This window comes from Mycobacterium sp. UM_WGJ (assembly GCF_000455125.1).
GTDB lineage: Bacteria > Actinomycetota > Actinomycetes > Mycobacteriales > Mycobacteriaceae > Mycobacterium.
In genome coordinates, this window is sequence record NZ_AUWR01000022.1 from 1 (window position 1) to 57,671 (window position 57,671).

43 protein-coding genes, 1 tRNA gene and 1 pseudogene (1 of these 45 running past the window's edge) are annotated in these 57,671 nt (G+C 67.6%); 28 read left to right on the plus strand and 17 right to left on the minus strand.

The annotated features are described in order from the left end of the window. Positions 1–255: 255 nt before the first annotated feature. Positions 256–3,147: an RND family transporter gene (locus tag N416_RS0108515; RefSeq protein ID WP_024441690.1), complete on the plus strand. Its 2,892-nt coding sequence runs from the start codon at positions 256–258 to the stop codon at positions 3,145–3,147. 111 nt (positions 3,148–3,258) lie between these two features. Here N416_RS0108515 and gjpA read toward each other — a convergent pair whose 3' ends face one another. Continuing rightward, entirely contained in the window at positions 3,259–4,173 is a 915-nt protein-coding gene (gene gjpA / locus N416_RS22100) for an outer membrane porin GjpA (protein WP_024441691.1), read from the minus strand. Positions 4,174–4,274: 101 nt separating this feature from the next. Further along, positions 4,275–5,087: a class I SAM-dependent methyltransferase gene (locus tag N416_RS0108525; protein WP_024441692.1), complete on the minus strand. Its 813-nt coding sequence runs from the start codon at positions 5,085–5,087 to the stop codon at positions 4,275–4,277. Positions 5,088–5,271: 184 nt separating this feature from the next. Between N416_RS0108525 and N416_RS0108530 the strand changes: the two genes are divergently transcribed. The 10 genes from N416_RS0108530 to N416_RS0108575 all read left to right on the plus strand — a co-directional run bounded on the left by N416_RS0108530 (position 5,272) and on the right by N416_RS0108575 (position 17,410). Next, complete coding sequence (locus N416_RS0108530) at positions 5,272–6,699, plus strand: PPE family protein (RefSeq protein ID WP_369797588.1); 1,428 nt, start codon at positions 5,272–5,274, stop codon at positions 6,697–6,699. A 19-nt stretch (positions 6,700–6,718) separates the two neighbouring features. After that, positions 6,719–7,588, plus strand: a complete 870-nt coding sequence (locus tag N416_RS0108535) for a TauD/TfdA family dioxygenase (protein ID WP_024441694.1) — start codon at positions 6,719–6,721, stop codon at positions 7,586–7,588. Further along, the gene (locus N416_RS0108540) at positions 7,585–8,148 is read left to right on the plus strand and encodes an FcoT family thioesterase (protein ID WP_024441695.1); all 564 of its coding nucleotides are present in this window, start codon (positions 7,585–7,587) and stop codon (positions 8,146–8,148) included. Before N416_RS0108535 ends, N416_RS0108540 begins: the two co-directional genes overlap by 4 nt. A 1-nt stretch (position 8,149) precedes the next feature. Next, a complete protein-coding gene (gene fadD10, locus N416_RS0108545; RefSeq protein ID WP_036457565.1) occupies positions 8,150–9,706 on the plus strand; it encodes a fatty acid--CoA ligase FadD10 in 1,557 nt (518 codons plus the stop codon). Next, positions 9,687–9,944 (plus strand): acyl carrier protein, encoded by a 258-nt coding sequence (locus N416_RS0108550; protein ID WP_036457566.1) that lies wholly within the window; start codon positions 9,687–9,689, stop codon positions 9,942–9,944. Before fadD10 ends, N416_RS0108550 begins: the two co-directional genes overlap by 20 nt. Next, on the plus strand, positions 9,931–14,070 hold the full coding sequence (locus tag N416_RS0108555; RefSeq protein ID WP_051190220.1) for an AMP-binding protein: 4,140 nt from the start codon (positions 9,931–9,933) through the stop codon (positions 14,068–14,070). The genes N416_RS0108550 and N416_RS0108555 overlap by 14 nt, the downstream gene beginning before the upstream one ends. Next, positions 14,067–14,426, plus strand: coding sequence for a heavy-metal-associated domain-containing protein (locus tag N416_RS21470; protein ID WP_052739858.1), 360 nt, complete (start codon positions 14,067–14,069; stop codon positions 14,424–14,426). Before N416_RS0108555 ends, N416_RS21470 begins: the two co-directional genes overlap by 4 nt. A gap of 405 nt (positions 14,427–14,831) precedes the next feature. Beyond that, a complete protein-coding gene (locus N416_RS0108565) occupies positions 14,832–16,244 on the plus strand; it encodes a wax ester/triacylglycerol synthase family O-acyltransferase (protein ID WP_024441700.1) in 1,413 nt (470 codons plus the stop codon). A 118-nt stretch (positions 16,245–16,362) separates the two neighbouring features. Beyond that, positions 16,363–16,884, plus strand: coding sequence for a DUF5994 family protein (locus N416_RS0108570; protein ID WP_046300271.1), 522 nt, complete (start codon positions 16,363–16,365; stop codon positions 16,882–16,884). A 226-nt stretch (positions 16,885–17,110) separates the two neighbouring features. Beyond that, positions 17,111–17,410, plus strand: coding sequence for a hypothetical protein (locus N416_RS0108575; protein WP_024441702.1), 300 nt, complete (start codon positions 17,111–17,113; stop codon positions 17,408–17,410). Here N416_RS0108575 and hpt read toward each other — a convergent pair. From hpt to dacB, 4 genes are read right to left on the minus strand one after another with little or no spacing between them, the layout of a single operon-like run. After that, complete coding sequence (gene hpt, locus N416_RS0108580) at positions 17,401–18,027, minus strand: hypoxanthine phosphoribosyltransferase (RefSeq protein ID WP_155943340.1); 627 nt, start codon at positions 18,025–18,027, stop codon at positions 17,401–17,403. The genes N416_RS0108575 and hpt overlap by 10 nt on opposite strands. Positions 18,028–18,057: 30 nt before the next feature. Further along, a complete protein-coding gene (gene tilS, locus N416_RS0108585) occupies positions 18,058–19,020 on the minus strand; it encodes a tRNA lysidine(34) synthetase TilS (RefSeq protein ID WP_024441704.1) in 963 nt (320 codons plus the stop codon). Next, positions 18,999–20,042 carry a zinc-dependent metalloprotease gene (locus N416_RS0108590; protein WP_024441705.1) on the minus strand — a complete coding sequence of 348 codons (1,044 nt, stop codon included), beginning with the start codon at positions 20,040–20,042 and terminating at the stop codon, positions 18,999–19,001. Before N416_RS0108590 ends, tilS begins: the two co-directional genes overlap by 22 nt. Continuing rightward, entirely contained in the window at positions 20,039–21,415 is a 1,377-nt protein-coding gene (gene dacB, locus N416_RS0108595; RefSeq protein ID WP_024441706.1) for a D-alanyl-D-alanine carboxypeptidase/D-alanyl-D-alanine-endopeptidase, read from the minus strand. Before dacB ends, N416_RS0108590 begins: the two co-directional genes overlap by 4 nt. An 80-nt stretch (positions 21,416–21,495) precedes the next feature. On the opposite strand from dacB, the gene N416_RS0108600 reads away from it, so the two are divergent. After that, on the plus strand, positions 21,496–21,984 hold the full coding sequence (locus N416_RS0108600) for an inorganic diphosphatase (RefSeq protein ID WP_024441707.1): 489 nt from the start codon (positions 21,496–21,498) through the stop codon (positions 21,982–21,984). A 53-nt stretch (positions 21,985–22,037) separates the two neighbouring features. Here the strand turns inward: N416_RS0108600 and N416_RS0108605 are convergent, their stop codons facing one another. Next, a complete protein-coding gene (locus N416_RS0108605; RefSeq protein WP_024441708.1) occupies positions 22,038–22,721 on the minus strand; it encodes a TetR/AcrR family transcriptional regulator in 684 nt (227 codons plus the stop codon). A gap of 111 nt (positions 22,722–22,832) precedes the next feature. Between N416_RS0108605 and N416_RS0108610 the strand changes: the two genes are divergently transcribed. Beyond that, entirely contained in the window at positions 22,833–23,270 is a 438-nt protein-coding gene (locus N416_RS0108610) for a nitroreductase/quinone reductase family protein (protein WP_024441709.1), read from the plus strand. Here N416_RS0108610 and N416_RS0108615 read toward each other — a convergent pair. After that, positions 23,259–24,248, minus strand: coding sequence for a TerC/Alx family metal homeostasis membrane protein (locus N416_RS0108615; RefSeq protein WP_024441710.1), 990 nt, complete (start codon positions 24,246–24,248; stop codon positions 23,259–23,261). The genes N416_RS0108610 and N416_RS0108615 overlap by 12 nt on opposite strands. Before the next feature lie 152 nt (positions 24,249–24,400). Here N416_RS0108615 and N416_RS0108620 point away from each other — a divergent pair, with 152 nt between their 5' ends. The 4 genes from N416_RS0108620 to N416_RS23500 all read left to right on the plus strand — a co-directional run bounded on the left by N416_RS0108620 (position 24,401) and on the right by N416_RS23500 (position 26,942). After that, positions 24,401–25,600, plus strand: coding sequence for a hypothetical protein (locus tag N416_RS0108620; protein ID WP_051190222.1), 1,200 nt, complete (start codon positions 24,401–24,403; stop codon positions 25,598–25,600). Positions 25,601–25,627: 27 nt separating this feature from the next. Next, on the plus strand, positions 25,628–26,326 hold the full coding sequence (locus N416_RS0108625) for a glycosyltransferase family 2 protein (protein ID WP_024441712.1): 699 nt from the start codon (positions 25,628–25,630) through the stop codon (positions 26,324–26,326). A gap of 13 nt (positions 26,327–26,339) precedes the next feature. Continuing rightward, the gene (locus tag N416_RS0108630; RefSeq protein WP_024441713.1) at positions 26,340–26,699 is read left to right on the plus strand and encodes a DUF2304 domain-containing protein; all 360 of its coding nucleotides are present in this window, start codon (positions 26,340–26,342) and stop codon (positions 26,697–26,699) included. Positions 26,700–26,771: 72 nt separating this feature from the next. After that, complete coding sequence (locus N416_RS23500; protein WP_164517918.1) at positions 26,772–26,942, plus strand: Rv1535 domain-containing protein; 171 nt, start codon at positions 26,772–26,774, stop codon at positions 26,940–26,942. Positions 26,943–26,952: 10 nt separating this feature from the next. Here the strand turns inward: N416_RS23500 and N416_RS0108640 are convergent, their stop codons facing one another. Continuing rightward, the gene (locus N416_RS0108640; protein ID WP_024441714.1) at positions 26,953–31,506 is read right to left on the minus strand and encodes a cation-translocating P-type ATPase; all 4,554 of its coding nucleotides are present in this window, start codon (positions 31,504–31,506) and stop codon (positions 26,953–26,955) included. Positions 31,507–31,654: 148 nt separating this feature from the next. Beyond that, a complete protein-coding gene (locus tag N416_RS0108645) occupies positions 31,655–32,599 on the minus strand; it encodes an NAD-dependent epimerase/dehydratase family protein (RefSeq protein WP_024441715.1) in 945 nt (314 codons plus the stop codon). A 32-nt stretch (positions 32,600–32,631) separates the two neighbouring features. On the opposite strand from N416_RS0108645, the gene N416_RS0108650 reads away from it, so the two are divergent. From N416_RS0108650 to N416_RS0108670, 5 genes are all read left to right on the plus strand, one after another. Then, positions 32,632–34,425, plus strand: a complete 1,794-nt coding sequence (locus N416_RS0108650; protein WP_036457568.1) for a hypothetical protein — start codon at positions 32,632–32,634, stop codon at positions 34,423–34,425. Between the two features lie 72 nt (positions 34,426–34,497). Then, on the plus strand, positions 34,498–35,208 hold the full coding sequence (locus tag N416_RS0108655) for a VIT family protein (RefSeq protein ID WP_024441717.1): 711 nt from the start codon (positions 34,498–34,500) through the stop codon (positions 35,206–35,208). An 11-nt stretch (positions 35,209–35,219) separates the two neighbouring features. Next, a complete protein-coding gene (locus tag N416_RS0108660) occupies positions 35,220–36,500 on the plus strand; it encodes an APC family permease (protein WP_036457569.1) in 1,281 nt (426 codons plus the stop codon). A gap of 35 nt (positions 36,501–36,535) precedes the next feature. After that, positions 36,536–40,507 carry a Pls/PosA family non-ribosomal peptide synthetase gene (locus tag N416_RS0108665; RefSeq protein ID WP_051190221.1) on the plus strand — a complete coding sequence of 1,324 codons (3,972 nt, stop codon included), beginning with the start codon at positions 36,536–36,538 and terminating at the stop codon, positions 40,505–40,507. After that, positions 40,504–41,853, plus strand: coding sequence for a M1 family metallopeptidase (locus tag N416_RS0108670; RefSeq protein WP_024441720.1), 1,350 nt, complete (start codon positions 40,504–40,506; stop codon positions 41,851–41,853). The genes N416_RS0108665 and N416_RS0108670 overlap by 4 nt, the downstream gene beginning before the upstream one ends. Here the strand turns inward: N416_RS0108670 and N416_RS0108675 are convergent. Next, entirely contained in the window at positions 41,759–43,081 is a 1,323-nt protein-coding gene (locus N416_RS0108675; RefSeq protein WP_024441721.1) for a TQXA domain-containing protein, read from the minus strand. The genes N416_RS0108670 and N416_RS0108675 overlap by 95 nt on opposite strands. Positions 43,082–43,375: 294 nt before the next feature. Here N416_RS0108675 and N416_RS0108680 point away from each other — a divergent pair, with 294 nt between their 5' ends. Genes N416_RS0108680 through epsC form a run of 4 tightly spaced genes read left to right on the plus strand, consistent with a single transcriptional unit; the run spans position 43,376 to position 47,504 of the window. Beyond that, a complete protein-coding gene (locus N416_RS0108680; protein ID WP_024441722.1) occupies positions 43,376–44,299 on the plus strand; it encodes a family 2A encapsulin nanocompartment shell protein in 924 nt (307 codons plus the stop codon). Next, positions 44,286–45,938, plus strand: coding sequence for a family 2A encapsulin nanocompartment cargo protein cysteine desulfurase (locus N416_RS0108685; RefSeq protein ID WP_024441723.1), 1,653 nt, complete (start codon positions 44,286–44,288; stop codon positions 45,936–45,938). The genes N416_RS0108680 and N416_RS0108685 overlap by 14 nt, the downstream gene beginning before the upstream one ends. Positions 45,939–45,972: 34 nt before the next feature. Continuing rightward, positions 45,973–46,908: a cysteine synthase A gene (gene cysK, locus N416_RS0108690; protein WP_024441724.1), complete on the plus strand. Its 936-nt coding sequence runs from the start codon at positions 45,973–45,975 to the stop codon at positions 46,906–46,908. An 8-nt stretch (positions 46,909–46,916) separates the two neighbouring features. Next, positions 46,917–47,504: a serine O-acetyltransferase EpsC gene (gene epsC / locus N416_RS0108695; RefSeq protein ID WP_036457571.1), complete on the plus strand. Its 588-nt coding sequence runs from the start codon at positions 46,917–46,919 to the stop codon at positions 47,502–47,504. An 8-nt stretch (positions 47,505–47,512) separates the two neighbouring features. Here epsC and N416_RS0108700 read toward each other — a convergent pair. The 3 genes and pseudogenes from N416_RS0108700 to N416_RS0108710 all read right to left on the minus strand — a co-directional run. Beyond that, positions 47,513–48,274: pseudogene (locus N416_RS0108700) on the minus strand (class I SAM-dependent methyltransferase); the annotation flags it as partial. Between the two features lie 279 nt (positions 48,275–48,553). Next, a tRNA-Thr gene (locus N416_RS0108705) sits at positions 48,554–48,629 on the minus strand. Between the two features lie 29 nt (positions 48,630–48,658). After that, the gene (locus tag N416_RS0108710) at positions 48,659–49,885 is read right to left on the minus strand and encodes a DNA polymerase III subunit delta' (protein ID WP_024441727.1); all 1,227 of its coding nucleotides are present in this window, start codon (positions 49,883–49,885) and stop codon (positions 48,659–48,661) included. Positions 49,886–49,948: 63 nt separating this feature from the next. Between N416_RS0108710 and N416_RS0108715 the strand changes: the two genes are divergently transcribed. After that, a complete protein-coding gene (locus N416_RS0108715; protein ID WP_152664738.1) occupies positions 49,949–51,601 on the plus strand; it encodes an adenylate/guanylate cyclase domain-containing protein in 1,653 nt (550 codons plus the stop codon). 1 nt (position 51,602) lies between these two features. Here the strand turns inward: N416_RS0108715 and topA are convergent, their stop codons facing one another. The 3 genes from topA to N416_RS0108730 form a co-directional block, all read right to left on the minus strand. Continuing rightward, the gene (gene topA / locus N416_RS0108720; protein WP_024441729.1) at positions 51,603–54,419 is read right to left on the minus strand and encodes a type I DNA topoisomerase; all 2,817 of its coding nucleotides are present in this window, start codon (positions 54,417–54,419) and stop codon (positions 51,603–51,605) included. A 116-nt stretch (positions 54,420–54,535) separates the two neighbouring features. After that, the gene (locus N416_RS0108725; RefSeq protein WP_024441730.1) at positions 54,536–55,147 is read right to left on the minus strand and encodes a hypothetical protein; all 612 of its coding nucleotides are present in this window, start codon (positions 55,145–55,147) and stop codon (positions 54,536–54,538) included. A gap of 126 nt (positions 55,148–55,273) precedes the next feature. Beyond that, the gene (locus N416_RS0108730) at positions 55,274–55,477 is read right to left on the minus strand and encodes a cold-shock protein (protein ID WP_005138711.1); all 204 of its coding nucleotides are present in this window, start codon (positions 55,475–55,477) and stop codon (positions 55,274–55,276) included. Positions 55,478–55,850: 373 nt separating this feature from the next. Here N416_RS0108730 and N416_RS0108735 point away from each other — a divergent pair, with 373 nt between their 5' ends. After that, on the plus strand, positions 55,851–57,671 hold the 5' portion of the coding sequence (locus tag N416_RS0108735; protein WP_024441731.1) for a DEAD/DEAH box helicase. Its footprint extends 540 nt past the window's final position; 1,821 of the gene's 2,361 nt are visible here — the first part of the coding sequence; the start codon lies at positions 55,851–55,853; the stop codon falls past the right edge of the window.

Below are 57,671 nucleotides of genomic sequence, written 5' to 3' on the forward strand. Positions count from 1 at the left end.
CCCCCGACGAAAGCCGGGGCGTCACCCCATACCGTCTAACGGCTGATCATCCCTGACAGACCCGCCAGCCCGCCGACTACGGATTCGGGCTGCGAGCGTGGGAACTTTCCACGTACTCCGTCCGACCCATTAGGCGATGACTTGCCCCAGCGCTGGAGGACGCGTCGACCCCCGGGATCATGAACTAGGCCACCGATCTGTGGTGCCCACTTGAAGCTCCCGGCATCAATGACAGCCTCGGCTGGTCCTAGCATCATGTGGCCGGCATCGACCCCGCCTTCCTCTGCCAAACGCTCCAGCCTTGCCACATGTATTCGACGCCTAGCCGTCCCGATCATTCTCGGATGGATTGCCATCGTCGTTGTGCTGAGCACCGGGGTGCCGCCGCTGGAAGTCGTGGGCCAGATGCGCTCGGTGCCGATGAGTCCGGATTTCGCGCCGTCGGTGACCGCGATGAAGCGGGTCGGTCACGTCTTCGACGAGTACACCTCCGACAGTTCGGCGATGATTCTCCTCGAGAGCCGACAGCCACTCGGCGATGATGCGCACCGCTATTACGACGCTCTGATCAGCAGGCTCAGCGCCGACACCGCTCATGTCGAGCATGTCCAGGACTTCTGGGGTGATCCACTGACCGCCGCCGGGGCGCAGAGCAACGACGGCAGGGCGGCCTACGTACAGGTCTACCTGGCCGGCAACCAGGGCGAGACGCTGGCGAACGAATCGCTGGAGGCGGTCCGCAATCTCGTCGCCGAGGTGGACGCCCCACCGGAGGTGACCACGTATGTCACCGGCCCGGCGGCGCTGGCGGCCGACGAGCAGGTGGCCGGTGACCACAGCGCGCAAGTCATCGTGGGTCTCACGTTCTTGGTCATCACCGCGATGATTCTTTTGGTGTATCGGTCAGTGAGCACCGGGCTGATTGTCTTGGCATTGGTGTTTCTGGCACTCGCCGCGGCGCGCGGCGTGGTGGCCTGGCTCGCGTACTTCCATCTCATCGGCCTGACGACTTTCGCAACGAACCTTCTGGTCACCTTGGCCATAGCTGCCGCGACCGACTACGCGATCGTTCTGGTCGGCCGCTACCAAGAGGCCCGCACTGCAGGTGAAGACCGTGAGACGGCGTACCACACCATGTTCGACGGCACCGCGCACGTGATCCTGGCCTCGGGATCGACGATCGCCGGCGCCACATTCTGTCTGCACTTCACGCGGCTCCCCTATTTTCAGACGCTCGGTATCCCCCTGGCCGCCGGCATGGTCGTCGCCATGCTTGTGGCGCTGACCCTCGGTCCGGCAATCATCACCGTCGCCAGTCGGCGCGGGCTGCTGGAACCCAAGCGGGCGATGCGGATCCGCGGCTGGCGCAAACTCGGTGCGGTCATCGTTCGTTGGCCGGCTCCGGTTCTCGTGGCGAGCATGGCGCTGACCCTTATCGGTCTGGTCGCCCTGGCGGGCTACCGCACCAGCTACAACGAACGCCGGTACCTACCTGCGGACCTGCCTTCCACCGCCGGCTATGCGGCCGCCGAGCAGCACTTCTCCACCGCGCGGATGAATCCCGAAGTGTTGCTGGTGGAGACGGATCGGGATCTGCGTAATCCGGCGGACTTCCTGGTGATCGACAAGATCGCCAAGGCGGTTGTGCGGCAACCGGGGATAAGCCGGGTACAGACGATTACCCGGCCGGCTGGCACACCGCTGAAGTTCAGCACGCTGCCTGCTCAGCTCAGCCTTCAGGGCACCCTGCAGGTCCTGAATCAGGGCTACCTGCGGGACCGAATGAGCGAGTTTGGCTCAAGCGCCGAAGACCTGCAGCGCAGCATCGACACCATGCAGCGGATGCAGCTGTTGATGACCGAGATGAGCGCCACCACCCACAGCATGGTCGGCAAGACACACCAATTGGCCGACGACACCGCGGAATTACGCGACCACCTCGCCGACTTCGACGATTTCATGCGGCCGCTGCGCAGCTACCTATACTGGGAACCACATTGCTTCGGCATCCCGGCATGCTGGTCTCTACGATCGATTTTCGATGCCCTCGACGGCCCCGACGTGTTGACCGGCGACATCGATCGATTGCTGCCCGAACTCGACCGGCTCGATGCGCTAGTGCCACAAATGATTGAGCAGTTGCCCGGACAGATTCAGGCATTGACGTCGACGAGGACAACCATGCTGACCATGCACTCCGCGCAGAACGGCCTGCTCGACCAAACCGCGGTCATGCTGGACAACCAGTCGGCTATGGGCACCGCTTTCAACGACTCCCAGAACGACGACACGTTCTATCTGCCACCGGAGGTGTTCGGCAACCAGGAGTTCCAGCGCGGCCTGAAGGTGTTTGTGTCACCTGACGGCCACGCCGTCCGGTTCATCGTCACCCATGACGGCGATCCCCTGACACCGGAAGGGATCAAACACGTCGACGGCATCAAGCAGGCCGCCAAGGAGGCGATGAAGGGCACGCCGCTGGAGGGGTCGAAGATCTACGTCGGCGGTACGGCATCGGTGTTCAAGGACATGCAGCAGGGCAACAACTACGACCTGCTGGCGGTCGGGATCGCCGCACTGTGTCTGATCTTCATCATCATGCTGGTCATCACCAGAAGCGCGATCGCCGCCGCGGTTATCGTCGGAACCGTGCTGGCGTCACTGGGGGCGTCTTTTGGCCTGTCGATCCTGTTGTGGCAGCACATTATCGGCTTGGAGCTGCACTTCATGGTGATGGCGATGTCGCTGATCATCCTGCTGGCCGTGGGCTCGGACTACAACCTGCTGTTGGTGGCGAGGTTCAAAGAGGAGATCCACGCCGGGCTGAACACCGGAATCATCCGGGCGATGGGCGGCACTGGCTCGGTGGTGACCTCGGCCGGCGTGGTGTTCGCCCTGACGATGCTGTCGATGGCCGTCAGTGATCTGACAGTCGTGGCACAGATCGGAACGACGATCGCCATCGGTCTGCTCTTCGACACCTTGGTGATTCGCTCGTTCGTGATGCCTTCTCTGGCTGCCCTGCTCGGCAGGTGGTTCTGGTGGCCGCAACGGGTTCGCCCGCGTCCATTCCCGGCCCTCTGGCCGAATCCGAATACGGTTGGGCAGCGCGAAGATGCACCACCAGCGCCACAAACCGTGGGCTGATCCAACCTTTGGCGGCGACGACGTTCCGCGGCCAGTCGTGATCGCCAAAAGCGGGCGCTTCCGGTATGGAGCGCCCGCTTTGGGTGACTACTGCCCGAAAATGACTTCTTGTCAGCCCATCCCGGCGGCGAACATCTCCACCAGATTGACCAACGACGCGATGAGCCCGACACCCTCACCCGGGGCCAGGTAGGGCATTCCCATCCCTTGCATCTGCAGATCGAGACCAAGCGAGTTGTAGAGCGAACCGCCGACGTTGCCGGCGTCTGTTTCTCCCGGCGTGAGCAGACCGCCAAAGGCGAAACTGGCGCCGAGGACCGCATTGCCTTCCGGAACCTGCAGAACGTCGTTCAACAACGGCACCAACGCATCGAGGTCTAACGTTGCCCCGTTGAAGAACGCGCCCACGACGTTGGCCGGAGCGGCCAGCAGCCCTTGCAACGCCGCCTCGAGGTCTCCTGCGCCGACACTGTCGACGATCGATCCGATGCTGTTGATCAGTTCTACCCCGGGGCTGACAAGCGGGCCGATGAGCCCCATCAGGACACCGCTGAGCGGCGAGGACAACAGGGTCAGGAACGTTGCCGCGGGTTCCACCGGGTCGATCTGCGGGATCCCCATGCCGAAGTCCATCCCGGCCAGATACTGCAGGCCCCAAAGATGATTCCAGTCGAGGGTCTGAGCGGCCAACTCCGAACCCTCTGGCGTTGCCACGTCGACACCGAGGAACGTCGCCGCAGCGAACTGCCCTTCCAGCGTGTCGGCAAACCCGCCTAGAGCGTCCTTGATCGCGTCAAAGACCTGCGACCCGTTGGCCACCGTGGCGTTGAGGACATCCACCCACGGACCGAACGGGTCGATCGAAGCGGCGAGTTGCACCGCGGGCGTTGCGGTGCCGCCAGACAGCGCGGGGGTCGCGGGGCTGACCGCGAGTATTCCGGTAACGGCTAACGCGGCGCCGGCGACCATCAATCCCCGATTGCTGAGTTCTGCTGTGCTGACCTGAGAGTGGCGAAACTGTGTCATGACCAATAAGTCGAGCCGATATGAAAAAAGTTCCAGGCTTCGATAAGAATCACTCAAGTCCCCGGATTCTTGTGGCTGACATCACACTCCGGGGGGGGCGATCAGCCGAATTCGACCAGGTTGGTCGGGGCGCGGAACCGGCTCAGGAGCTTGGACCGATAGGCCAACGCAAGTGCCCTGCCGACCACCCTGCCTCGCCCGGGCGGTACACCCAGCTCAGAGACAGCGTGAACGCCAGGCACCGCACGCAGCTCGCAGTAGTCCTTCGCCGTGAACCAGAAGGGCATTGGAGGCGCCGTGTAGTTGTCGCTGAGCTTGATCCCGCGACGCGAGCGTGAGTAGGAGCTCAGCAGTCTCGGGACACTGTCGAAGATCATCCGGCCGCCCGGAAACCTCTCGGCGCAGGCGGCGAGCAGAGCAAACACCGCTTCGCGATCCAGATACTGCAACAACCCCTCGGCCGTGATCAACACCCCGGCGGAGTCGTCGACCTGGTCCATCCACGAGTAGTCGAGTGCCGACCGGGCACACGAGCGCAGCCGGTCTGATGCCGGCAGCAACAGTTCACGAAGTGCGATGATGGGTTCCAAATCCACCGAAAGCCAGTTCAACTGGCCGTTGTCGACACGCCAGAAGCTTGTCTGCAGACCCTCCGCAAGGGCAACGACAGTCGCGCGGGGATGCACCGCCAGGTACTCGCGGGTGGCCTGGTCGAACACCAATGCCCGCATCGCGGTGGCCTGGTGAATCCTGCCGAAGTCGGCGTAATCGTAATCAAGACTGTTGAACAACTCGATCGCCATGGGATCGTCGATCACCCCGTCGGGCCGCTTAGCCTCGGCCGCCCGCTGATACAGCGTGAGCAATGCCGTCTCCGATATCCCCTCAAGATGACGGGCGTCAATGACTGGCACGCCTTCAGACCGTACCCGCCGGACCCCCGTGAGTCGCTGCGAGAAACCTAACCGTGATCGACCGGAACTTTTTGATTCTCACATCCGACCACCTCGGTGGCGGGAACTGGCCCGCACCTTGCGTTCCGCGCAATCCACGACATCAGAGGAGGTGCCATCCTTGACCGCCCCGATCTGGATGGCAATGCCTCCCGAAACGCACTCCGCCATGCTTGCCGCCGGACCAGGGCCAGGACCTCTGTTGGCAGCCGCCGCGGAATGGCAGCGGCTCAGCGTCATCTACGACGACACCGCCGCCGGACTGACCCGGGTACTGGCCGCGGTGCAAAGCAGCCACTGGCAGGGCCCGAGCGCCACGGCGTATCTGTCCGCGCACACCCCGTACCTGACCTGGTTGGAACAAGCGGCCGCCGACAGTGCCACGACTGCTGCACAACACCAGACGGCTGCCTCCGCATACAGCGCCGCAGTGGCCTCGATGCCCAGCCTCGACGAGCTGGCCGCCAACCACGCGGTTCACACGGTGCTGCTCGCCACGAACTTCTTCGGAGTGAACACCGTCCCGATCGCCGCTAACGAGGCCGACTACACGCGGATGTGGGTGCAGGCCGCCGAGACCATGTCCGTATATCAGGGCACCGCCACTGCAGCCGTCGCAGCGAACCCGCAGATCCGGCCCGCTCCACCCATCGTCTCCAACCCCGCCGCGGCCACCTCCCCAGCAGGCGCTGAAGACCCCAATTGGCTACAGGAGCTGACCCGCCTCATCACTGAACTTCTCGACAATGCCGGCAATGTCGAAGAATTGCTGCGCATCTTCGAGGACTTCTTCCAGAACCTGGGTTTCAACCCGGTGATCGCTACCTTCTTGGCGGCGGTCGCGTTGATCGCCTACGACGTGTTGTGGTATCCCTACTACGCGTCATACGGCTTGCTGCTGTTGCCGTTCTTCGCTCCCGCGCTCAGCGCGCTGAGCGCCTTGAAGTTGCTGCCGCTGCTGAACGGCCAACAGATCCCGGCTGATAAAGGACCAGCCATCGTCGCTCCGTTGGCCGGTGAGGGAAGCGTGGACATCCCCGTTACGGCGATTGCGGCACCGCCCGCTGCGGCCGGCTCCTCCGCTGGCCTGGGCGGCACCGCCGGTGCACCAGGACCGAGCGCACCCGCCGTCATCCCGAGCCCCGACGGCGTTGCCGCGCTGATCCCCTATGTCGTCTCCGGCTGGGGACCACCCGGCGTCGAGACCGGCCCCAAAGACGATATGACTGCCTCCAACAGCGTCGCGGCTTCCAGCCGCACGACCGCTCCGCGGACCGTCGCCGCTGATGTCCGCGGCCGGCGCAATCGACGCAGCACAGGGCGGGTTCGTATGCACGGCAACCGTTACGAGTTCCTCCAAGCTGGCGACGGCGCTGTCATGGCCACGGAGTCCGATGCCCGCCCCGCCGAACGCCCCGAGGCCATCGCAGCAGTGGTCGCCTCCACTCGCGCCGCTGGACTCACGGGACACGCTGACGAGATCCGGCGAGTACCGATGTTGCCCACCAGCTGGAGCGCCTCCGACCAGGTGGAGCAACTGACCCAACCGATGAAGGAGGGAAAAGAAGAATGAGCAAGGAAAGCCACCTCGGATGACACTGACCGTCACCGGCACCGGCCTTGGAGCGCAGATCACCGGGGTGGACCCCAATGATCTGAGCAACATCACCCGCGACGAAATTCGCGAGATCGTATACGCCAACAAGCTCGTCATCATCAAAGGCGTTCACCCCTCGCCGGAGCAGTACCTCCAGCTCGGCAGAATCATCGGCGACATCGTGCCCTATTACGAATCCATGTACCACCATTACGAGTTTCCGGAGATCTTCGTGTCCTCCACCGAGGAACACCAAGGCGTTCCGCGAACCGGCGCGTTCTGGCACATCGACTACATGTTCATGCCGGAGCCGTTCGCGTTCTCAATGGTGTTACCCCTGAACGTTCCCGGACCTGACCGCGGTACCTATTTCATCGACCTCAATCAAGCCTGGGCGTCGGTACCAACCGCCCTACAGGACGCTGCCCGCGGAACATGGAGCACCCATGATCCACGGCGGCACATCAAAATCCGTCCCGACGATGTCTACCGACCGATCGGGGAAGTGTGGGACGAAATTACCCGGACCACGCCGCCCATCAAATGGCCGACCGTGATCCGGCACCCGAAGACGGGCGAAGAGATTCTCTACATCTGCGCGTCGGGGACCACCAAGATTGAGGACCAGGAATCCCGAGCGCTCGAACCGTCGGTGCTCCAGGAGCTGATGGCCGCCACCGGGCAACTTGATCCCGAGTTCACACACCCCTTCATTCATACCCAACACTACGAGGTAGGAGACATCATCTTGTGGGACAACCGAGTTCTGATGCATCGAGCCAAACACGGCAGTTCCGCGGGTACCTTGACGACCTATCGGCTGACAATGCTCGACGGGCTCAAGACCCCGGGATACCCGGCATGAGCGCCACCGGTTCGATGCCCCCAGCCTTGACCGACGCGACCCCGATCGCCGAGAACCTCTTGTCCAAGGTGCTGGAGCCTTACGCCTACAAGGGGTGCCGGTATCTGATCGATGCCGAAGCCCAAGCTGACACCGATTCGGTGTTGGCTCAAGGAAGTTTCTCGATCGCCGAATCCGCCTATATCCGCAGCACCGGCCATTTCAATGCAGTCGAATTGGTGCTGTGCTTCAATCAGCTCGCCTACTCTGCTTTCGCGCCCGCCATCGCCGACGGCGTGATCCCCGCGTTCCATGGTTGGACATTCGACGACTACTGCAAGCACCAGCTCTCCAGCATGTACATCAGAACGTCGTCGTCACGGTTCAGAAGACCGATTGATGCCACCAAGTTCCAGGCGCGGCTGCACTGCCACAACCTGGAGATCGTCGAACGCACGGTGCGGTATCTGCGCGTGCCATGCGCCATTGAGTTCTGGGATGAGCACGGCGGCTCGGCGTATGGCGAGTTTGAGCTAGCTGCCCTGAACATCCCGGGATGCCAGCCAGAACGAGCCCGCTGACATGAGGACGCAAGCCCCCTCCAGCATGCTGGAGCGCATTCTCGAACACGTTCGCCAACGGCCCGACGCGATCGCGTTGCGCCGTTGCGATGGAACCGGTTTGGTGAGCTACCGCGATATGGCCGCGGAGTGGGACAGGCTGGCCGGCGCACTGCACCAGCAAGGGGTGTCGCAGGGATCGCGAGTGCTGGTCATATCCGACAACGGGCCGCAGACCTACCTCGCGGTCCTGGCGTGCGCCCGGCTCGGCGCCATTGCCGTTCTGGTTGACGGCGACCTGCCGGTGGCCACCATCGATCGGTTCGCCCAGATGACCGATCCCTCCGCAATGCTGCGCACGGCCGGTACCAGGATGCCCACCGCGGGCCTACCGGACCGCCTGGCAGCGATCCCGGCACTGTCGGTTGCCGACGGTCAACCTTTTCGCAACCCACCGGGGAGCCTGGGTCATCCGGGCGGAGCCGCCGATGATCCCGTAGCGATGATCTTCACCAGCGGAACCACGGGTGAACCCAAGGCTGTGTTGTTGGCCAACCGAACTTTCTACGCCGTTGCCGACATTCTGCGAGCGGAGGGTTTGACGTGGATCGACTGGGTGATCGGCGAGACGGCGTATTCGCCGTTGCCGGCAACGCATATCGGCGGGTTGTGGTGGATCCTGAACTGCCTGATGCAGGGCGTGTCATGTGTCACCGGCGGCGAGACCGGCGCGTCGTTGCTGGAGATCCTCTCGGTCAATGACGTCGCCACGGTTTGTCTGGTCCCCACGCTGCTGTCACGCCTGGTGGCCGAATTGAAGGCGACCGGAGCACCGGTGCCGGCCTCGCTGCGCTTCCTGGGCTACGGCGGATCCAGGGCTATCGCATCGGACGTACATTACGTCGAGGCTGCCGGGGTCCGAACCGCACAGGTCTATGGCCTGAGTGAAACCGGTTGCACCGCACTGTGCCTTCCCACCGGGCCGGGTTCGATCGACGCCATCGAGGCGGGTGCTGTCGGCAGGCCGTATCCGGGTGTAGAGGTTCATCTCGACGGCGACGGCAGTGGGCCAACGGGGCCTTCGGCATCGTCGGGCACCCTGTGGATCAGATCGCCGGCAAACATGCTCGGATACTGGAACAACCCCGACCGCACCGCTGAAACGCTGCGCGACCGGTGGGTCAACACGGGCGACCTGCTCGACGCAGGCAGCGACGGCCTGTTCTATATCCGCGGACGAGCGTCGGAGATGATCATCTGCGGCGGCGTTAACGTGGCTCCCGATGAGGTCGACCGGGTCGCGGAGTCGGTCAGCGGTGTCCGCGACGCCGCTTGCTACGAGATTCCCGATCCGGAATTCGGTGCGCTGGTAGGGCTGGCGGTGGTCGCCGCGGAGAATCTGGACGAGGCAGGCGCCCGCGCCCTTAAGCAGTCGATCGCGGCCCGATACCGCAGCGAGGTGGAATCTGCTGCGCGCCCGTCGACGATCGTCTTGGTCACCAGCATTCCGAGAACCCAATCAGGCAAGGTCATGCGCACGTCGCTGGCCGCGGCGATCGATGCACGCGAACGTGAGTGAGCTTGTTCGGCAGAAGATTCTGGCCGCGGTCTGCGACGTGCTCTACATCGACGAGAGCGACTTCCTCGACGGTGACGCCACCGACCTACGCGACCTCGGATTGGATTCGGTGCGCTTCGTTCTGCTGATGAAACGACTCGGGGTGGACCGCGAGTCCGAACTTCCGGCTCGCTTGGCGCGCGATCTTTCAATCGCAGCCTGGGTTACCGAATTGGGAGATTCCGGTGGGCAGGCCTGACTCGGCGCGCGCGCGGCGCATTCCACTGTCCGTATCCCAGCAGAACATCTACCGGGGGGTGCTGCAGGATGGGGATCCCACGCTGTATCTGATCGGTCGCAGCTACCGGTTGCGTCCAGTCCCGCTTCGAGAATTTCTTCTCGCGCTGCAGGCCTGCGTCCGCAACAACCCAGTGCAGTTATGCGTACTGGAGGAGACCGAGTCGGAGTACCCGGACCTGGTGCCGCGGCTCGCAGTGGACGAGCTGGTGCGGATTGCCGGTCCTGAAATGGATCCGTTGGTCCACGAATGGGATTCGGGCATCCTCGATCGGCCGCTGGTGCGCCACACCGTGCATACCGGCGCGAGCGGCGAAGTCATCGGGCTGGAGGTGCACGCCCATCACATTCTGCTCGACGGCGGCGCAACCGGACTGATCGAAGCCGATCTGGGCCGGTTCTTGTCGGATGGACCCGGTGAAATGCGCGACGTCGCAGCCGGACTGGACCGGCTCGCCGAGGCTCATCGCCGGGAGGCTGAGAAGGTGCGCGCAGCACACGATCGGCTGACCGAATCGGTCCAGCGTGAACTCACCGCTGAGGTCAACATCGGCGGCCAACCACAGTCACCGTCCGCCTCAGGAAGCGCGCGGCGAGGACTGCTGCGTGAATCGATACAGATCTCCGGGGCCGGATACGACGCGATAGCAACGCTGGCCGAACAACAGCAGATCCCGCTGCACATACTGGTGACGGCAGCAGTTGCCGCGGTCGATGCGAGCCGTCGACACAGCGCCGACGCCATGGTGGTGCACGCAGTTGACAATCGATTCGGCGAACCGGCCCTTGATGTGGCTACCTGCCTGGTCAATTCGGTCGCCCAGTCGGTGCGATTTCCGGCGTTCGCCTCAGTGCGAGACCTCGTCAGCGCCTTGGACCGCGGCTATGTGAAGGGAGTGCGTCGCCGCTGGTTTCGCGAAGAGCTCTATCGCCGGATATATCTGACGACCAACCGGGCGCCCCAGATGGAGGCGGTAGCCCTCAACTACCTACAGCAGCCCTGTGCACCCGAACTGCGTCCGTTCCTGAACGGCCTGCCGTCGACAACGGACATCGGGCCGATCGAGTGCCCCACCGTAGCCGTCGTGCACGACGACCTGGGCCGAACACTGAGCCTGTCAATCTGGGATGGCGGCCCCCCGCAAACCCGTGGCGAATCCACGGGAACCGCAGAGCTGATCGCCGAGGCACTGCGACGGTTCCCGACAGGCTGGGATCGACCGGTCGCGATGAGCGTCGGCGCCTGGCTCGAGGTCTGTTCCGACGGCAGCTGCCTGCCTTCCGGGAGCGCAGCCGGGCCTAACGCCGAGACCCCATCGGCTTGGTTTCTGGACACAGCCGCCGACGTCGGCAGTTTGCGCCAACGCCGCCGTTACGTCGACGCATGGATCAGCTGGTTGGTCACCAACGGCGTCGAGCCGGGTGAGGTGCTGGTTCTCGCCGACGACCACACCGACAAGACCCTGGACCTCTTGTTCGCCTGTCACTTGGCCGGCTGTGGGTACAGCGTTTGCGACATCGCAGACGATCTCACCGAGCGCGCCAACGCGATCGCAACGCAAGGCGAAGTCTCGTCGCGGGTCATCGACGTGGCCACGGCCGCGCCTGCGCCAGATCCGGCGATAGTCGACGACCGCCTCCGTCGGGTCCGCAACGACGCCATGTTGGCGAACAGGATCGCGTACGTCATGCCTACCTCGGGCTCCACTGGGGTTCCCAAGTTGGTCCCGATATCCCATGGGGCGCTTGCGCTCTTCTGCCAAGGACATCGCGGCGCCTACGGCTGGCAGTCGAGCGATACCGTCTTGCAGTGCGCGCCGTTGACGTCGGATATCAGTGTCGAGGAGATCTTCGGCGCCGCCCAGTGCGGCGCTGATCTGATTCGGTCATCAGCCGTACGAACCGGCAATCTGCTGCAGCTGGGCGACGACTTCGAGCGACACCGGCCCACCATCCTCGACCTGCCCACCGCGGTCTGGCATCTGTGCTGCGAGGAGCCGGAGATTCTCGAGATTCTGGCAGCATCCGGGTTGCGCCAGATTGTGATCGGCGGCGAAGCAGTTCGCCGGCGTTCACTCGAAAAGTGGCTTGCAGCCGTTGACGTTTCGCATACCGCGTTGATTTCCAGCTACGGCCCGACCGAGGCCACCGTGGTGGTGACCTACCTGCCGCTGAGTGGGCAGGGATCCGTCATCGGATCGGACATCCGGCCGCAGGTGGGTCGCCCGATAGTTTCGAAGACGGTTTTCGTCGCCTTCGGTGAGATCATCGTTGTCGGAGATATGGTTTCGACCGGCTATCTGGGCAGGTCCGGCGCCTTCGGCACCGTGGTCGACGCCGACGGCACCCGACGCCGCGCGTTCGCCACTGCCGACCGCGTCACCTGGGACCGTCAGGGATTTCTGGTGTTCGCTGGCCGCAGGGATGCCGTCGTGAAGCTCGCCGGACGGCGCGTCGACACCGCCGAGATCACCCGCCTTATCGCCGAGGACCCCGCGGTCTGCGATGTCGCCGTCGAGCCCGAGGAGACCCGGCTCGGAGTGTGGTTTCAGACTCTGCTCACCCGTGACGGAGCACAGGATATTGAGGCTCGGGAACGCATTCGAAGCATCCTGCTGGCCGCCCGAGTACCCGGATTCGTGGTGTCGGGGGTCGCCGAGATCCCACGCAAGCCCGGCGGCAAAGTCGACGTCGACCGACTGCCCAGGATCCGACTCGAAAGCACCGGAAACGCAGGAGGTCAAGCGGCCGGCCTGGCCGAACTTTGGAGTCGGTGCCTCGACCGCGAACTACAGCCTCATTCTTCGTTACTGGCTGAAGGCATCGGTTCCCTGGACTTGATCCGCATCCTGCCTGCCACCCGCCGCTACCTCGGGTGGCACCTGTCCCTGCTGGACGTGATCAGCGCCGACAACGCGAGCCGTCTGCTCGAGTACACCGACGGTATCGGGTTGGACGAGGCCACTGCCGCCGAGATCGACGACGATCTCACCCGCCTGACCGCGCCTCCGCCTGCTGTAATACCCGGCCCCCTGGCCAGCGAGACTGGTGCCGTTCTGGTGCTGGGCGCCTCCGGAATTCTCGGCACCGGATTCGCTAGCGCCATAGGCGAGCTGCGCGCCAATGGATTCGCCTCCGAGCTGATCCTGGCAACCACATCGAACCTGCCGGACGCCGACCCTTGGCGCTCACTGGCCGGCGTCGAGGGCGTTCGTATCAAACGCATCGCACCAGAAGGAATTTCCGATCTGATACGCACCACTTCAGCTGCGACCGTGGTGAATGCCATCGGTAACACCAACGTGGTGGTGCCATATCGCGAGTTGCGACCTGCCAATGTGGCGGCGGTAGCAGACATCGTTGCGGCCTGCGCGGCTCACGGCGCCGGGCTGGTGCATCTGTCGACCTCGGTGGTGAACGCGCAAATCGCTGCACCGCAGGTCGTCGATCCGCGCGCCGCCCCCTATCCCTACGCGGCGTCCAAGGCGCTGGCTGAGCTGATCGTCGCGCGCAGTGCGCCGAATCTGGACTTCACCCTGGTGCGGCTGCCGCGGGTGCTGGGAGAACCGCATCAACTGCGTACGTCCGCCGACATTCTGGTCGCATTGGCGGATGCATGTGCGGCGCTGGGTGCTCACCCGGCCGTGTCGTTGACCGAGGAAGTCACCGTTGGCCGCTCGGCAGCGGCTGCCCTCCTGGGCACGCTCTCGACTTCCCTGGGCCGCACCATCACCGTGCTGCGGGGCACGCCCGTCGAGTACTCGGAGTTTCTCGCCCGCTTCGGCGCCCGGGAGTGCGATGTCGACCAGTGGAAGCAGCTTCTCGACGACAGTGATTGGGCACGGTGCAATCCATGCCGGTGGGCGGTCATCGACGCCTGGCTCACCCTCGGGATGGGACTCGGCGAGCGTTCGTACGCGCAGTACCTGGCAGGCCACGCGACTGTCGACCTGACGGTAGACGGGGTCACCGAGTTGTTTGCCACGCCTGCGCCGCTGGCCGAACTTGTGGCTCACGGCCGTTCATCGGAACCGGACAGCGCCGCCCAGCGACTACTTACAGAGGGATTGAAGGAGGAGAGGCCTTGACCGACATTCGACGGATCCAACTCGATGTGACGGGCATGACCTGCCGGATGTGCTCGGCGCACATCGAGCTAAAGCTGAACACGATCAACGGCGTGCGGGCCTCGGTGGACTTCCCGACCGCGACCGCCACGATCGACGCGGATTCCACCGTCGATGTCGCTGAACTGTGCGGGGCCATTGCAGACGCGGGTTACCAGGGTGAGCTGCGGTGGGAGCGGCCGCGCACCGCTGAGGACTTAGCGATCTCCGGCGGTCCCATCAAGCGAATCGCGCGCCTGACCCGGCTCTTCTCCAGGGGCCGGCGCATGCGAAACGCCGGTATTCGAACGCCGCACGCCGCAACACCGATTCGCTGATCAGCGGGGCCTCTGACAGAGCCGGCAGAAGGCGGCCGGCCAAGCGCAAGAACCGCGCCGCTCACATCGATCCGGTCCCGGTGGCCGACCAAGCCGGCGAGCTGAGACAACGACCAGCGTGAGGCGTACGGTTGATTCCAGCGGTGAAGCTCCACCTCATCCGATCGAAGCCACATTCTTTGCGGATCCGCAGGGCGGGCACTCCAGCCTCCCAATCGCAACGAGGTGCCACTGCACCACCGCGACCAGCGGGATCATCGCCGACCTGAAGGTGCGAGGCGAAGGCAACCCTCCGCGGTATCTGGGCCTGAATCAACGAGATTCGCCCAGCCGAACCGATGCTCTCGCCGAAAGCCATTGCTGCACCACTGATGGTGCTCACTTTCTGTCTGGAGCTGTGCCTTGATGTTGATCCCCATGTCCCCGACCGATTCGATGTTCTTGCTGGCCGAATCGGACAATCGCCAGATGCAGGTGGGTGGGCTTGCCATGTTCACCCCGCCCGAAGGTGCCTGTGCCTTGGATGTCCGTCAGATGTTCGCGGCAGCCGTCGCTCGCAACGAAGTCGCCGGCATGTGGCGCAAACGGGCTCGCCGCTCAGTGCTGTCGCTGGGACAGTGGGGCTGGGACAGTGGCACCGACGTCGACCTCCACCATCATGTGCAGTATTCGGCGCTGCCGCGGCCCGCCGGACTGCGGGAGTTGTGGACGCTGGTGTCGTGGCTGCACGCGATCCCGCTGGACCGGGATCGGCCGCTGTGGGAGATGCACCTGATCGAAGGCCTCGCCGACGGCCGCTATGCCGTGTACATCAAGGTCCACCATGCGCTCACCGACGGAGTTTCCGCGATGGGGATGCTGCGTGCGGCGTTGAGTCCTGACCCGTCTCGCCGCGGTCAGCCTGCGTTGTGGGAGCCGGCCGACACGCGCTCCGCGTCTGCACCGGACTCGACGTCGAGCGGTTCGCTGGCGGGGCGGGCGACGGCGGCGATCTGGGACGGAGCACGCGATGCCGCGGGGTTGCTGCCGGCACTCGCAGGCACGCTGGTGCAGGCCCTGCGCCAGCGCGGCGGCGCGCTGTCGCTGGTCGCACCGCACACCATGTTCAATGTGGCGATTGACAGTGCCCGGTCCTTCACCGGGGGCTCGTGGCAGCTGGAACGATTGCAGTTGGTCGCCAAACACAGCGATGCAACGGTCAACGATGTGGTGCTGGCCATGTGCGCCGGCGCCCTGCGCAACTACCTGACCACTAGGAAAGCGCTGCCGTTGGCGTCGCTGGTGGCGATGATCCCGGTCTCACTGCGGCTGCCCGGGCCTGCGGCCGGCCGGGACGACACCGGCAACAGAATCGGGTCTCTGATGTGCGGCCTGGCCACCGACCTGGCCGATTCCGGCGAGCGACTGCTGTCGGTGCGGAACAGCATGCACGAGGGCAAGACCGCGCTGGGTGCGCACAGTCAGCTGCAGGTCCTCGCGATGAGTGCGCTGGGTGCCACACCACTGGCGTTGGGCATGCTCTTCGGTCAGCACAGGCTGCTGCGGCCCCCGAACGTGATGATCTCGAACGTGACCGGATCTAAGGTGCCCTTGTACTGGAACGGCGCCCGACTCGACGAGCTCTATCCCCTGTCGATCCCAGTCGACGGGCAGGCACTCAACATCACCTGCACGAGCACCGACGATACGATTGCGTTCGGGCTTACCGGCTGCCGCGAAGCCGTTCCCGGAATGAGTGAGCTGACCAGACTTCTCGGCGAAGAACTCCGCTTGCTCGAGCACGCCGCAGGGCTGAGCACGCCGATCGGGCGCCCCTAAGCCAAGGTGCGGGTAGGGTATGGCATATCGGCGGTATTCCGCATCTGACCGTTCTGGGTTGTATCGCCGCCGATCTGAAGGTAGCCGGCCGGTTCGCGGCCCAGTCAGGAGCGTCGTTATGACGCAGCAATATTTCCACTCAGCAACGGGCCGACACCCGACACCGCCGCAACGCAGGCCACGGTTGCGCCTGAAGCCAAAGGCGCCGCAGACCGGACAGGTCGACGGGGCATGGTGGCCATGGAGTGGCACTCTCACCACCGAGCTCCCTGACCTGCTCTCGGTGTTATCGACTCGAATCGGGAGCATTCAACGAGTGCGATACAACCTCGACGAGTGGGCGCCGGCACCTGCCAAACTCCGCACCGACGGACGAACGGTGCAACTCCATGGCTACGAACGGCAGCCGGTCAACACGCTGGAGGTTCTCGGTGCCGACCGGAACCGGATCCTCTTGCTCGTGGTTCCCCCTCGGACCAAGCCCGACCAGGCGCACGAGACGATGATGAACGCGGCGGCACCCAACAACGACTCAAGCGTCGACGCACTTCTGGTGATCAGTGACCGCGAAAGGGCAACGCGCACCACACGAGCCCACGCGGAAGACCAATGGGTTGCCGGACGCGGCGTCCCCGGTTAGCCGGCCCGTCCTCAGTTGATTCGCTTGGGCCGACGGCTGACCCGGAGCCGGTTCTGCCGTATCAGCGCACGGTTTACGCCATTGTTCCCGACGCCGACGGCGAAATCGACATGAGTTTGGCTCTCAGTGCCACCGTGGCGACGCCGGCAGTCTCGTCAGCTGCTGAATATCTTTCGAGACAAAGCACTTTCGTTCACAAGACAATCAACAAACAAGGAAAACAAACGTGAAAACCCAAACAAGACCCGAAGAGGCGACGGCGTTGCCGGCCACGGCGATCAGAGACGATGGCAGCAATAACGGTGCTATCTGGCTGTGGCGCATTGTCGATGAGTTCACTGCCGAGCTCTCCGTCGCTGATTGCCACACCATCTACACCGCCATCTCCAGCGGCCTGGCTGACGGCTGGCTGCCCACCAGCACCGAGATTGCCAACCTGGTGGACTTTGCCCGACAGCAGGCGGTCGCAGCGGAGCACGATTCCTTCGCCAGAAGGCCCCGCCCTTCTAGCGGGACTCAGCCCTGATAGACCCGCGGGTCCAGGGTGCCGATGTAGGGCAGGTCGCGGTAGCGCTCGGCGTAGTCGAGGCCGTAACCGACCACGAAGTCGTTCGGGATGTCGAAGCCCACGTAGGTGATGTCGACGCCGGCACCCAACGCATCGGGTTTGCGCAGCAGGGTGCACACCCGAAGGGACCGGGGCCGGCGGGTGGCCAGATTGCGCAGCAGCCACGACAGGGTCAGGCCGGAGTCCACGACGTCCTCGACGATCAACACGTCGCGGTCGCTGATGTCGCGGTCGAGGTCCTTGAGGATGCGCACCACCCCCGACGACGACGTCGACGAACCATAGGAGCTGACCGCCATGAACTCGAACTGCGTGGGCAGCGGAATCGCCCGGGCAAGATCGGTGACGAACAGCACCGCGCCCTTGAGCACGGTGATCAGCAGCAGGTCGCCGCTCTCGGCGCTGCCCTCGGCGTAGTCGGCGGCGATCCGCGCAGCGAGTTCGGCAGTGCGGGTCCGGATCTGCTCCTCGGTCAGCAACACCGATTTGATGTCACCCGCGTACAACTCGGGTTTTCCCCCCGGCAAGATCGCAGCCACCAGCACAGCGTGCCATGGCAGGAGTTCGACAACCAACTGCAGCGACGGAAACTCCCACCCCGTGGCTCAGACCGGCTCGCTGCGCAGCCGCAGCAGCCCGTCCCCGCGAACCGCGAACAGCCGCTGTCCCCGCAGGTCCGATCCGATCGCCACTCCCCCCTGGCCGCGCCAGGCCGTCACCAGCCGGTCCACCGCGCGGATCTGCAGATCGGTCAGGCCGCGTCCGCCTCCGTCGATCAGCCAGCGCCGGATCACCGCCAGCCGCACCGGACCCGCCAAGGTCGCCAGCGCGGCAGCGTCCAACGCGGCGCCCGTGGTGGCGCCGGACAGCGCCTGCTCGGCCAAGCCATCGATGAGCTCGGTGTTCTCGCGCAGCGCGATCGCGGTGCGGGCCAGCGCTTCGGCCACCCCGCCGCCCAGCACATCTTCCAACAGCGGCAGCACTTCGGCCCGCAGCCGCACCCGGGTGAAGCGACCGTCGCTGTTGTGCGGGTCGAGCCACGGCGTCAGCCCCAGTTCGGTGCAGGCTTGTGCGGTCTGGGCGCGCCGCACCCCCAGCAGCGGCCGGCACCACGGTGGGTCGTACGGCCGCATCCCGGCCATCGACCGGGCTCCCGAACCTCGGCCCAGCCCGAGCAGCACTGTCTCGGCCTGATCGTCGAGCGTGTGTCCCAGCAACACCGGGTTCCGACCGCGGCCCTCGGCCAGTGCGGCGTAACGGGCGGTGCGCGCCGCGGCTTCCGGACCGCCCTCGGTTCCGACGGTCACCGGAATAACTTGTGCATCAACGCATCCCAGTTCGAGTGCCTGACGGCGTGCGGTCTCGGCCACCTGAGACGAGCCGGCTTGCAGGCCATGGTCGACGATCAGCGCGGTGGTGGGTCGCATCCGGGCGGCGACGGCCGTCAGCGCCAGCGAATCCGGTCCGCCCGACAACGCGACCGCCCAGCCTCCCGCCTGCGGCAGATACTGCTCGGCGAACGCCCCCAGTGCGGCGCGCAGCGCGGCTACAGCACCCGGTCGATCCACCGCTGCGGCTCTTCGATCTCGGCGGGCAACGGCAGGGTGTGCGGACTCGCCCACACCGCGTTGAACCGGTCCATGCCGACGCGACCGACCACGGCGTCGACGAAGGCCTTGCCGCGGGTGTACTGGCTCATCTTGGCGTCGAGGCCCAGCAACGCCCGCAACAATCGTTGCAGCGGCGGCTGGCGGCGCCGCCGGCGTTCCTCGAAGCGACTCCGAATGGCCGCCACCGACGGCACCGCGAGCGGCCCGACCGCGTCCATCACGTGGTCGGCGTGACCCTCGAGCAGCGTGCCCAGCATCAGCAGCTGGTCCAGCGCGGTGCGTTGCTCCTCGGACTGCACCGCCCGCACCAGGCCCAGAATCCCTGACGGGCCCGGCGATTCGGCGTCTCCCCGGTGGCCCCGCAGGTGGTCCGCCAGCCGGCCCACCACCTGGGTGAGGTCCGGACTGTTGTCACCGGTCAGTACCGCCAGGGCATCCGACATGTAGCCGGCCAGCCACGGGTTGGCGCTGAACTGCGCGCGATGGGTCACCTCGTGCAGGCACACCCACAACCGGAAGTCGGCCGGCGTCACCTGCAGCTGACGCTCGACGGCCACCACGTTGGGATAGACCAGCAACAGCGCCCCGCCGCCTGCACAGAACGGGTCATATTGGCCGAGGATGCCCGAGGACACGAACGCCAACACCGCGCCGGTCTGCGCCCCGGTCAGCCGGCTGGTGAGGAAACCGGCGGGCCGCTCCGAGCCGCCCATCATCACCCGCATCGATTCGGCGGCGGCGGCGATCCACTGCCGCCGGTCGACCACGCGGGCGTCGGGGACGGGGCCGTCCAACTCTTCCCGGCCGAGACGGGTGACCTCTCGGACCAGGGGTTCGGCCGCGCGGGCACTGGCGTGCAGTTCCTCGACGACCTGGCAGCGTGTGTAGTCGGTCATCGGCGGCGCGGGGCGTGCCAGCCAGCCACCGACCGTCGCGGCGAAGTCGAAGTCCACCGCGCTCCCCACGTCGGACCCGCTCATCCACACCCGCAGGTTCGCAGCACCGCCGCCAGCGCGTCGATCGCCGTCCGTCCGGTGGGCCCGGCGTCGTTGGAGATGAACGCAAACGTCAGCACCCGCTGGTCGCGGTCGGTGACGATTCCGGCCAGCGCATTGGTGCGGGTCAGCGAGCCGGTCTTGGCCCGCAGCCAGCCAGCCGCACCGCGCCCCGTCTTGGGGTTGAGAAACCGCTCGGACAGGGTGCCGCTGCCGCCGGCGACCGGCAGCATGTCCAGCAGCGGACGCAACTCGGGCAGGTCCGGCCCGGCGGCCGCCTGCACCACCGCATCGAGGGTCCGCGCCGACAACCGGTCATCGACCGACAACCCGCTGGAGTCCTGCAGGTTGGCTCCACTGACGGCGATGTGGGCGGTGGCCAGCCGGTTGATCACCGCGTCAACCGCTCCGGCAAACGACCGCGGCCGGCCCATCGCCGCTGCCACCTCGCGGGCGATGGATTCGGCCATCACGTTGTCCGAGGCGTTCATCATCTCGCCGAGCCGGACCACCAGCGGTGCCGATCGGACCGCGCCCAGCTCGCGGCCGGTCACCGACGACGACGCGATGCTCACATTGTCGGGGTCGACACCCAACTGCGCGGCCAGCGCCTTTCCGGCGTCCAGCGCAGGTGTAGTCGATCGCCGGGACTCAACGGTGGTCGGCTGCACGCGGCCACCGTCGACCATCACCGCCTCGATCGGGGCGATGTCACCGCCCTCGATGTCGTCAGCGTCCCAGCCCTGGGCCATGGTCGGGCCGGTGAACGCCGACGTGTCGACCTGCACCTCGGTGACGCTCACCCCGCTGCGGCGCACCTGATCGGCCAGATCGCTGATGCGCGCGGCTTCGCGATACCAGGTGTCCTGCCCGACCTCGGCCGTCGACAACGTGGGATCGCCGCCTCCCACCAGCACCACCACTCCGGGCTGATCGCTCGCGGTCACCCGGGTGGTGACCCGGGCATCCCGATCCAGCGCCAGCAAGGCGGCCGCTGCGGTGAGCACCTTGTTGGTGGACGCCGGCTGCATCGGCAGGTCTTCCTGCTGGGTCCACAGCGCCTTGCCGGTCAACGCGTCGGTGATCCGGCCGGTGAGCCGGCCCAGATTCGGGTCGGCCAGCGCCTGGGCCATGGCTGCGGCCAGTGCACTACCGACCGGCATCGGGGCGTCGTCGGAGACCGGCACCACCCCGGGCTTGGCGGTCGCCACCGGTGCCGGCGACACCACACGCGCACCTGCGCCGGATTCGTCCGGGAGCACAACGATCGCCACGACCACCACGGCGGCGGCCAGCGCCAGCACCGCAGCCGCGATACCCAGATGGGCGCTGCTGTGTCGCCACCGAGTGGGTTGCATGTCTCTCCTCCCCTGTCAGGCGCAATTGTGCCGGACGGGCGGAGTCCGGGCGTGAATCCGGGCCGCTCTAGACTGACCCGGTGCAATTCGACGTGACCATCGAAATCCCCAAGGGCCAGCGCAACAAGTACGAGGTCGACCACGCCACCGGGCGGGTTAAGCTCGACCGCTACCTGTACACGCCGATGGGCTACCCCACCGACTACGGCTTCATCGAGGACACCCTCGGCGAGGACGGCGACCCGCTGGACGCGATGGTGCTGCTGCCCCAGTCGGTGTTCCCCGGTGTGCTGGTCGAGGCACGCCCGGTCGGGATGTTCCAGATGACCGACGAAGCCGGCGGCGACGCCAAGGTGCTGTGCGTGCCGGCCGGTGACCACCGGTGGGATCACATCCAGGACATCAGCGACGTACCGGCCTACGAGCTGGACGCGATCAAGCACTTCTTCGTGCACTACAAGGACCTGGAGCCGGGCAAGTTCGTCAAGGCCGCCGACTGGGTTGACCGTGCCGAAGCCGAGGCCGAGATCACCCGGTCGATCGAGCGGTTCAAGACCTCCGGTCACTGATCCGGCGGTTTAGCGAGGCTCGACGAAGGAGAGCCGAAGCTGGGACCGCCGCGTCAATCCGGCGGCTGGGTCAGCATCCCCAGCAGCAGCGCGAGCTGGGCGTCGAACACCGCCCGCGGTGCCGACAGGGTGTCCGCGCCGTAGCCGCCGAACACCTCCAGGCTGACCGCGCCCACCAGGGCGGCCCACAGCAGGAAGCATTTGACGACGACGGCATCGTCGCCGGGGAAGCCGAACTCCTGGCGGAGCCGCTCGAAGTCTGACGATAACGGTTGCGCTGCATCGTTTTTCCCGGACGTGATCTCGCCGGCCGCGATGCCCGCAGCGATCGCTTCGAAGAACGCGCCGACAACCCGGGTGCCCGGCGCCACGGTCTGCTCAGCCGGCGCGTGATAGCCGGGCACCGGGCTGCCGTACAGCAGCGCCCACCCGGCCGGATGAGCTAGCGCCCAGTCCCGCACCGCGTGGGCGATGGTGACGATGTCCTCGCGCCACGACGCCGATGCCCGGACCCGGCCCACGGAATCGGCCAGATCGTTGTAGGCGTCGACCAGCAGCAGGGTGATCAGCTCGTCACGGCTGCCCACATACCGGTAGATCGCCGAAGACACCATGCCCACCTCGCGGGCGACTGCTCGCAGCGACAGCCCCGCCGCCCCGTGGGTGCGCAGATGACGCCGTCCGACCTCGATGACCTGCGCCTCGATGCGTTCCCGCGACTCCTGCCGTTTTCCCACGGCACTAGTGTGACAGATATGAGAGCAGTGCTCTTGATTTGCCCCCTACGATGTGCCACGATCAGAAAAACGAGAGCGCCGCTCTCGATATCGCGAGCAAGGGGAACACCCATGACCGCCGGATACGACCGACCCAATGCAGCCGCCCGCATCGCCAGTACGGTGATCCGCAAGCTGGCCGAAACAGGGATCAGCATCGCTGGCACCCGCGCCCTGTCCGTGCGCGGCCGCAAGAGCGGCAAGCGTCGTGGTGTCGTGGTCAATCTGCTGACCGTCGACGGAGTGGACTACCTGGTGTCGCCGCGCGGCAACACCGAGTGGGTTCGCAATGTGCGAGCCGCCGGCGAAATCCAGATCGGGCCGCGGCGGCGTCCGACGCCGGCCCAGGTCACCGAAGTGGCCGACGACGACAAGCCGGAGGTGCTGCGCCGCTATCTGAAGCGATGGTATTGGCAGGTCAAAGGCTACGTGGCGGAGCTGACACCGGATTCCAGCGACGACGAACTGCGGATCGCGGCACCGTCGATTCCGGTCTTCTCACTCCACTGAGGTAGCTCCGCGGGTCCGGTACAAACTGGCCCCCGTCGTCAGCAGCAACACCGCCACGACGACCCCCAGACTGACCGGGGTCGGGATCTCCGGGACATTGAGCGGACGGCCGGAATTGATGAACCACACCTCGTTGGCGCGCAGGGCGTGCAACACCATGCGCACCCCGATGAAGCCCAGGATCAGCGCCAGTCCCTGCGACAGGTACACCAGCCGGCTCAGCAGCTTGCCGAGCAGGAAGAACAGCTGCCGCAGTCCCATCAGGGCAAACACGTTGGCGGTGAACACCAGGTACGGCTGGCGAGTCAGCCCGTAAATGGCCGGAATGGAGTCCATCGCGAACACCAGATCGGTGGTACCCAGCGCGAGTGCGACCAGAAACATTGGGGTGATGGCCCACGCTCCGGCGTTGTCCCGGACGAAGAACCGCACGCCGGCCCAGCGATCGGTGGCGTTGAAATGGGTTCGCGCAAACCGCACCACGGCGTTGTTGCCGCCCTCGCCCTCCCCGTCGCCGGTGGGGTCGGAATGACGCAGCAGTTTGATGGCGGTGTAGGCCATGAATGCGCCGAAGACATAGAACGTCCACGACAACCGCTGCACGGCGACCCCGCCCAGCGCGATGAATACCGCCCGGAACGACAGCGCCAGGATGATGCCGACGAACAGCGCCTCCTGGCGATACTTCTTGGGCACGTTGAAGCTGTTCATGATGATCACGAACACGAACAGGTTGTCCACCGACAAGCTGTACTCGGTCAGCCAGCCCGCGTAGAACTGCATGCCGTACTTCGCGCCGTGAAAATGCCACACCCAGATGCCGAAAGCCACCGCCAGCCCGATGTAGCACGACAGCCGGATCGCGACTTCGCGTATCGACGGCTCGTGTACGCGGCGGGCCACCAGGAACAGATCGAAACCGAGCACCGCTCCCACGCCCGCGAATGTCACCAGCCATTCCAACAGCGACGGGTCCAACGGGGTCCTCCGGTGGTCGAGTCAGTTCAGCGGGCTGACCGACCGTACCCCGCGACCCGCTTATTATTTGCGCCGTGGTGACCGATGTCGGTGGTACCGGATCCTCCGGGTTCCCCCGTGGGCTGGCGACCGGTCCCGTCGCCCGAGCCAGCATGGCCCGGGTCGGCACCGCAACCCTGCTCAGCGCCCTGTGCGGCTACGCCGTGCTGTATCTGGCAGCGCGCGACCTCGACCCGGCGGGCTTCTCGGTGTTCGGCGTGTTCTGGGGCGCGTTCGGGCTGGTCAACGGCGCCGCCAACGGTCTGTTGCAGGAGACCACCCGGGAAGTCCGGTTCGCCCGGGACGCGGGGACACACCCCGCATCCACCCCGCACACCCGCCCCCTGCGGGTGGCCGGTCTGACTGGGCTGGCGGCGGCCGGGGTGGTGGCCGCCAGTTCCCCACTGTGGAGCGGCCACGTGTTCGTCGAGGCGCGCTGGCTGTCGGTGGTGTTGCTCTGCTTCGGGCTGGCCAACTTCGCGATCCACGCCACCCTGCTCGGCATGCTGGCCGGCGCCAACCGCTGGACACAGTACGGCGCGCTGATGGTGACCGATGCGAGCGTCCGGGTGGCGGTGGCCACCGCGACGTTCGTCGTCGGCTGGGGCCTGGTCGGGTTCCTGTGGGCCACCGTGGCCGGCGCGCTGGCCTGGCTGCTGCTGCTGGCCGCCTCACCCGCAACCCGCTCCGCAGCGCGACTGCTGACTCCGGTGAACACGGCGGGATTCCTGCGCGGTGCCGCGCATTCGATCACCGCAGCCGGGGCCAGCGCGGTCCTGGTGATGGGCTTTCCGGTGCTGCTGCAGGCCACCTACGGCGAATTGGGTGCTGCGGGCGGTGTGGTGATCCTGGCGGTCACGGTGACCCGGGCTCCGCTGCTGGTGCCGCTGACCGCCATGCAGGGCAACCTGATCGCGCACTTCGTCGACCAGCGGGGCCGCCGGCTGGCGGCACTGCGCACCCCGGCGGCGGCCGTTGCCGCACTGGGTGCGGTGGGCGCGGTGGCCGCGGGCCTGCTCGGTCCCTGGCTGCTGCGCACCGTGTTCGGCGCGGATTACCGTGCGGACGGGCTGCTGCTAGCGGGATTGACCACGGCAGCCACCGCGATCGCGCTGCTGACGCTGACCGGGGCGGCGACGGTGGCCGCGGCACTGCATCGCGCCTACGCGCTGGGCTGGGTGGGCGCCACAGTGGCCTCGACCTTGCTCCTGCTGCTGCCATTGGACCTGCCGACCAGAACCGTGGTGGCCCTGTTGTGCGGTCCCCTGGTGGGAATCACCGTGCATCTGGCCGCGTTGCGCACCGATTCGTAAGTCGGGCAGGCGTGTATTTTCTAAACCATCGATACCCGCTACCCCGATGTCTGGATCATCGTCCCGGCGTTCAACGAAGCGACCGTCATCGGTGACGTGATCGCCGGCATCCGTGCGAATTTCGACTACGTGGTCTGCGTAGACGACGGAAGCGCTGACGACACCGCCGTCACGGCGCGTCGCGCGGGCGCCTACGTGGTGCGCCATCCGGTCAACCTCGGTCAGGGCGCGGCCATCCAGACCGGGGTCGAGTTCGCCCGCCGGCAACCCGGCGCCCGACTGTTCGCCACCTTCGACGCCGACGGTCAGCACCGGGTGGCCGACCTGGTACGCATGATCGACCACCTCGACACCGCCGACCTCGACATCGTGATCGGCACCCGGTTCGCCGCACCCGACGCAGCCGCGACGGTACCGCCGCTCAAACGAGCGGTACTGCGGGCCGCGGTGTTGCTCAACCCGCGGATTCGCCGACTGGGGCTCTCCGACGCCCACAACGGGCTGCGGGTGTTCAACCGGCGCGTGGCCGATGGTCTCGACCTCACCATGAACGGGATGAGCCACGCCGGTGAGTTCATCGCCCTGATTGCCGAGAACCGTTGGCGGGTGGGCGAAGTGCCGGTCGAGGTGCTCTACACCGACTACTCGAAGTCGAAGGGGCAGCCACTACTCAACGGCGTCAACATCCTGTTCGACGGGCTGCTGCGCAAGAGGATGTCGCGATGAACAGGATCTTGCGATGAATTGGATCAAGGTCCTGCTGATCGCGGCGGTGCTGATGCTGCTGGTTTACCTGCTGCTGTCGCGCCGGTCCGCTCAGTCGCGAGCCTGGGTGAAAGTCGGCTACCTGGTGTTCGTGGTGGCCGGCATCTATGCGGTGCTGCGTCCCGACGACACCACCGTGTTAGCCAACTGGCTCGGGGTGCGCCGCGGCACCGATCTGATGCTCTACGTGCTGATCATGGTGTTCGCGTTCACCACGCTGAGCACTTATATGCGATTCCGCGATCTGGAGCTGCGCTATGCCCGGCTGGCCAGGGTCATAGCGCTTACCCAAGCCCAGCCGCCCGGGCTGCCCGAACCGCCTGAAACACAGTAATTCGGCAACAATTGTCTCAGCGGTAACAGCGGGTTTGCCGCACGGCCGATTCCAGCCCGCACCGTTGCAGGTATGAGGACGACCGAAGTCCTGGCAGAACCCCTGGCCGACGCGACAGCGGCACTCCTGACCGTGCCGGCGGTCGAGCTCTACGCAGTGCTCTGGCGCGCCGGTCTGCTGCAGGTGCGACCTCCCGCGGCCAAGCGACCACAGCCGCAGGTGAGAGTGCGACAGCCGGCGTAACGGGACAGGCTCAGCGCACCAGTTCCAGCTTCGCGGACGACTTCTTCGCGGCGGACTTTCTGGCCGGCTTTCTGGCCGGGGCCTTCTCCACCGGCGTTTCCTTGGCCACCGGTGCTTTCTTCGCCGGGGCCTTCTTGGCCGGAGCCTTTTTCACCGGGGCTTTCTTGGCCGGAGCCTTTTTCGCCGGGGCCTTCTTCGCTGGAGCCTTCTTCGCCGGAACCGCCGACACCGCCTTGATGGGGGCCTCGGTCTCCCTGGCGGGAGCGGCGATCTCCTTGGCGGGAGTCGAGAACCGGCTCGCCACGGCAACCGCGGCGGTGGCCGCCGCGGCCGTGCCGAGGCCCTGGGCCCAGCCGATCGGGCCGACCGGCGTGCAACCCAACAGCTGGCTGACCCCGGGCGTGGAGACGATCGCCGCGAACAGCGCGAACGATCCGGCCGCGGTGGCCAGCACCATCGGCGCCCGCGAGTCGACCACGGTCTGACCGAGCTCGGTGGTCACCAGCGAGATCAGCGCCACCGTCGAGGCGCGCTGCGGTGTACCGGTCACGGATGCCATCGCCCAGGCGGCGGTGCCTGCCGCGCCGGTCACCCCGCCCCGGAACGCCACTGCGCGCCATAGCTTCCGCTCTTCGAGTCCGGGCACCGCGTCACCGATTGGGCCGGCCGGCGTACTCACCGCCACAGCGGTGGCCGGCAGCGCGTCGGTCAGGGTGTTCATCAACAGCAGCTGGCGAGTGTTCAGCGGCGAATTGCCGGTGACCGCGGTACCGATCACCGAGAACATCACCTCCCCGGCATTGCCACCCAGCAGCCCGGAGATGGCAAGTTGCACACCCCGCCACAGGCGCCGGCCCTCGTCGATAGCGTCGACCAGCGCACCGATCTTCCCGTCGGTCAGCACCACGTCGGCGGTGGCGTGTGCCGAGTCGCTGCCGTGTGCGACGACACCCAGCCCCACCGTGGCGGCGCGGATCGCGGCGGCGTCGTTGGCGCCGTCGCCCACCATCGCCGACACTCGGCCGGCGCGCTCCAGGGTCTGCACGATCTGCACCTTGTTCTCCGGCGACATCCGGGCGAAGATCACCCGTTCGCAGACCACCTGCTCTTGTTCCTTGCGGTTCAAGGCATTCCACTCCGAGCCGGTGATGACCTCCTCGGGGCGGACCGTCACGCCCATCTCGGCGGCGATCGCGGTGGCCGTGATCGGGTGATCACCGGTGATCATCCGGATGTCGACGCCGCGGGCGGCCAGATCGGCCAGCAGTTGCGGAGCGTCGGCCCGGGGTGTGTCGGCCAAGCCGAGGAACCCGATCAGCGTCAGGCCGGAGGCGCTGACCTCCAGGAGCCGGTCGGAATCGTCCTGCACGGCCCGCACCTGCGCGGCGGTCAGTTTGCCGTGCGCGACCGCGATCACCCGCAGCCCCTGGGCCGCCATCGCGGCCACCTGCTGCTCGGCCTTGGCGCCGGCGTTCTTGCAGGCCTCCAACACGACTTCCGGTGCCCCCTTGACCAGCAGCTCCGATCCCAGCACCGACGCCGAGAAGGCCCGGCCGGAGCGGAACGGCAGGTGCGCGTCCGGTTCGATCCACGGCCGGGCACCGGCTGCGGATGCCGCGCCCTCGACGATGGCCTGGTCGGTGGCGTGCGCATGCGCCGCACCGTCGGGAGCCGGAGCCGCCTGCGCGGCCGTGCCGAGGACGTCGTCGTCGGAATATCCCGCAAGCGGGCGCACCGTGGTGACCCGCAGCCGGTTCTCAGACAGCGTTCCGGTCTTATCGAAGCAGACCACGTCGACCCGGCCGAGCGCCTCCACCGACCGCGGAATCCGCACCAGCGCACCGGTTTTCGTCAACCGCTGCGACGACGCGTGCTGGGCCAAGGTAGCCATCAGCGGCATGCCCTCCGGGACGGCTGCGATCGCGACCGCGATCGCGTTGCCGAGCGCAACCCGCAGCCCGCCCTGACGCAGCAGACCGAGCGCACCGACCGCCACACCGCCGGCGGCACTGTACGGGAAAGTCCGGTACATCAACTGAGACAGATGGTGCTGCAACCCGACCTCGGGCAGCTCGCCAGAGGCCAGTTCGGAGGCCCGACGGGCCTGAGTGTCGGCGCCCACGGCGGTCACCATCGCCAGCGCCTTACCGGCGATCACCGTAGTGCCCGCGTAGAGCATGGAGCTGCGCTCGGCCAGTTCAGCGCCGGGCGTCGGGTCCAGCTGTTTGCCGACCGACAGCGATTCGCCGGTCAGCGAGGACTCGTCGACCTCGACGTCATACACCTCGATCGTCCGGGCGTCGGCGGGCACCACCTCGTTGCTGCGCACCTCGATCAGGTCACCGGGCAGCAGTTGTTCGGCGGGGATCTCGTGGTAGGCCGGCGTGCCATCGCCCCCCATCAACACGACCCGGGCCGGCGGAGCCTGCTGTGCCAGCAGGGTGTTCAGCCGGCTCTCTGCCCGCAACCGCTGGTAAGCGGCCAACATGGCGTTACCGGTGAGCACCGTGCCCACCATCACGGCGTCGATCGGCGAACCCAGCATGGCCGTCGCCGCCGAGCACAGCGCCAAGATCGGCGTCATCGGGTCGGACAACTCCTCACGCACGGCGTGGAAGTACGGCCAGAACATGCCCTGGGATTCCGCGTCGACCGGCGCGCGTTCGGCCAACGGCAGCATGGCCTCCGGCGTCAACAGCTCGCGCGCCTGCTCGACCGTCATGGCGTGCCATTCGTAGGCCGGTGCCGGCTTCGGTGCCTGCGCACGCAACACCCGGCGGGCCAGCAGATACCCCGACAGCATTCCGGCGCCCGCACCGACGGTCACCGGCCCCGGACCGCGGCTCTGCCCCGCCCCGACACCGGGGATCGTCGCCCGAACCCCGCGAACCAAAAGCAGCCCGGCGATCGACGACGCCCCGATCGAGATCGCAACCCCACGCTCGGTGGCCGTCCGGGCAGCCGGCAGCGCGCGCAGCACCTGCCATGCGCCGGCAAGGTCGGCCAGCAGCAGATCGGCATAAAAAGGTGGTGGGGTGTCGGCATGCTCGCTCGTCGGCATCACACCCAGCGCCAGATCCGCCGACGCCAGCGCCTGCGCTGCCGAGGTGGACAACACCGCGACGGTACGGCCGGCCTGCTGCAGGTCGGCCACCGCCGCGGCCAGCGCGGCGTCGATATCCTCACCCGAGACCGGCCGGATGTCGTCGAAACCGGGGCGCAGCTCGCTGAGGATCTCGGTGTCCACCGTGACCAGCTCAGCGCCGGAGGCACGTGCTTCGAGGACCACCGCCGAGGCCAGCGCGTGATGCGCGGGCAGGATCAGCGCGTCCACCGGCTGCGTGCGGGTCGAGCCGCGGACTGTCATGCCCGGAACCCGGTGCCAGCCCGGACGCAATCCGGGCTTGTCGAGCAGGCTCTGCGCGCTGTTCCAGGCCTTCGGCAGCTCGTGCTCGCTGGCACCGCGGATCTGTACCACCCTGCGTTGTTCACCGGTCAGCGTCCGCGGGTCGATGACCACGGTGTCGATCTTGTCGAGGCGGCGCAGGCTGTCTGGCTGCAGCGGCAGCACTCCGTGCGCGTCGGCCAGGCCCTGTCCCAGAGTCGCGGCGAACGATTCGCAACTGGTGCGCACCGCTTTCGGCGAGGTCGCCAGGATCGCGCTCGACGTCACGTCCAGGTTGCGGGTCAGTGCGCCCACCGCCCCGGCCGCGACTACCTGCGCCACCGCGGTGCGCTTCAGGTAGCGCTCAGCCAGACCGTCCGGCCGCGGGACAGGCCGCGCAGTGGTGTGCACGTCCGGGTGGTCGGCGTACCGGGCCAGCTCCGGCTCGTAGCGATTCCAGGCCAGCGCCCCGGCGCGCGTCTCGGAGGCTTTGAGGCCCTCCACCATCAGATCCACCGCCAGGATCGCCGGGGACAGGGTGATGACGTGCGACCCGAGCGAGACCAGGGAAAGCACCCGGTCGGTCTTGGCCGGACCGATCCGGCTCGCCAGCGCGTTGCGGACCAGCGGCTGGTAGCGGGCCACCGACGCCGCGGCGTCGAAGATCTTGGGCGCGGCCGGCCAGCGCATCGCGCTGCCCACGGTCGCGATCGCCAGCCCTACCGCGTTGGCCCCCACCATCGCGCCCTTGGTGGCCAGCAGCAGTCCATCGCCCGGCAATGCCGCGGTGTCGGTCGGGGAAAGTTCGATGCTTTTCTCGGCCGCTTCCACCGCGGCGCACAGGTCCGCCAGCGCAACGTGGTCACCGATCTCGACGACTACCCGGGACAGCGGGCGGTTCAGCCGCACCGAGGTGACGCCGGGCTCGGCCCGCAGGGCTGCCAGAACCTCGGCACCGATGTCCACGCCGTCGGAGTCGTCGAGCCCGTGCACTTCGATCCAGGCCCGCCCGGCGCCGCGCCAGCTTCGTCGGCTGGTCAGATCGGAACGCTCACCGGCCAGGATCTTGGCGCCTTCGCGCAGTGGGATGGCGGCGAGGTCAACGCTGGCCCCCAAAACGGAGGATGCGGCGGCGCCGATGGCGTCCAGACCAAAACGGCCGATTGCGAAAACATCCATGGCTGGCCTCCAGCGTCATAGCAGCGCTGGAGGTCTCTTCCGCCGGTTGTCCGGCCCACAGCCCCGGTCACCCGATGACAGGCGACGTGATGACGACACTGCGAATTGGGGAATACTCCCCTCCGACCGGCCAGTATGCCACAAAGGTTCAGATGGACTTCATCTGCCGGAAGTACTCCACGGTGCGTGTCACGCCATCGGCGAGCGCGACCTGAGGGCGCCAGCCCAGCACCTCCGCGGCCCGCGAGATGTCCAAACAGGACCGCTTCAGGTCACCGAGGCGCGGCGGGTGGAACTCCGGGTCGTCGGGTCCACCGACGGCCGCGGCCACCGCGGAATGCAGCTGCCGGTCGGAGGTTTCCACCCCGGTGCCGACGTTGAACCGCTGCCGGTCACCGGCCTCGCCCGACGCCCGCACGAAAGCGTCCACCACGTCATCGACGAACACGTAGTCGCGGGTGTTCGATCCGTCCCCGAACACCTTGGTGGGCCTGCCCTCCAGCAGCGCCTGGGCGAAGATCGCCACCACCCCGGCCTCGCCGTGCGGGTCCTGGCGGGGGCCATAGACATTCGCCGGTGCGATGTGGGAGCACTGCAGCCCGTAGAGGTGGCCAAAGGTGTTGAGGTAGATCTCACCGGCGACCTTGCCGGCGGCGTAGGGCGAAGCGGGGTCGGTCGGGACGTCTTCCCCGGTCGGGTAGCACGGTGGGGTGCCGTAGATCGAGCCGCCCGACGAGGTGTGCACGACCTTGCGCACGCCCGCCGTCCGCGCGGCTTCGGCGAGCCGGATCGTCCCGATGACGTTGACCGAGCCGTCGAAGACCGGGTCGGCCACCGAATGACGCACGTCGATCTGGGCGGCCAGGTGAAAGACCACCTCGGGCTGGTGCTGCGCCAGGATCGCGTTCAGGTCCGCGGAGACGATGTCGGCCTCGACGAAGCTGAAGTCGGCGTCCTCGGCCAGGTGCTCGATGTTGCCGGCACGCCCGGTGGCGAAATTGTCCAGCCCGACTACCTGGTGCCCGTCCGCCCGCAGGCGGTCGACCAACGTCGATCCGATGAACCCGGCTGCTCCGGTGACCAGTGCTCGCACCGGCCCACCATACCGACAGGTAAGAAAGACTGATGCGCACGCGTTTCACTGCCCTGCCTTGGGTCTGCTGGGCGGCGGTGGGATTGGTCGCCGCCCAGCTGGTCGTTCGGGCGGTCGTGGCTTTCGGGGGTTACTTCTACTGGGACGACCTGATCCTGGTCGGCCGGGCCGGAACCCACCCGCTGTTGTCGCCGGCGTACCTGTTCGACGACCACGACGGTCATGTGATGCCGGGCGCGTTCCTGGTGGCCGGGGCACTGGCCAAGCTGTGGCCGCTGCAGTGGGCCGCGCCGGCGATCAGCCTGGTGGTGCTGCAGCTGCTGTCGTCGTGCGCGTTGCTGCGCGTGCTGTGGGTGATTCTGGGCTGGCGGCCGGTGCTGCTGATACCGCTGACCTTCGCGTTGTGGACTCCGCTGGGCCTGCCGGCCTTCGCCTGGTGGGCGGCGGCGCTGAACTATCTACCGCTGTGCGCCGCACTGTCCTGGGTGTGCGCGGACGCGATCCTGTTGGCGCGCACCGGGAATCGGCGCTACGCGTGCACCGCCACCCTGGCCTACCTGGGCGGGTTGGTGTTCTTCGAGAAGTCCGCGGTGATCCCGTTCGTAGCCTTCGCGGTGACGGCACTGCTGGGCTATGTGTCCGGTAAGCCGCTGGCCGGCGCGATTGTCGGGGCGTGGCGGGCCGGGTCCCGCATGTGGACGGCGATGCTGGCGGTGACCGCGGGGTGGATCGGGGTCTACCTGGTAGTGGTGAATCAGAAGCGGTGGAGTTTCGACCTCGATATGACCCGCGACCTGCTGCTGCGCTCGATCACCCACGGCATCGTCCCGAGCCTGGCCGGTGGCCCGTGGACCTGGGCGCGCTGGGCGCCGGCCTCGCCGTGGGCGCTGCCGGGGCCGGTGGTGATGACGCTGGGGTGGCTGGTGCTGGCCGCGCTGGTGGCGGTGTCGCTGGCGCGCAAACACCGGCTGGTGCCGGTATGGCTTGCCGCAGCCGGGTACGCGGCGGCCTGCCAGGTACCGATCTATCTGATGCGCTCCTCGGCGTTCACTGCGCTGGAGCTGGCGCAAACCCTGCGCTACCTGGCCGATCTCGTCGTGGTGCTGGCGATCCTGGGCGCGGTCGGGTTGTGCGCCCCGAACCGCGCCTCGTCGCGCCGGCTGGACACCTCACCGCTGCGCACCGTGGCGGTGACCGGCCTGGCCGCCGCGTTCACCGCGAGCAGCCTGTATTCGACGGGCACGTTCTTGACCTGCTGGCGGGACGATCCGGCTCGCGGGTACCTGCAGAATGCCCGCAACGGTCTGGCCGCGGCACATGCCGCCTCCGACGCGCCGATGCTGGACCAAGAGGTCGACCCGCTGGTGCTGCAGCGGGTCGTCTACCCGGAGAACCTGGCCAGCCACATGTTCGCCCTACTGCGGGACCGCCCCGAATTCGCCTCGGCGACGACGCAGTTGCGGATGCTGACCAACACGGGGACGGTGGCCGACGCCCAAGTGACCTGGGTCCGCTCTCTAGTTCCCGGCCCGGTGCCCCACTGCGGCTATCTGATCCAGCCGGACCGGCCGGCGACCCTGGCGCTGGACGGCCCACTGCTGCCCGCGGACTGGACCGCCGAGATCAACTACCTGGCCAACGTCGACGGTGCGATGACCCTGTCACTGTCGGACGGCCCCGAGGTGCGGGTGCGGGTCCGGCCGGGGCTCAACCGTGTCTTTGTGCGGCTGCCGGGCGCCGGATACAACGTGTCCGCGCGCGCCGACACCGCAGCGCTGTCGGTGTGTATCGCGGCCGGCCCGGTCGGCTACCTCGCGCCCCGGTAGCGTCGCTGCAACCACCTGCGAGTAATCGCTGGTCACGAGGACAGGGTGGGCGCTACGGTGTCGCGCATGCGCATGCGTTCACCGCACTCGGCCGAGCCCCATAACGGCTCGCTGGCGTCGAAACTCAATTGGTTGCGCGCCGGGGTGTTGGGGGCCAACGACGGCATCGTCTCGATCGCGGGGATCGTGGTCGGCGTCGCCGCCGCCACCGCGCAACGGGGTCCGATCTTCACCGCCGGTATCGCCGGCGTGGCCGCCGGCGCCGTGTCGATGGCCCTCGGTGAGTACGTGTCGGTGAGTACGCAACGTGACACCGAACAGGCTGTGCTGCATAAGGAGCGCCGCGAACTGCAACAAGACCCGGCGGCCGAACTCGAGGAACTTGCCGACTTATATGCGGCCAAGGGATTGTCGGCGGCGACGGCCAGGTTGGTGGCCGAAGAGCTGACCCACCACAATGCGTTCGCTGCGCACGCCGAGGCTGAATTGGGCATCGACCCGGACGATTTGACCAACCCGTGGCTGGCCGCGGCGGCGTCAGCCCTCGCGTTCACGGCGGGAGCGCTGTTGCCGATGGTCGCGATCCTGCTGCCGCCGACCACATGGCGAGTCCCGTTGACCGTCCTGGTCGTGCTGCTGGCACTGATGCTCACCGGTGTGGTCTCGGCACGCTTGGGGGGCGCAAACGTCCGAAACGCCTTGGTCCGCAATACCACCGGCGGGGCGCTCGCGCTGGGCACCACGTACCTGATCGGCCAGCTGGTCGGCCACACGATCAGCTAGACCTTGAGCTGATGGACGGTCACACGACCCCTGATCCGCAGCCGACGTCCGGTGCGCTGCGCCGGCAGCTGGGCATGTTCGACGCGGTGACGATCGGGCTGGGCTCGATGCTTGGTGCCGGCATTTTCGTGGCATTGGCGCCGGCGGCCGCAGCGGCCGGTGCGGCGATGCTGATCGGGTTGATCGTGGCGGCGGTCATCGCCTACTGCAACGCGGTTTCCTCGGCGCGGCTCGCGGCACAGTATCCCGCCTCCGGCGGTACCTACGTATACGGGCGCGAACGGCTCGGACCGTTCTTCGGCTATCTGGCCGGGTGGGGCTTCATCGTCGGCAAGACCGCATCGTGCGCGGCGATGGCACTGACCGTGGGTTTCTACGCATGGCCCGCGCACGCGCACGCGATCGCGGTGGCGGTGGTGCTGGGGCTGACCGCAATCAACGTGCTGGGGGTGCAGAAATCGGCGTGGCTGACCCGGCTGATCGTGGTAGTGGTGCTGGCGGTATTGGCAGCGGTTGTGGTGACCGCCCTGGGCTCCCAGGGCGTTGAAACCGCTCGGTTCGGCCACTCGTCAGTGTCGGTGCCAGGGGTGTTGCAGGCGGCGGGTCTGCTGTTCTTCGCGTTCGCCGGCTACGCCCGGATCGCCACGCTGGGTGAGGAGGTACGCGACCCCGCCCGCACCATTCCGCGGGCGATCCCGGCCGCGTTGGCCATCACCCTGGTGGTGTACGCCCTGGTGGCGGTAGCGGCACTGAATGTGCTTGGCGCAGAAGGTCTTGCCGGAGCATCGGCGCCCTTGGTGCAGGTGGTGAGGGTCGCCGGGGCGGCCAAACTGACCGTGATGGTCCAGATCGGAGCGATTCTCGCGGCGACCGGGTCCCTGCTGGCCCTGATCCTGGGGGTGTCGCGTACCACCCTGGCGATGGCCCGCGACCGGTATCTGCCCGGGTATCTGACCGCGGTGCATCCCCGGTTCGGGGTGCCGCATCGCGCCGAGATCGCGGTCGGCCTGGTGGTTGCCGTGCTGGCCGCCACCACCGATATCCGCGGTGCCATCGGGTTTTCCTCGTTCGCGGTCCTGGTCTACTACGCCGTGGCCAACGCCGCGGCCTGGACCCTGTCCCCCGCCGAGGGCCGTCCCCCGCGCCTGATCCCGATCATCGGCTCGGTGGGCTGCATCGTTGTCGCGTTCGCCTTGCCCGTCAGCTCGGTCCTGGCCGGACTCGCGGTGCTCGGCGCGGGTATTGCCACTTACGGCGTGCACCGTCGATCGGGCCGGCTCGGGCGCCGGTAGTCCGCTACCGCGGCGAACAACGCGCCGAGCTGACAATGACGCGCTGCACTCCCCGACCGTGCTGGGTACGTTCTACAGTCGTGCCCTCACTGCAAGTCCCCGCGCAATATCTGCGCGGCTCCTCGGCGCCGCAGCCCCGCACCCTGATCGACATTCTGCAAGAGACCGCCGCCCGCTACCCCGACGCTCCCGCCATCGACGACGGCAATGTGGTGTTGACCTACGGGGAGCTGATCGAGGACATCACCGACAGTGTCGCCTGGCTGGCCGCCCGCGGTCTGGGCCGCGGCGATCGCATCGGCATTCGGATGCCGTCCGGCAATTACGCGCTGTACGTGGCGATCCTGTCCACGCTGGCCACCGGCGCGGCCTACGTGCCGGTGGATGCCGACGATCCGCCCGAGCGCGCCGAGCTGGTGTTCAACGAAGCTCAGGTGGCGGCGGTGATCACCGAACAGGGTTTGACCCGCGGCCCCGGCGCGTCACGCGGCTGGCGGGCCACGGCGCCGCAGACCAGCGACGACGCCTGGATCATCTTCACCTCGGGGTCCACCGGAACCCCGAAGGGCGTGGCGATCACGCACCGCAACGCGGCGGCCTTCGTCGACGCCGAAGCCCAGCTGTTCTTGCAGGACAACCCGATCGGGCCCGGCGACCGGGTGCTGGCGGGACTGTCGGTCGCGTTCGACGCGTCCTGCGAGGAGATGTGGCTGGCGTGGCGCTACGGCGCCTGTCTGGTGCCGGCGCCGCGGTCGCTGGTACGCAGCGGCATGGACCTGGGTCCGTGGCTGGTGTCGCGCGACGTGACCGTGGTGTCCACCGTGCCCACCCTGGCGGCACTGTGGCCGGCCGAGGCGCTGGAGGCGGTGCGGCTGCTGATCTTCGGCGGTGAGGCCTGCCCACCGGAGCTGGTAGCCCGGCTGGCGGTGGAGGGCCGCGAGGTATGGAACACCTACGGCCCCACCGAGACCACGGTGGTGGCGTGCGCGGCGCAGCTCGACGGCACCGGCCCGGTCCAGATCGGGTTGCCGCTGTTGGGCTGGGACCTGGCCGTGCTCGGGCCCGACGGGGCCCCGGTGGCCGCCGGCGAAGTCGGCGAGCTGGTGATCGGCGGTGTCGGCTTGGGCCGCTACCTGGACCCCGGCCGTGACGCCGAGAAGTACGCAGCACTGCCCGAGCTGGACTGGCCGCGGGCCTACCGCAGCGGTGATCTGGTGCGGCTGGATGCCGACGGGCTGGTGTTCTGCGGCCGGGCCGATGACCAGGTCAAGGTCGGCGGCCGGCGCATCGAGCTGGGTGAGGTGGACAGCGCCCTGGTGACGCTGCCCGGCGTCAGCGGCGGTGCGGCCGCGGTGCGGACCAGCGCCGCCGGGACCCCGCTGCTGGTCGGCTACCTGGCCAGCACCGATCCGGACTTCGACCTGGGTGCTGCACGCGCCGCACTGGGCCGGCGACTGCCCGCCGCGCTGGTTCCCCGGCTGGTGCTGGTCGACGAACTGCCCACTCGCACGTCGGGCAAGGTGGACCGCGATGCGCTGCCGTGGCCGGTGGGGCCGGAGCCGGGTGCCCTGCCCGGCGGAGGTCTCGGCGACGACCCGGACAGCACTCTGGGTTGGCTGGCCGGACTGTGGCGCGACGTGCTGGGCGCCCCGGTCGACGACGAACAGGCCGATTTCTTCGCGCTCGGCGGTGGATCGCTGCAAGCCGCTCAGCTGGTGGCCGCGGTGCGGCAGCGGTACCCGCAGACCACCGTCGCCCAGCTCTACGACCGCCCACGACTCGGCTCCCTGGCCGGGTTTCTCGACGACATGGGCCGCAGTGAGCCCGGGGCCGAGGCAGCCTCCCGCGCGGTCGAACCCACGCCCCGGCGGGCCCAGGCCGCGCAGGTGCTGCTGTCGGTGCCGCTGGCCACGCTGACCGGGCTGCAATGGGTGACGTGGCTGGCGCTGATCAACAACGTGATGGCGGTGATGCATCCGCTGCCCTGGCTGGCGCGACTCGACTGGTGGTGGGTGATCTCCGCTTTCGTACTGTTCGTGACACCGCTGGGCCGGATGGGTATCGCCGCGCTGGGGGCGCGTGCGCTGCTGTCCAATCTGGCGCCGGGAACGTACCGGCGCGGCGGCCCCGAGCACCTGCGGGTCTGGATCGCCGAACGGCTTGCCGCCGCCAGCGGCGCCGAGAATCTTTCCGGCGCACCGTGGCTGGTGTATTACGCGCGAGCGCTGGGTAACAAGATCGGCGAGGGCGTGGATCTGCACTCCGCCCCGCCGGTGACCGGGATGCTGACCCTGGGCCACCGGTGTTCCATCGAGCCGGAGGTGGACCTGACCGGGCATTGGATCGACGGCGATACGTTCCACGTCGGCCCTGTCACGGTTGGCAACGACGCCACGATCGGTGCCCGCACTACGCTGCTGCCCGGCGCCGTAATCGGCAAGGACGCCGATGTCGCGCCTGGGTCCGGGGTAGTCGGCGAGGTGAAGAAGGGCCAGTACTGGACCGGCTCGCCGGCGGTGAAATCCGGTAAGGCACACCACCCCTGGCCGGATCACCGGCCACCGCCGCGCCCGGTGTGGGCGGCGGTGTACGGGGTGACATCGATCCTGCTGGGCGGCTTGCCATTGGTGGCATTGGGTGTCGGGCTGTCGGTGGTGGGCTGGGCGGTGCGGGACTGCACCACGCTGATCGAAGCGATTCGGCCTGCGGCGCTGGCCACTGCGCCGGCCGCGCTGGTCGCGATGCTCAGCTACGCCGCTTTGACCATGGCCGGGGTGCGGCTGTTGTCGATCGGGCTGCGCGACGGCTACCACCCGGTGCGCAGCCGGGTGGGTTGGCAGCTGTGGGCCACCGAACGTCTGATGGACGCCGCGCGCGACTATCTCTTCCCGGTGTACGCCAGCCTGATCACGCCGTGGTGGCTGCGCTTACTGGGGGCCAAGGTAGGCCACGGCACCGAGATCTCCACCGCGCTGGTGATCCCGAAGTTCACCACGATCGCCGACGGCGCCTTTCTCGCCGACGACACCATGGTGGCCTCCTACGAATTGGGCGGCGGCTGGATCCACGTCGCACCGGCCACCATCGGCAAGCGCGCATTTCTGGGCAATTCCGGGATCACTCAGCCGGGCAGGCGGGTCCCCGACAACTCCTTGGTGGCAGTGCTGTCGACGGCACCGCATAAGGCCAAGACCGGCTCGTCGTGGCTGGGCAGCCCGCCGGTACGCCTGCGGCGTAAAGCCGCCGACCTCGATGCCGAGCGCACTTTCGAACCCCCGCTGCGGCTGAAGCTGATGCGCGCCGTCATGGAGACATTCCGGCTGATCCCGGTCATCGTCACATTTGCCATCGGAACCGCGGTTTTGGGCGCGTTGCAGTGGGGGGTGACAAGGTTCGGCTACGGCTGGACCGCGCTGGGGAGCGGCGTCACGCTGCTGGCCGCCGGTGCGGTGGCCGGCAGCAGCGCGGTGGTGGCGAAATGGCTTATCGTGGGCCGGATCCGGGCGTCACAGCGCCCGCTGTGGTCGTCGTTCGTGTGGCGCAACGAGGTCTCCGACGCGTTCGTCGAAACGGTGGCTGCCCCGTGGTTCGCCCGCGCCGCAACCGGTACCCCGGTGATGAACCTGTGGTTGCGGGCGCTCGGCGCCACCATCGGCCGCGGCGTGTGGTGCGAGACGTACTGGTTGCCCGAAGCCGACCTGGTGACGCTGGACACCGGCGCGACGGTGAACCGCGGCTGCGTGGTGCAGACCCACCTGTTCCACGACCGGATCATGCAGATGGACACGGTGACATTGGATGCAGGGGCCACGCTGGGCCCCAACTGCGTGGCGCTGCCCGCGGCCCGGCTGGGCGCCGGTGCCACCGTCGGGCCGGCCTCGCTGGTGATGCGCGGCGACGAGGTCCCGGCCGCGACGCGCTGGCAGGGCAATCCGATTGCGCCGTGGCCGGTGTCGGGCAAGAAGCGCGGGGCTTCGGCTGCCGCGCGTCAGGAGCCCGCGGCATGAGCAAACCCACGAAGATTTCGGCAAAGCCAGCCAAGGCCCCGGCGCCTGTTCTTGACCCCTATCTGCCCGACAGCGGCAACAGCGGTTACCGGGTCTCGCGCTACGAACTCGACCTGGAGTACAAGGTCAGCAGTAACCGGCTCTCGGGCACCGCGACCATCACCGCGGTCGCGCTGGACGCACTGCGCGAGGTCACCCTCGACCTTGCCGACACGCTGTCGGTGGCCAAGGTCTGGGTCAACGGTCGCCCACCCAGCCGGTTCGCGACCTCGGCAGCCAAGCTGCGGATCACCCTGGCCGCCACGGTACCGCCCGGCGCCGCACTGGTGATCGTCGTCCGGTATGCGGGATCACCGCGCCCCAGCGAAACGCTCTGGGGTGAAGTGGGTTTCGAGGAGTTATCCGACGGAGCGCTGGTTTCCGGCCAGCCCAACGGCGCACCGTCATGGTTCCCCTGCGACGACCACCCCTACTCAAAAGCCAGCTACCGGATCCAGATCAGCACCGACAGCCCGTACTACGCGGTGGCTAACGGCGAACTGATATCGCGGCGTGCCCGGGCCACCCGCACCACCTGGACCTACGAGCAGCCCGAGCCGACCCCGACCTATCTGGTCACCCTGCAGATCGGCCGGTACGTGACCCGCCGGTTGCCGGGCTCGACGGTGGCGATCCGCGCGGTGCTGCCGGCCCGGCTGCAGGCCGAGTTCGAACAGGACTTCGCCGCGCAGGCACAGATGATGGAGCTGTTCGTGCGCCTGTTCGGGCCCTACCCGCTGGCAGCCGGCTACACCGTGCTGGTGACCGACGACAACCTAGAGATCCCCCTTGAAGCACAGGGGCTTTCGATCTTCGGCGCCAACCACTGCGACGGTACCGGGGGGTCCAACCGACTGATCGCCCACGAACTGGCCCACCAGTGGTTCGGCAACAGCGTCACCCTGCGACGCTGGAGCGATATCTGGCTGCATGAGGGGTTCGCGTGCTACGCCGAATGGCTGTGGTCGGAGCATTCCGGTGGGCCGAGCGCCGACCAGCTGGCGCGGCGTTATCACCGCCAGCTAGCGGGCCTGCCGCAGGATCTGCTGTTGGCCGATCCCGGGCCGGCCGACATGTTCGACGACCGGGTGTACAAGCGCGGCGCGATCACCCTGCATCAGTTGCGCGGCCGGCTCGGTGACGACGCCTTCTTCGCCCTGCTGCGGGACTGGACGTCGCGCTACCGCCACGGCAACGCCGGCACCGAAGACTTCACCGCGCTGGCCGCCGGATACGCGGGCGAACCGCTGCAGTCCTTGTGGCAGGCCTGGCTGTATTCCACTGCGGTGCCCCCGCTGACCAGCTGAGGTCGAAGTCGACGACCAGCGCGGCCGGCACCGCCAGCGCTACCGGGGTGAACATCTGCGAGTCCTGTTCTCCGGCAATGCCGGTGAGGACCCGGCCGCCGTAGCCGTCGTCGGTACCGGGAACCGTGACGCGTACCCGCGCCGACGCCGCACCCGGGCGCGGGCGCAGGTAGAAAACGCTGCCCGGCTCCACCGGACCGGTCAACTCGTTGCCGTCGTCGTCCAGCAACACCGCACCCTCGGCGCTCAGGGCGGCAGAGTCGGCGACGGACAGGCGCAGCGGGCCCACCAGACCGTCGGCCACGGTGGCCGACGAGACGTTCAATCCGGGTGCGGTGGAGCGCGCCCGTGCCGCACCGGCCAGCAGATACCGGTAGAGGGCCACGATGCGGTCGGCATTGCGATAGGTGCTGGTGCCGTTGAGCCAGAAGTCGACGTCGCCGAGCGTGGCCGATGGCCCCGGCCCGGCCACCGACAGGCGGTAGAACCGGTGGCCCCCGACGGTGGCACCCACGCCGAGCGCCTTGCGATGAGCGCCGGCGGCCGGGGCGGCCAGCCGCGACGAGGGCACCTCCCGCCAGCTACGGCCGTCGTCGGACTTGTGCAGGGTCAGCGTCACCGGCTCCGAGGCGACCAGTTCCAGGGTGTAGCCGCCCAACTCGAGGGCCTCTTCGAACTCGACGGTCACCCCGTCGGCGTCGCGCAACACCCGGACCGGCTCGGTGCGGGCGCGGGTGTCCAGCTCCAGACCGTTGGTGAGCCGCCAGATCGCGGCCTGGGTGGCGGCTATCGCCTCGTGCTCGGTGATGTTGCCGCGGCCCAGCTGGTGGCCGGCCGCACGCAGTCGACGGCTCAATTCGACGGTGGTCAACCGTGGAACCGAGTTGCGCAGGATCCAGTCGACTTGAACTTCGCGGGGGTCACGGGCACCGGAGCGCAGGTTCGGAACCGCCGACCAGGTGTCGATCCGGTAGGCCGACGGCCGGGTGGGGGCGATGCCGTGGAAGTCCAGCGAATAGGCCGCGATACCGGGATTCAGGCGAATCAGATCGGTGCGCGCGCTGGTGCCGTCGGTGAACACGATCCGGTCGACGGTGTGCGAATAGGTACCGCCGTGATAGCGGGTCATTCGGTCGATGTCGACGGCCGGGCGCGGTTGCACCCTGCGCCGGACGGTCACCGTGGGCTCGGTGTCGAGAAGAGGAAAAACGGAGGTTGAAACGGTCATGCCGAGTCGACTTTCTGGTCTGAAGCGCGCACGGCAGCATCTCGCCGAAGAAAGGGAGCGGGCTGCGACGCGGAGGAATCAGGGCGTCAGAGAATCAACAACAACAACAACAACACGCGGCGAGGCGGCACAAAGCGTGCGGCTGTGGCAGCGTGATGTTCGACATACACATACCCTACGACATGTACCGCAGCGGCGCGAACTGCGAGGGATTCAATTCGCCCTGAGCGCAACTGGTGGGCAAACCCGGACCATGGTCCATGATTGGCGCCGTCACTCATCAGGAGGAAAGCAATGACGTCCGCTCAGAACGAATCTCAGGCGCTCGGGGACCTCGCCGCACGGCAACTCGCGAATGCGACCAAGACCGTCCCGCAACTGGCCACCATCACCCCGCGCTGGCTGCTGCACCTGTTGAACTGGGTCCCCGTCGAAGCCGGTATCTACCGGGTCAACCGGGTGGTCAACCCCGGCCAGGTCGCCATTGCAGCCGAGCAGGGCGCCGGTTCGCAGGAGCCGCTGCCGCAGACGTTCGTGGACTACGAGACCAGCCCGCGGGAGTACACCCTGCGGTCGATCTCGACCCTGCTGGATGTGCACACCCGGGTCTCTGACCTGTACTCCAGCCCGCACGACCAGGTCGCACAACAGCTGCGACTCACCATCGAGACCATCAAGGAACGCCAGGAGTACGAGCTGGTCAACAACCCGGAGTACGGCCTGTTGGCGCAGGTCACACCGGAGCAGACCATCTCCACGCTGACCGGCCCGCCCACCCCCGACGACCTGGACTCGCTGATCACCAAGGTGTGGAAGACCCCCGGGTTCTTCCTGACCCACCCGCTGGGGGTGGCCGCGTTCGGCCGCGAAGCCACCCGCCGCGGGGTCCCGCCGGTAGTGGTGAACCTGTTCGGCGCCCAGTTCATCACCTGGCGCGGCATCCCGATCGTGCCGAGCGACAAGGTGCCGGTAGAGGATTCCAAGACCAAGATCCTGCTGGTGCGCACCGGGGAGGAACGCCAGGGTGTCGTCGGGCTGTTCCAGCCCGGCCTGGTCGGTGAGCAGGCGCCGGGCCTGTCAGTCCGGTTCACCGGCATCAACCGGTCGGCGATCGCGTCTTACCTGGTCACGCTGTACAACTCGCTGGCCGTGCTCACCGATGATGCGCTCGCCGTGCTCGACGACGTCTCGGTGGACCGTTTCCATGAGTACAAGTGATCCCGGGCCGGTAACCCCACCGGTCAGCGCCGCTGAGCTGGAGGTACTGGCCAACCAGCTGTATGCCGCCCGGCCCGGTCCGGACTCGCCGCCGCAGACCACCGCGGTGGCACCGCGCGGCGGCGTGCCCGACCCGTCGGGGCTGCTGCCGCCGGGGCTGGCCGACCTGTCGGCGTTCGCGGTGCCGAGCGGCATCGTGCCGACCGTGCCGGGGGTGCTGGCCGGCTCGCCGGCCGGGGCTGTCCCGGTTGCGCCACGTGGGTCGGCTCCCGGCTGGCCCGGGGGCGTGCCGGTGGTTCCGCAGCTGGATTGGCATGACACCGCCGCGCCGGCCGCGGGTGGCGACGAGGCGAACTACGCCTTCTTGTCGCATCGGGTGCCGGCAGCCCAACCGGCTCCGACGGTGCCGGACTCGCACGAAGTCTTCGACGTCAACGCGGTGCGCGCTGACTTCCCGATCCTGCGTGAGACGGTCAACGGCAAACCGTTGATCTGGTTCGACAACGCCGCCACCACGCAGAAGCCGCAGGCCGTGATCGACCGGCTGTCGTACTTCTACGCCCACGAGAACTCCAACATCCACCGGGCGGCTCACGAACTGGCCGCCCGCGCCACCGACGCCTACGAGGACGCCCGCGACACCGTGCGGCGATTTCTGGGTGCGCCGCGCAGCGAGGACATCATCTTCGTGCGCGGCACCACCGAGGCGATCAATCTGGTGGCTTACGCCTGGGGCGGCAAGAACCTGCGCCCCGGCGATGAGATCGTCATCACTCACCTGGAGCACCACGCCAATATCGTTCCGTGGCAAATGATCTCGAAGAAGACCGGGGCGATTCTGAAGGTGGCCCCGGTGGACGAGGCGGGCAACCTGCTGCTGGGCGAATTCGAGGATCTGCTGGGCCCGCGGACCAAACTGGTTGCCGCCACCCATGTCTCCAACGCGCTGGGCACCGTCACGCCGGTGCACGACATCGTCGAGCTCGGGCACCGCTACGGCGCTCGGGTGCTGATCGACGGGGCACAGTCGGTCCCGCATATCCCGATCGACGTGCAATCGCTGGGCGCGGACTTCTTCGTGTTCTCCGGGCACAAGATCTTCGGTCCCACCGGTATCGGAGTGCTCTACGGCACCGCCGAGGCGCTGGCCGAGACGCCGCCGTGGCAGGGTGGAGGCAACATGATCGCCGACGTCACCCTGGAACGCTCCATTTACCAAGATCCGCCGAACAAGTTTGAGGCGGGCACTGGCAACATCGCCGACGCGGTCGGTCTGGGTGAGGCCCTGCGCTATGTGGAACGGGTGGGCATCGAGCGCATCGCCGCCTACGAGCACGCCCTGCTGGAGTACGCCACGCCACGCCTGGCCGATATTCCCGGGGTGCGGCTCGTCGGCACAGCCGACGAGAAGGCCAGTGTGTTGTCGTTCGTGCTGGCCGGCCACGAGCCGTTGGAAGTGGGCAAGGCGCTCAATGCCGAGGGCATCGCGGTGCGTGCCGGGCATCACTGTGCGCAGCCGATCCTGCGCCGCTACGGCCTGGAAGCCACCGTGCGACCGTCGTTCGCGTTCTACAACACTTTCGAAGAGATCGACGTCTTCACCCAGGCCGTACGGCGCATTGCTGAAGGGAGCGCATAGCACCTATGGCGGCCTTGGTAGGAAAGGGCATTTGATGGGCAGGATCTACGACAACGTCACCGAGCTGATCGGCCACACACCGCTGGTGCGGCTCAACCGGCTGACCGAGGGACTGGGCGCTCAAGTGGCGGCCAAACTCGAGTTCTACAACCCGGCCAACAGCGTCAAGGACCGCATCGGCGTTGCGATCATCGATGCCGCGGAGAAGTCCGGCCAGCTGCGCCCCGGGGGCACCATCGTCGAGGCCACCAGCGGCAACACCGGCATCGCCCTGGCGATGGTCGGTGCCGCTCGTGGCTACAAGGTGATCCTGACCATGCCGGACACCATGTCCACCGAGCGCCGGGTGATGCTGCGCGCCTACGGCGCGGAGATCGTGCTGACGCCCGGCTCCGAGGGCATGGCCGGCGCGGTGGCCAGGGCCAAGCAGATCGTTGCCGACACCCACAACGCCCTGTCCGCAGACCAGTTCGCCAACCCGGCCAACCCGGCCATCCACGAACGGACGACCGGCGAAGAGATCTGGAAGGACACCGACGGCGCGGTCGACATCTTCGTCGCCGGCATCGGTACCGGTGGCACGCTGACCGGCGTCTCGCACACCCTGCGGGCCCACAAGCCCGAGGTCCAGATCGTCGGCGTGGAACCCAAGGACTCCGCGATCCTGCACGGCGCCGACCCCGGTCCGCACAAGATCCAGGGCCTGGGCGCCAACTTCGTCCCCGAGGTACTCGACCGCGACTGTTACGACGAGATCATCGACGCGCAATTCGACGACGCCATCCGGGTTGCTCGCGCGCTGGGCACCGAGGAAGGGATCCTCGGCGGAATCTCGGCCGGCGCCAACGTGTGGGCCGCCCTCGAGCTGGCCAAGCGCCCCGAGAACGCCGGGAAGCTGATCGTGGTGGTGGTCCCCGACTTCGGCGAGCGCTACATCTCCACGCCGCTGTTCGAGCACATTCGGGAATGATCACACCTATGAGTGGTGTGTTGGCGCGGCTGCGCGAGGACCTGCGCAACGCGCGCGAGCATGACCCGGCCGCGCGCGGGGACTTCGAGAACGCGCTGGTCTATTCGGGTCTGCATGCGATCTGGTCGTATCGAATCGCGCATCGGCTGTGGGCCAGGCCGGCACTGCGCGGGGTGGCCCGCCTGCTGGCTCAGGCCACCCGATTCGCCACCGGCATCGAGATTCACCCGGGCGCGACCATCGGGCGGCGGTTCTTCATCGACCACGGCATGGGCGTGGTGATCGGCGAGACCACCGAGATCGGCGATGACGTCATGGTCTATCACGGCGTCACCCTCGGCGGACGTTCGCTGAGTCACGGCAAGCGCCACCCGACCATCGGTAACGGTGTCACGGTGGGCGCCGGCGCGAAGGTCCTCGGTCCTATCACCGTCGGAGACGGCAGTGCGATCGGCGCCAATGCCGTTGTCACCCAGGATGTTCCGGCGGATTGCATCGCCACCGGAATCCCGGCTGCGGTGCGCCATCGCACCGAGAAACAGCGGGAGCCGCTGGTGGACCCGACCAGTTACATCGACCCGGCGATGTACATCTAAAGCCACGTTCAGGGCAGCGGTTCCGCGGCGATCACGTAGTCGTGACCGTGCCGCAGGCCACCTTCGCGCGCGAGGACGATCAGCGCTCGAAGCCGTAGCTCTTCGACATACTGGAGCATCGAGCTGCCGACTGCAGAGGAATTGAAGCGTTCAAGTCGCCTGCGGCACATATCAAGCTGGCCGTTGACATGACGGGACCCGTATCGGATCGGAAAACGTCGACTCTCCACGACCCGGAACTCGGCCCGTTCGAGCTGCCGCAGCATCCATTCGAGGGGGTACTCACGGTAGGGCCGCTCGCCGGCCAGCAACAGGCACGCGTCGCGGACCCGGCCGATTTCCCAAATGATGCGGCCGCTTTCGGTCTTGGGCTTGTACTGAACGTAGGGTTCCAGCCCGATGACATAGAGCCGGCCATTGTCGGCGACCAGGGGACGCAATCGTTCGAACGCCCGATCCTGCCAGTACGGGGCAAAGCCCTCGATCGCGCCGACGAGATAGTCGACCAGCACGGTGTCGAAGGTTTCACCGGCCAGCAGGCTGTCATCGATCCAGTTGCCGACCAGTAGCCGGTCTTGTGGCCGCATTCCGTGGCCCAGCGCGGCACGTGCCGCCTCGGCCATGCCAGGCGCCGCGGTGATCGCCGTCCACCGGTCGGTCGGCAGCGCCTGGATCCATTGCAGGGACTTCACTCCGGCGCCGGAATCCAGCATGGCGCCCCACTCTCGGTCGGCGTGCAGGGTCTCCACGTAGCGAAAGAGTGACGAGACTTCGGGTTTGGGATTGGCGTACAAGGAAATCGCTCACTTCGCGTCGTGGTGTCGCCGCGCCTACAGCCGTGTGGACCAAGGCCGCGCTGCGCAGATCTCAGGGTAGCGCGATCTGACGCTTATTGACAATCATTATCAATAAGCGCGTGAATGACCTGACGTGGCGATCAGCGAGACCACCGAGATCGGCGCCGCAATCCCCCGAGGTGTCGCGGGTTTCAGCAGCGCCAAGGAGCAACCGAAACAGGCGTTAGGCGAACCTGAGAAACGTCAAACTTGTGGAGCCACCTAGGAGAATCGAACTCCTGACCTATTCATTACGAGTGAATTGCTCTACCGACTGAGCTAAGGTGGCGCGCCCCGCCTAAACCGGGCCGGGTCAGTCTACAGGTCGTCTCGCAGCGCCTGCCCGACGGTGGCCACCATGGCTCCGACGGCGAAGCGGGGCTTGACGTTGGCCGCGAGGGCGTCGCGGCACTCGAGCACCGCCTCGATGCAGCGCAACAGCCGATCCGGCGACGCGTGAGCGGCGATCGCCGCCACCGCATCGGTCATGTCCGGATGGTTCGGCCGGGCGATGCCGGCCGAGCCCGTGGCCGCCAGCAGGGCGTCGCGGAAGTAGGTGGCCAGGTCGATCAGGGCCCGGTCCAGCGCATCGCGGGCGGCCCGCTTCTGGCGCGAGTTCTGCCGGCGCTCCAGGTCTTTGATCACCCCGGCGGTGCCGCGCAGCGTACCGGCGGTGCCCTTGCCGGTGCCGCCGGCGCCCAGCGCGGTGCGCAGTTCCTCGGTCTCGGCTTCGTCGCGGTCGGCGGTCAGGTCCCGGGCCTCGGACTCCGCCGCGGCCACCAACTCGTCGACCGCGGTGAACGCCCGCGACGGGGTCGCCGCGTCGCGGGCCAGCGACAGGGCCCGCTGGCGACGCTGCCGGGCCTCAGAATCGGTGGCCAGCCGCCGGGCCCGCCCCACGTGCCCGCCGCTGACCGCGGCCGCCCAGTCCGCGGTCTCCCGGTCAAGCCCGTCGGCGTCGATGAGTACCTGGGCGATAGCCGCCGGCGGCGGGGTCACCAGGGCCACGTGGCGGCACCGGGACCGCAGTGTGATGGCGATGTCCTCGGGGTCGACCGAGGGAGCGCACAACAGGAACACCGTCGAAGGCGGCGGCTCCTCGACGACCTTGAGCAGGGCGTTGCCCGCGCCCTCGGTGAGCCGGTCGGCGTCCTCGACCACCACGATCTGCCAACGGCCGGTGCCGGGACGCCGGGAGGCGGCCTGCACGATGGCCCGCATCTCGTCGACGCCGATGGACAGCCCCTCCGGCACCACCCGCCGCACGTCGGCGTGGGTGCCGGCCATCGTCGTGGTGCAGGCACGGCACTGGCCGCAGCCGGGCCCGCCCTCGGACTCATCGGCCGTGCACTGCAGCGCCGCGGCAAAACACACCGCTGCGATCGACCGGCCCGATCCGGGCGGGCCGGTGATCAGCCACGCGTGTGACATACCGCCGGCGGTCATGCCGCTGTGTGCTGAATCACGTCGAGATGCCCGCGCGGCAGCCAGCAGCTCGGCTTCGACCGACTGCTGGCCCACCAAACGCGCGAAAACCCCGGACATCATCGGTCACAGTAGTGGCTTGACCGGACATGCCCCGGACATGACAAGCCATCAGCCTCGGTCATTCCCCCTCTCGCCCGATACGGTGTGCTGGTGAGCACCACGACCCTGGTCGGGCGGATCAACCGATTCGTCCGCTGGGTCGTGCGCACTCCCTGGCCGGTCTTCACGCTGAGCATGCTGCAGGCCGACATCATCGGATCGCTGTTCGTCTTCGGTTTTCTGCGGTTCGGCCTGCCGGACGAAGACCGGATCAATCTGCAGGACCTGCCGCGCCTGAACCTGGCGTTGTTCGCCGTGGTGCTGCTGTGCCTGTTCGCCTTCGGCTTTTCGGTCAGCACCGCCCTACTGATGCCGGTGTTCCGCTGGCAACGCCGCGAGGCCTTGCTCGCCGATCTGGAGACCAACGGCGATTCCGATCCGGCAGATACCGAGCTGGCGAGGTCGCGGGCGCTGCGGATGCCGTTCTACCGCTCGCTGATCAGCATCTGTTACTGGGCGGTGGGCGGCGTGGTGTTCGTCGTGATCAGCTGGCAGGTGGTCTACGACGTCGTACCGATCGTGGTGACCGCGACCGCCCTGGGCGCCGCCGCCACCGCGATCATCGGCTACCTGCAGTCCGAGCGGGTGCTGCGCCCCGTGGCCGTCGCGGCGCTGCGTGACGGCACGCCGGAGAATCTGCGGGCACCCGGAGTCATCCTGCGCCAGCTGCTGACCTGGCTGCTGTCGACTGGGGTACCGGTACTGGCGATTGTGCTTTCGGTGCTGGCCGACAAGGCGTCGTTGCTCAACGCCTCACCGGACAAACTGTTCACCCCGATCCTGCTGATGGCATTGGCCGCCCTGGTCATCGGTCTGGCCGGCACCGTGCTGGTGTCCATGTCGATCGCCGACCCGCTGCGGCAGTTGCGCTGGGCGCTGGGCGAGGTGCAGCGCGGCAACTACAACGCGCACATGCAGATCTACGACGCCAGCGAGCTCGGGCTGCTGCAGGCCGGGTTCAACGACATGGTGCGTGACCTGGCCGAGCGGCAGCGGCTACGCGACCTGTTCGGCCGGTACGTCGGCGAGGATGTCGCGCGGCGCGCCTTGGAGCGTGGCACCGAGTTGGGCGGCCAGGAACGCGACGTGGCGGTGCTCTTCATCGACTTGGTGGGTTCCACCCAGCTGGCCGCGACTCGGCCGCCCAGCGAGGTCGTCAACCTGCTCAACGAGTTCTTCCGGGTCGTGGTCGAGGCCGTTGGACGGCACGGCGGTTTCGTCAACAAGTTCCAGGGCGACGCGGCGCTGGCCATCTTCGGAGCGCCCATCGAGCATCCGGACGCCTCGAGCGCGGCCTTGGCAGCGGCCCGCGAACTGCACGACGGCCTGCTGCCGGTGCTTGAGTCCGAAGAGTTCGGCATCGGGGTGTCGGCCGGACGGGCCATCGCCGGGCACATCGGCGCCCGCGCCCGTTTCGAGTACACCGTGATCGGCGACCCGGTCAACGAGGCCGCCCGGCTGACCGAGCTGGCCAAGCTGGAGCCGGGCCACGTGCTGGCTTCGGCGGTGGCGGTCAGCGGCGCGGTCGACGCCGAGGCGCTGTGCTGGGAAGTGGGCGAGATCGTCGAACTGCGCGGACGTGCCGCTCCCACTCAGCTGGCGCGACCGTTGAATCTCGCTGCGCTGGAACCGATTCCGGCCGAGGACGCCGAGCCCGCGGCCGCAGCCGACTGACTCAGCTCTTGGCGGCCTTCTTCGCGGCAGCCTTCTTCGCCGGTGACTTTTTCGCCGGCGCCTTGCGGGCGGTCTTCTTGGCGGCCTTCTTAGCCGGCCCGCGCGCCCGCCGGTCGGCGAGCAGTTCGGCGGCACGCTCATCGGTGATCGTGGCCACTTCATCGCCCTTGCGCAGACTGGCGTTGGTCTCGCCGTCGGTCACGTACGGACCGAATCGGCCGTCCTTGATCACCATCGGCTTGCCGCTCGCCGGGTCGGCACCCAACTCCCGCAGCGCCGCGGTCGCCGCTGCTTGGCGGCCACGGCGTTTCGGCTCGGCGTAGATCTTCAGCGCCTCTTCGAGGGAGATCTCGAAGATCTGCTCCTCGGTGGCCAGCGACCGAGAATCGGTGCCGCGCTTCAGGTATGGACCGTAGCGGCCGTTCTGCGCGGTGATCTCATCGCCGGACTCTGGGTCGACACCGACCACCCGCGGCAACGACAGCAGCTTCAGGGCGTCGTCGAGTGTGACGGTTTCCAGGGTCATGCTGCGCAGCAGCGAACCGGTGCGCGGCTTCGGGCCGGTCGGCTTCTTACCCTTCTTGGCGGTGCTGCCGGACTCGTCGTCCGGGGGCGGCGGCAGAACCTCGGTGACATACGGTCCGTAGCGGCCGTCCTTGGCGACGACCTCGTGCCCGCTGACCGGGTCGATGCCGAGCGACCGGCCCTCCTGCGGGGTGGCGAAGCGTTCCTCGGCCAGCGCCAGGGTCAGCTCGTCCGGCGGCAGCGAGTCATCCAGGTTGGCCCGCTGCGGAGTCGGCTCGCCGTCGTCACCGGTGACCATCCGTTCCAGGTAGGGCCCATTCTTTCCCACCCGCACATAAACCGGCCTGCCCTCGGCGTCATCGAACAGCCGGATCGAGTTGATCTCTCGGGCGTCGATGCCCTCCAGGTTGACCCCGACCAGCTTCTTCAGGCCGCCGGCCCGGGCGATCGAGTCCTCGACCCCGTAGTCGCCACCGAAGTAGAAGTTGTGCAGCCAGTCGACCCGGCGCTGGCGCCCGGCGGCGATCCCGTCGAGCTCGTCCTCCATGGCGGCGGTGAAGTCGTAGTCGACCAACCGGCCGAAGTGCTGCTCGAGCAGGCCGATCACCGCGAAGGCCACCCAGGTGGGCACCAGGGCGCTGCCCTTCTTGTAGACGTAGCCGCGGTCCTGGATGGTCTTGATGATCGAGGAGTACGTCGACGGCCGGCCGATGCCCAGCTCTTCGAGCGCCTTGACCAGTGAGGCCTCGGTGTAGCGCGCGGGCGGGTTGGTGGCGTGCCCGTCGGGGGTCAGCTCGGTGGCGTCCACCCGCTGGCCCTGGGTCAGCTGGGGCAGTCGCCGCTCGGCGTCGTCGGCTTCACCGCCGGCCAGCTCATCGACGGTCTCCACGTAGGCCTTGAGGAAGCCGGCGAAGGTGATGGTGCGGCCGCTGGCGGCAAACGTCACCTGCTGAGACCCGGAGTTCCCGCCGATCCGCAGGCTCAGGGTGGTGCCGCGGGCGTCGGCCATCTGCGAGGCGACGGTGCGCTGCCAGATCAGCTCATAGAGCCGGAACTCGTCGCTGCCCAGCTCGTTGCGCACCGCGTCGGGGGTGGCGAACGTCTCGCCGGCCGGCCGGATCGCCTCGTGGGCTTCCTGGGCGTTCTTGACCTTGCGGGTGTACTGCCGCGGCGAGGGCGACACGTACTCCTCGCCGTAGAGCTGGCGGGCCTGCGTGCGGGCGGCATCAATAGCGCTGGCCGACAACGTCGTCGAGTCGGTACGCATATAGGTGATGTAGCCGTTTTCGTAGAGCCGCTGGGCGATGCTCATCGTCCGCTCGGCGGAGAACCGCAGCTTGCGGCCGGCTTCCTGCTGCAACGTCGAGGTCATGAACGGCGCGTAGGGCCGCCGGGTGTAGGGCTTCTCCTCCACCGAGGTGACCGACAGCGACGCGCCTTGCAGGCCGGTGGCCAGTGCGGTGGCCGCGGCCTCGTCGAGGACGGTGACTTCGGAAGGCTTCTTCAGCGCGCCCAGCGAGTCGAAGTCGCGGCCGCTGGCCACCCGCAGCTCGTCGACGGCGACCAGGCGGGCGCTGAAGTTGGGCGGGGAGGCCGACGGGTCGGAGACGCTGGCGTCCAGTTGGGCGACCACGTCCCAGTAGGAGGCACTGCGGAACGCCATCCGCTCGCGTTCGCGCTGCACGATGATGCGGGTGGCCACCGACTGGACGCGGCCCGCCGACAGCTTCGGCGCGACCTTCTTCCACAGCACGGGGCTGACCTCGTAGCCGTACAGCCGGTCCAGGACGCGTCGGGTCTCCTGCGCATCTACCAGGTCGATGTCCAGGTCGCGGGGGTTCTCCGCGGCGTTGCGGATCGCCGGCTCGGTGATCTCGTGGAACACCATCCGTTTGACCGGGATGCGCGGTTTCAGGGTCTCCAGCAGGTGCCAGGCGATCGCCTCACCCTCCCGGTCACCATCGGTGGCCAGATAGAGCTCGTCGACGTCTTTGAGCAGGCCCTTGAGCTCGGCAACGGTGCTCCTTTTGTCGGGGCTGACGATGTAGAGCGGTTCGAAGTCGGCGTCGACGTTGACGCCCAACCGCGCCCACGCCTCGGTCTTGTACTTCGCCGGTACGTCGGCGGCGTTGCGCGGCAGGTCCCGGATATGTCCTCGGGAGGACTCCACGACGTAATTGCGTCCCAGGTAGCTCGCAATTTTCCGTGCCTTGGTCGGCGACTCGACAATGACGAGCCGCCGCACGGGTGTTTGATCGCCATTGCGGGCGCTCACCGTCTTAGAGTCAGCCACCTTGCGCTTACCACTCCACTTCTGTCCGCACCGCCGCGTCACGCCGCCGGTGGACAACTGACAATCTCGCACTCACGCCCGTGCCGACGCAAACCGGCGCTCAGCAGTGCATTGTCTCAAAGACCGCCCGCATGGCCCGGAATCGTGGCTCCGACACGCGGCCATTGACCCAACGCCTCGGGGTCCGCGGGCGGTTCCCCGACGTTTTCGACCAGCCGCGACAACCTGCGGCGGCCGGTGATCCGCAGCGCCGGATGGCCGCCACGAGTCCCGATCAGGGTGGGCGCGATCCCCACCCGCATCATCGCCGAGGCCAGCGGCTCATGGGTGTCCGGCGCGTGCGGGTCGAGGCCGAGTAGGTATCGGTCGTCCTCGGCGGTTCCGGCCGCCAGTGTCCATGCTCGTAGTTCACGTGGTCCCGGCAGCCATTGCGGCGGCACCGTTTTGACCGCCCCGCGGGTCCAGGCCTGCGCCAGCGCGCGCAGGCGCGTGTCAACCGCAGTCCGCACCAGCGGGGTGTCTTCCTCGGTGCGCGTGACCTCGGACGGCAGACCGGCTTCGCCGATCAACTCGGCCAGTGCCACAGCTCGCCAGGGGGCGTCGACCACGACCGACAGTCGCGCGCCATCGCCTACCACGACGATCTGTCCCGGGCCAGCCAGCACCCCGGTGAGGTCGGCAACGCTGGGCGGCACCGACTCTGCCGAAAAGAAGGAAAGCTGGCTCACGTCACCGACAGTAAGCCGGTCCACCATCCGGCGGCAGCCGGGGCGGTCCTACCTGCCCGAAACGAAACCCCCCGGCTTAGCTCCGTTGGCGGGAGCTGCCCGGGGGGTGACGTCAAATTCCGTGGCTCAGACGGCGCGGACGCCCGTGGCCTGAGGACCCTTGGGGCTCTGGCCGACCTCGAACTCCACCCGCTGGTTCTCCTCGAGGGTGCGAAAGCCGGACCCTTGGATTTCCGTGTAGTGGACAAACACGTCCGCCGACCCGTCTTCAGGCGCAATGAAGCCGAAGCCCTTTTCTGCGTTGAACCACTTCACAGTTCCCTGTGGCATTTGTCGATCTTTCCTTACTCTTCTTGCCCGGTGCAGTGCGCACCGTTGTTCGGGGCACCGATTTTCGCTGCCCCGGGCCTGTTCCGGCCGCCGTACCCTGGCGGTCGGTCGATGCTGCCACCGACACACCCCCGCGGGTACTGCGGCCGCAACCACAGATCCTGCGAAGGCTTAACACGAACACAGAAGCTACGACCGTCCATCAGTCAACCATGTTCGTCGCGCCGAGGACAGACTGCGGTGCCGAAATCTCGGCCGAAGGGTGAACAATACGGCGGCGGACATTCGAGGCCGGCGGTTCAGCGAGGCTCGACGTAGGAGAGGCGAAGCTGGGACCGCCGCATAAACCGGGCAATTTAAGATGGGACCAACGATGGCGAGTTTCGGCGGTGAATTGCTGGCCGCCGCGCTCGCCGGGGTGGAAACGGGCGAGGATCCACTGCGTCACGTCGCCGACCTGCCGGCGTCGGCGGGCCGTACCGCAGCCTGGCCGAAGTGGGCCGATCCCGACGTGATCAGCGCCTTTACCGGGCGCGGGATCGAGGCGCCGTGGTCGCATCAGCTGGCCGCCGCCGACCTGGCGCACGCCGGGAGTCACGTGGTGATCAGCACCGGTACGGCGTCGGGGAAATCGCTGGCCTATCAACTCCCGGTGCTGCAGGCACTGGCGACCGATCCGCGCGCCCGGGTGCTCTACCTGTCACCGACCAAGGCGCTGGGGCACGATCAGCTGCGCGCGGCGCACAGCCTGACCGCGGCGGTGCCACGCCTCAGTGGCGCTGCCGGAGCCGTGGCGCCCACCGCCTACGACGGCGACAGCGCCGCCGAGATCCGCCGGTTCGCCCGGGAGCGGTCTCGCTGGGTGTTCTCCAACCCGGACATGATCCACCTGTCGCTGCTGCGCAACCACGTCCGCTGGGCGGCCTACCTGCGCGGGCTGCGCTTCGTGATCGTCGACGAGTGCCACTACTACCGGGGAATCTTCGGCTCACACGTGGCGATGGTGCTGCGACGGCTGCTGCGGTTGTGCGAGCGCTATGCGGCGCCGGGTGCGGCGGCCGGGCCCACCCTGATCTTCGCCAGCGCGACCACCGCGGCACCGGGCGCCAGCGCGTCGGCGCTGATCGGCCGGCCCGTCGCCGAGGTCACCGAGGACGGCTCGCCGCACGGGGCCCGGACGGTGGCGCTGTGGGAGCCGGCGCTGCGCACCGATATGACGGGTGAGAACGGTGCGCCGGTGCGCCGCGCCGCCGGTACCGAGGCGGCCCGGGTGATGGCCGATCTGATCGCCGAGGGGGCCCGCACCCTGACCTTCGTGCGCTCGCGTCGCGGGGCGGAACTCACCGCGCTGGCGGCCCGCACCCGGCTGGAATCGGTCGCCCCGGCGCTGGTCGACAAGGTCGCCTCCTACCGGGCCGGCTACCTGGCCGAGGATCGCCGTGCCTTGGAGCGCGCGCTGGCCGACGGTGAGCTCTATGGCCTGGCGACTACCAACGCCCTGGAACTCGGTGTGGACATCGCCGGGTTGGATGCGGTGGTGATGGCCGGCTTCCCCGGCACGGTGACCTCGTTCTGGCAGCAGGCCGGCCGGTCGGGTAGGCGGGGCCAGACGGCACTGATCGTCTTGGTCGCTCGCGACGACCCGCTGGACACCTATTTGGTGCATCACCCCGCGGCGCTGCTGGACAAGCCGATCGAACAGGTGGTGATCGACCCGGGAAACCCCTATGTGCTGGGGCCGCAGCTGCTGTGTGCGGCCGCCGAACTGCCGTTGACCGTCGCCGAAGTGGCGCAGTTGGGCGCCGAGCAGGTGGCCGACGGTCTGGTCGACGACGGACTGTTGCGACGGCGGTCGCAGAAGTACTTCCCAGCGCCCGGGCTCGACCCGCACGCGACGGTGGAGATCCGCGGGTCGGCGGGCGGGCAGGTGGTGATCGTGGAAGCCGACACCGGCCGCCTGCTGGGCAGCGTCGACGCCGGGCGAGCGCCGGCCACGGTGCACACCGGCGCGGTGTATTTGCATCAGGGTGAAAGTTATGTGGTCGATTCGCTGGATACCGAGCGGCAGATCGCGTTCGTGCACGCCGAGGACCCCGGCTACGCCACATTCGCACGCGAGATCACCGCCATCGACGTGACGGGGGAAGGCGAACGCGCCTGGTTCGGTCCGGTCAGTCTCGGCCTGGTCCCGGTG

Excerpts from the sequence above, each read along its gene's own strand:
- N416_RS0108680 (WP_024441722.1), top strand. The coding sequence starts at position 43,376 with ATGACGTCCGCTCAGAACGAATCTCAGGCGCTCGGGGACCTCGCCGCA.
- N416_RS0108640 (WP_024441714.1), bottom strand. The coding sequence starts at position 31,506 with ATGGATGTTTTCGCAATCGGCCGTTTTGGTCTGGACGCCATCGGCGCC.
- N416_RS0108515 (WP_024441690.1), top strand. The coding sequence starts at position 256 with ATGTGGCCGGCATCGACCCCGCCTTCCTCTGCCAAACGCTCCAGCCTT.
- fadD10 (WP_036457565.1), top strand. The coding sequence starts at position 8,150 with ATGAGGACGCAAGCCCCCTCCAGCATGCTGGAGCGCATTCTCGAACAC.
- N416_RS0108670 (WP_024441720.1), top strand. The coding sequence starts at position 40,504 with ATGAGCAAACCCACGAAGATTTCGGCAAAGCCAGCCAAGGCCCCGGCG.
- N416_RS0108590 (WP_024441705.1), bottom strand. The coding sequence starts at position 20,042 with ATGAGCGGGTCCGACGTGGGGAGCGCGGTGGACTTCGACTTCGCCGCG.
- N416_RS0108710 (WP_024441727.1), bottom strand. The coding sequence starts at position 49,885 with ATGTCCGGGGTTTTCGCGCGTTTGGTGGGCCAGCAGTCGGTCGAAGCC.
- N416_RS0108730 (WP_005138711.1), bottom strand. The coding sequence starts at position 55,477 with ATGCCACAGGGAACTGTGAAGTGGTTCAACGCAGAAAAGGGCTTCGGC.
- N416_RS0108650 (WP_036457568.1), top strand. The coding sequence starts at position 32,632 with ATGCGCACGCGTTTCACTGCCCTGCCTTGGGTCTGCTGGGCGGCGGTG.
- N416_RS0108570 (WP_046300271.1), top strand. The coding sequence starts at position 16,363 with ATGACGCAGCAATATTTCCACTCAGCAACGGGCCGACACCCGACACCG.
- N416_RS0108630 (WP_024441713.1), top strand. The coding sequence starts at position 26,340 with ATGAATTGGATCAAGGTCCTGCTGATCGCGGCGGTGCTGATGCTGCTG.
- N416_RS0108530 (WP_369797588.1), top strand. The coding sequence starts at position 5,272 with ATGCCTCCCGAAACGCACTCCGCCATGCTTGCCGCCGGACCAGGGCCA.
- N416_RS0108655 (WP_024441717.1), top strand. The coding sequence starts at position 34,498 with ATGCGTTCACCGCACTCGGCCGAGCCCCATAACGGCTCGCTGGCGTCG.
- N416_RS0108675 (WP_024441721.1), bottom strand. The coding sequence starts at position 43,081 with ATGACCGTTTCAACCTCCGTTTTTCCTCTTCTCGACACCGAGCCCACG.
- epsC (WP_036457571.1), top strand. The coding sequence starts at position 46,917 with ATGAGTGGTGTGTTGGCGCGGCTGCGCGAGGACCTGCGCAACGCGCGC.
- N416_RS0108685 (WP_024441723.1), top strand. The coding sequence starts at position 44,286 with ATGAGTACAAGTGATCCCGGGCCGGTAACCCCACCGGTCAGCGCCGCT.
- N416_RS0108665 (WP_051190221.1), top strand. The coding sequence starts at position 36,536 with ATGACGCGCTGCACTCCCCGACCGTGCTGGGTACGTTCTACAGTCGTG.
- N416_RS0108660 (WP_036457569.1), top strand. The coding sequence starts at position 35,220 with ATGGACGGTCACACGACCCCTGATCCGCAGCCGACGTCCGGTGCGCTG.
- N416_RS0108565 (WP_024441700.1), top strand. The coding sequence starts at position 14,832 with ATGTTGATCCCCATGTCCCCGACCGATTCGATGTTCTTGCTGGCCGAA.
- N416_RS23500 (WP_164517918.1), top strand. The coding sequence starts at position 26,772 with ATGAGGACGACCGAAGTCCTGGCAGAACCCCTGGCCGACGCGACAGCG.
- N416_RS0108610 (WP_024441709.1), top strand. The coding sequence starts at position 22,833 with ATGACCGCCGGATACGACCGACCCAATGCAGCCGCCCGCATCGCCAGT.
- N416_RS0108535 (WP_024441694.1), top strand. The coding sequence starts at position 6,719 with ATGACACTGACCGTCACCGGCACCGGCCTTGGAGCGCAGATCACCGGG.
- gjpA (WP_024441691.1), bottom strand. The coding sequence starts at position 4,173 with ATGACACAGTTTCGCCACTCTCAGGTCAGCACAGCAGAACTCAGCAAT.
- dacB (WP_024441706.1), bottom strand. The coding sequence starts at position 21,415 with ATGCAACCCACTCGGTGGCGACACAGCAGCGCCCATCTGGGTATCGCG.
- cysK (WP_024441724.1), top strand. The coding sequence starts at position 45,973 with ATGGGCAGGATCTACGACAACGTCACCGAGCTGATCGGCCACACACCG.
- N416_RS0108620 (WP_051190222.1), top strand. The coding sequence starts at position 24,401 with ATGGCCCGGGTCGGCACCGCAACCCTGCTCAGCGCCCTGTGCGGCTAC.
- N416_RS0108540 (WP_024441695.1), top strand. The coding sequence starts at position 7,585 with ATGAGCGCCACCGGTTCGATGCCCCCAGCCTTGACCGACGCGACCCCG.
- N416_RS0108550 (WP_036457566.1), top strand. The coding sequence starts at position 9,687 with ATGCACGCGAACGTGAGTGAGCTTGTTCGGCAGAAGATTCTGGCCGCG.